The 57,671-nt window shown below is 65.4% G+C and carries 47 protein-coding genes, 1 tRNA gene and 1 pseudogene (2 of these 49 only partly in view); 32 read left to right on the top strand and 17 right to left on the bottom strand.

Annotated elements, in window-relative coordinates; translation table 11 throughout:
- The 5 genes from A6F65_RS09320 to A6F65_RS09300 form a co-directional block, all read left to right on the top strand.
- Nucleotides 1-841, top strand: the 3' portion of a protein-coding gene (locus A6F65_RS09320; RefSeq protein WP_083989409.1) for a phospholipase D-like domain-containing protein. Its footprint begins 719 nt before the window's first position; 841 of the gene's 1,560 nt are visible here — the last part of the coding sequence; its start codon lies beyond the left edge, outside the window; it ends in the stop codon at nt 839-841.
- Nucleotides 842-1,450 carry a GTP cyclohydrolase I FolE gene (gene folE, locus A6F65_RS09315; protein ID WP_067788086.1) on the top strand — a complete coding sequence of 203 codons (609 nt, stop codon included), beginning with the start codon at nt 842-844 and terminating at the stop codon, nt 1,448-1,450. It abuts the gene before it with no gap.
- Nucleotides 1,451-1,535: 85 nt separating this feature from the next.
- Nucleotides 1,536-2,132: a TetR/AcrR family transcriptional regulator gene (locus tag A6F65_RS09310; protein ID WP_067788083.1), complete on the top strand. Its 597-nt coding sequence runs from the start codon at nt 1,536-1,538 to the stop codon at nt 2,130-2,132.
- 89 nt (nt 2,133-2,221) lie between these two features.
- A complete protein-coding gene (locus A6F65_RS09305; protein WP_067788080.1) occupies nt 2,222-2,620 on the top strand; it encodes a DUF1761 domain-containing protein in 399 nt (132 codons plus the stop codon).
- Between the two features lie 18 nt (nt 2,621-2,638).
- Nucleotides 2,639-3,187 (top strand): DUF4287 domain-containing protein, encoded by a 549-nt coding sequence (locus A6F65_RS09300; RefSeq protein WP_237164802.1) that lies wholly within the window; start codon nt 2,639-2,641, stop codon nt 3,185-3,187.
- A 66-nt stretch (nt 3,188-3,253) separates the two neighbouring features.
- Here A6F65_RS09300 and A6F65_RS09295 read toward each other — a convergent pair whose 3' ends face one another.
- Nucleotides 3,254-3,733 carry a peroxiredoxin gene (locus A6F65_RS09295; protein WP_067788078.1) on the bottom strand — a complete coding sequence of 160 codons (480 nt, stop codon included), beginning with the start codon at nt 3,731-3,733 and terminating at the stop codon, nt 3,254-3,256.
- A gap of 179 nt (nt 3,734-3,912) precedes the next feature.
- Here A6F65_RS09295 and ahcY point away from each other — a divergent pair, with 179 nt between their 5' ends.
- From ahcY to trxA, 8 genes are all read left to right on the top strand, one after another.
- Nucleotides 3,913-5,331: an adenosylhomocysteinase gene (gene ahcY, locus A6F65_RS09290; RefSeq protein WP_157093106.1), complete on the top strand. Its 1,419-nt coding sequence runs from the start codon at nt 3,913-3,915 to the stop codon at nt 5,329-5,331.
- Nucleotides 5,332-5,506: 175 nt separating this feature from the next.
- Nucleotides 5,507-7,846 carry a PAS domain-containing sensor histidine kinase gene (locus A6F65_RS09285; RefSeq protein WP_067788076.1) on the top strand — a complete coding sequence of 780 codons (2,340 nt, stop codon included), beginning with the start codon at nt 5,507-5,509 and terminating at the stop codon, nt 7,844-7,846.
- A gap of 121 nt (nt 7,847-7,967) precedes the next feature.
- Nucleotides 7,968-8,405, top strand: a complete 438-nt coding sequence (gene tsaE, locus A6F65_RS09280) for a tRNA (adenosine(37)-N6)-threonylcarbamoyltransferase complex ATPase subunit type 1 TsaE (protein ID WP_083989406.1) — start codon at nt 7,968-7,970, stop codon at nt 8,403-8,405.
- Complete coding sequence (locus A6F65_RS09275; protein ID WP_067788074.1) at nt 8,402-9,409, top strand: aminoglycoside phosphotransferase family protein; 1,008 nt, start codon at nt 8,402-8,404, stop codon at nt 9,407-9,409. Before tsaE ends, A6F65_RS09275 begins: the two co-directional genes overlap by 4 nt.
- A complete protein-coding gene (locus tag A6F65_RS09270; protein ID WP_205631872.1) occupies nt 9,406-10,122 on the top strand; it encodes a nucleotidyltransferase family protein in 717 nt (238 codons plus the stop codon). Before A6F65_RS09275 ends, A6F65_RS09270 begins: the two co-directional genes overlap by 4 nt.
- The gene (addB, locus tag A6F65_RS09265; RefSeq protein ID WP_067788072.1) at nt 10,115-13,129 is read left to right on the top strand and encodes a double-strand break repair protein AddB; all 3,015 of its coding nucleotides are present in this window, start codon (nt 10,115-10,117) and stop codon (nt 13,127-13,129) included. Before A6F65_RS09270 ends, addB begins: the two co-directional genes overlap by 8 nt.
- Nucleotides 13,126-16,644: a double-strand break repair helicase AddA gene (gene addA, locus A6F65_RS09260; RefSeq protein WP_067788068.1), complete on the top strand. Its 3,519-nt coding sequence runs from the start codon at nt 13,126-13,128 to the stop codon at nt 16,642-16,644. Before addB ends, addA begins: the two co-directional genes overlap by 4 nt.
- Nucleotides 16,645-16,712: 68 nt before the next feature.
- The gene (trxA, locus tag A6F65_RS09255; RefSeq protein WP_067788066.1) at nt 16,713-17,033 is read left to right on the top strand and encodes a thioredoxin; all 321 of its coding nucleotides are present in this window, start codon (nt 16,713-16,715) and stop codon (nt 17,031-17,033) included.
- A 118-nt stretch (nt 17,034-17,151) separates the two neighbouring features.
- On the opposite strand, the gene A6F65_RS09250 is transcribed toward trxA, so the two are convergent.
- Genes A6F65_RS09250 through A6F65_RS09240 form a run of 3 tightly spaced genes read right to left on the bottom strand, consistent with a single transcriptional unit; the run spans nt 17,152 to nt 20,287 of the window.
- Complete coding sequence (locus A6F65_RS09250; protein WP_067790413.1) at nt 17,152-17,961, bottom strand: inositol monophosphatase family protein; 810 nt, start codon at nt 17,959-17,961, stop codon at nt 17,152-17,154.
- Between the two features lie 8 nt (nt 17,962-17,969).
- A complete protein-coding gene (argJ, locus tag A6F65_RS09245; RefSeq protein ID WP_067788062.1) occupies nt 17,970-19,196 on the bottom strand; it encodes a bifunctional glutamate N-acetyltransferase/amino-acid acetyltransferase ArgJ in 1,227 nt (408 codons plus the stop codon).
- 32 nt (nt 19,197-19,228) lie between these two features.
- On the bottom strand, nt 19,229-20,287 hold the full coding sequence (locus A6F65_RS09240; RefSeq protein WP_067788060.1) for an acyltransferase family protein: 1,059 nt from the start codon (nt 20,285-20,287) through the stop codon (nt 19,229-19,231).
- 147 nt (nt 20,288-20,434) lie between these two features.
- Here A6F65_RS09240 and A6F65_RS09235 point away from each other — a divergent pair, with 147 nt between their 5' ends.
- From A6F65_RS09235 to A6F65_RS09215, 5 genes are all read left to right on the top strand, one after another.
- Nucleotides 20,435-21,133, top strand: a complete 699-nt coding sequence (locus A6F65_RS09235) for an energy transducer TonB (RefSeq protein WP_083989404.1) — start codon at nt 20,435-20,437, stop codon at nt 21,131-21,133.
- A gap of 48 nt (nt 21,134-21,181) precedes the next feature.
- The gene (locus A6F65_RS09230) at nt 21,182-21,805 is read left to right on the top strand and encodes an energy transducer TonB (protein ID WP_169817022.1); all 624 of its coding nucleotides are present in this window, start codon (nt 21,182-21,184) and stop codon (nt 21,803-21,805) included.
- 49 nt (nt 21,806-21,854) lie between these two features.
- On the top strand, nt 21,855-22,124 hold the full coding sequence (locus A6F65_RS09225; protein WP_067788052.1) for a hypothetical protein: 270 nt from the start codon (nt 21,855-21,857) through the stop codon (nt 22,122-22,124).
- 90 nt (nt 22,125-22,214) lie between these two features.
- The gene (gene secA / locus A6F65_RS09220) at nt 22,215-24,959 is read left to right on the top strand and encodes a preprotein translocase subunit SecA (protein WP_067788050.1); all 2,745 of its coding nucleotides are present in this window, start codon (nt 22,215-22,217) and stop codon (nt 24,957-24,959) included.
- A gap of 75 nt (nt 24,960-25,034) precedes the next feature.
- Nucleotides 25,035-25,109, top strand: a tRNA-Asn gene (locus A6F65_RS09215).
- A gap of 78 nt (nt 25,110-25,187) precedes the next feature.
- Here A6F65_RS09215 and A6F65_RS12920 read toward each other — a convergent pair.
- Together A6F65_RS12920 and A6F65_RS09210 are read right to left on the bottom strand one after the other, a co-directional pair.
- On the bottom strand, nt 25,188-25,538 hold the full coding sequence (locus A6F65_RS12920) for a hypothetical protein (protein ID WP_157093105.1): 351 nt from the start codon (nt 25,536-25,538) through the stop codon (nt 25,188-25,190).
- A gap of 54 nt (nt 25,539-25,592) precedes the next feature.
- Complete coding sequence (locus A6F65_RS09210) at nt 25,593-26,375, bottom strand: NAD kinase (RefSeq protein WP_067788048.1); 783 nt, start codon at nt 26,373-26,375, stop codon at nt 25,593-25,595.
- A 123-nt stretch (nt 26,376-26,498) separates the two neighbouring features.
- Between A6F65_RS09210 and A6F65_RS09205 the strand changes: the two genes are divergently transcribed.
- Nucleotides 26,499-27,302, top strand: coding sequence for an EAL domain-containing protein (locus A6F65_RS09205; protein WP_083989395.1), 804 nt, complete (start codon nt 26,499-26,501; stop codon nt 27,300-27,302).
- An 86-nt stretch (nt 27,303-27,388) separates the two neighbouring features.
- Here A6F65_RS09205 and mfd read toward each other — a convergent pair whose 3' ends face one another.
- Nucleotides 27,389-30,892, bottom strand: a complete 3,504-nt coding sequence (gene mfd / locus A6F65_RS09200; protein WP_067788044.1) for a transcription-repair coupling factor — start codon at nt 30,890-30,892, stop codon at nt 27,389-27,391.
- A gap of 140 nt (nt 30,893-31,032) precedes the next feature.
- On the bottom strand, nt 31,033-31,305 hold the full coding sequence (locus tag A6F65_RS09195; RefSeq protein WP_067790410.1) for a succinate dehydrogenase assembly factor 2: 273 nt from the start codon (nt 31,303-31,305) through the stop codon (nt 31,033-31,035).
- Between the two features lie 42 nt (nt 31,306-31,347).
- Here A6F65_RS09195 and recG point away from each other — a divergent pair, with 42 nt between their 5' ends.
- The 7 genes from recG to A6F65_RS09160 all read left to right on the top strand — a co-directional run bounded on the left by recG (nt 31,348) and on the right by A6F65_RS09160 (nt 43,218).
- A complete protein-coding gene (gene recG / locus A6F65_RS09190) occupies nt 31,348-33,408 on the top strand; it encodes an ATP-dependent DNA helicase RecG (RefSeq protein ID WP_067788042.1) in 2,061 nt (686 codons plus the stop codon).
- A gap of 122 nt (nt 33,409-33,530) precedes the next feature.
- A complete protein-coding gene (locus tag A6F65_RS09185) occupies nt 33,531-35,294 on the top strand; it encodes a sensor domain-containing diguanylate cyclase (RefSeq protein WP_067788040.1) in 1,764 nt (587 codons plus the stop codon).
- 287 nt (nt 35,295-35,581) lie between these two features.
- Nucleotides 35,582-36,823, top strand: coding sequence for a lipoprotein-releasing ABC transporter permease subunit (locus A6F65_RS09180; RefSeq protein WP_067790407.1), 1,242 nt, complete (start codon nt 35,582-35,584; stop codon nt 36,821-36,823).
- Nucleotides 36,816-37,526, top strand: a complete 711-nt coding sequence (locus tag A6F65_RS09175; protein ID WP_067788038.1) for an ABC transporter ATP-binding protein — start codon at nt 36,816-36,818, stop codon at nt 37,524-37,526. Before A6F65_RS09180 ends, A6F65_RS09175 begins: the two co-directional genes overlap by 8 nt.
- 12 nt (nt 37,527-37,538) lie before the next feature.
- Complete coding sequence (locus A6F65_RS09170) at nt 37,539-38,075, top strand: hypothetical protein (protein WP_237164801.1); 537 nt, start codon at nt 37,539-37,541, stop codon at nt 38,073-38,075.
- A gap of 60 nt (nt 38,076-38,135) precedes the next feature.
- A complete protein-coding gene (dnaE, locus tag A6F65_RS09165) occupies nt 38,136-41,609 on the top strand; it encodes a DNA polymerase III subunit alpha (RefSeq protein ID WP_067788036.1) in 3,474 nt (1,157 codons plus the stop codon).
- Between the two features lie 34 nt (nt 41,610-41,643).
- The gene (locus tag A6F65_RS09160) at nt 41,644-43,218 is read left to right on the top strand and encodes a long-chain fatty acid--CoA ligase (RefSeq protein WP_067788034.1); all 1,575 of its coding nucleotides are present in this window, start codon (nt 41,644-41,646) and stop codon (nt 43,216-43,218) included.
- Nucleotides 43,219-43,241: 23 nt separating this feature from the next.
- Here A6F65_RS09160 and A6F65_RS09155 read toward each other — a convergent pair whose 3' ends face one another.
- From A6F65_RS09155 to A6F65_RS09135, 5 genes are read right to left on the bottom strand one after another with little or no spacing between them, the layout of a single operon-like run.
- Nucleotides 43,242-44,345: a PA0069 family radical SAM protein gene (locus A6F65_RS09155; protein WP_067788032.1), complete on the bottom strand. Its 1,104-nt coding sequence runs from the start codon at nt 44,343-44,345 to the stop codon at nt 43,242-43,244.
- A gap of 39 nt (nt 44,346-44,384) precedes the next feature.
- On the bottom strand, nt 44,385-45,419 hold the full coding sequence (locus A6F65_RS09150) for a sodium:calcium antiporter (RefSeq protein WP_067788030.1): 1,035 nt from the start codon (nt 45,417-45,419) through the stop codon (nt 44,385-44,387).
- Nucleotides 45,420-45,473: 54 nt separating this feature from the next.
- Complete coding sequence (gene moaB / locus A6F65_RS09145) at nt 45,474-46,013, bottom strand: molybdenum cofactor biosynthesis protein B (protein WP_067788028.1); 540 nt, start codon at nt 46,011-46,013, stop codon at nt 45,474-45,476.
- Nucleotides 46,013-47,773 (bottom strand): lytic transglycosylase domain-containing protein, encoded by a 1,761-nt coding sequence (locus A6F65_RS09140; RefSeq protein ID WP_067788025.1) that lies wholly within the window; start codon nt 47,771-47,773, stop codon nt 46,013-46,015. The genes moaB and A6F65_RS09140 overlap by 1 nt, the downstream gene beginning before the upstream one ends.
- Nucleotides 47,770-48,489 (bottom strand): uracil-DNA glycosylase family protein, encoded by a 720-nt coding sequence (locus A6F65_RS09135; protein ID WP_067788024.1) that lies wholly within the window; start codon nt 48,487-48,489, stop codon nt 47,770-47,772. Before A6F65_RS09135 ends, A6F65_RS09140 begins: the two co-directional genes overlap by 4 nt.
- A gap of 84 nt (nt 48,490-48,573) precedes the next feature.
- Between A6F65_RS09135 and A6F65_RS09130 the strand changes: the two genes are divergently transcribed.
- The 6 genes from A6F65_RS09130 to A6F65_RS09105 all read left to right on the top strand — a co-directional run bounded on the left by A6F65_RS09130 (nt 48,574) and on the right by A6F65_RS09105 (nt 55,273).
- The gene (locus tag A6F65_RS09130; protein WP_067788022.1) at nt 48,574-50,220 is read left to right on the top strand and encodes an electron transfer flavoprotein-ubiquinone oxidoreductase; all 1,647 of its coding nucleotides are present in this window, start codon (nt 48,574-48,576) and stop codon (nt 50,218-50,220) included.
- A 24-nt stretch (nt 50,221-50,244) separates the two neighbouring features.
- Nucleotides 50,245-51,051, top strand: a complete 807-nt coding sequence (locus tag A6F65_RS09125) for a 4-(cytidine 5'-diphospho)-2-C-methyl-D-erythritol kinase (protein WP_067788020.1) — start codon at nt 50,245-50,247, stop codon at nt 51,049-51,051.
- Nucleotides 51,048-51,776: an N-formylglutamate amidohydrolase gene (locus A6F65_RS09120; RefSeq protein ID WP_067788018.1), complete on the top strand. Its 729-nt coding sequence runs from the start codon at nt 51,048-51,050 to the stop codon at nt 51,774-51,776. Before A6F65_RS09125 ends, A6F65_RS09120 begins: the two co-directional genes overlap by 4 nt.
- Before the next feature lie 109 nt (nt 51,777-51,885).
- The gene (gene ilvD / locus A6F65_RS09115; protein WP_067788016.1) at nt 51,886-53,604 is read left to right on the top strand and encodes a dihydroxy-acid dehydratase; all 1,719 of its coding nucleotides are present in this window, start codon (nt 51,886-51,888) and stop codon (nt 53,602-53,604) included.
- Nucleotides 53,585-53,974 (top strand): hypothetical protein, encoded by a 390-nt coding sequence (locus tag A6F65_RS09110; RefSeq protein ID WP_067788013.1) that lies wholly within the window; start codon nt 53,585-53,587, stop codon nt 53,972-53,974. Before ilvD ends, A6F65_RS09110 begins: the two co-directional genes overlap by 20 nt.
- Nucleotides 53,975-54,070: 96 nt before the next feature.
- Entirely contained in the window at nt 54,071-55,273 is a 1,203-nt protein-coding gene (locus tag A6F65_RS09105) for a class I SAM-dependent RNA methyltransferase (RefSeq protein WP_067788011.1), read from the top strand.
- On the opposite strand, the gene A6F65_RS09100 is transcribed toward A6F65_RS09105, so the two are convergent.
- The 4 genes and pseudogenes from A6F65_RS09100 to A6F65_RS09085 form a co-directional block, all read right to left on the bottom strand.
- A complete protein-coding gene (locus A6F65_RS09100) occupies nt 55,253-56,044 on the bottom strand; it encodes a hydrolase 1, exosortase A system-associated (protein ID WP_067788008.1) in 792 nt (263 codons plus the stop codon). The genes A6F65_RS09105 and A6F65_RS09100 overlap by 21 nt on opposite strands.
- The gene (locus A6F65_RS09095; RefSeq protein ID WP_237164800.1) at nt 56,041-56,589 is read right to left on the bottom strand and encodes a hypothetical protein; all 549 of its coding nucleotides are present in this window, start codon (nt 56,587-56,589) and stop codon (nt 56,041-56,043) included. The genes A6F65_RS09100 and A6F65_RS09095 overlap by 4 nt, the downstream gene beginning before the upstream one ends.
- 197 nt (nt 56,590-56,786) lie before the next feature.
- A pseudogene (locus A6F65_RS09090) lies at nt 56,787-57,041 on the bottom strand (acyl carrier protein); the annotation flags it as partial.
- A gap of 67 nt (nt 57,042-57,108) precedes the next feature.
- Nucleotides 57,109-57,671, bottom strand: partial view of a GNAT family N-acetyltransferase gene (locus A6F65_RS09085; protein ID WP_067788004.1) — the 3' portion only. The gene runs 406 nt beyond the window's last position; the window shows 563 of its 969 coding nt (coding positions 407-969); its start codon lies off the right edge, out of view — the gene reads right to left on this strand; it ends in the stop codon at nt 57,109-57,111.

The raw sequence follows: 57,671 nt of genomic DNA, 5'->3' as shown, positions 1-57,671 counted from the left end.
CCGCAGCCTGTGGCCGGACGGGCTGGACGTCATGTTCGAGGATGTGGAAATCGGCATCGCCCGAACCCGCGCGGCTTACCGCGAATGGGACGAGGTGCGCGAGATCGAGCAGCTGTTCCTCGACCACATCGCCCGCGCGAAGCGATTTATCTATATCGAAAGCCAGTACTTCGCATCGCGCGTGCTGACCGAGGCAATCGTCTCGCGGATGGAGGAGGAGGACCCGCCCGAAGTCTTCGTGGTCCATCCCGCCAATGCCGATGGCTGGCTGGAACAGCAGGCGATGGACCATGCCCGCGCCGAGCTGGTGCGCTGCATAGAGGAGGCGGACCATAAGCACCGCTTCTCCATCTGGGTGCCACATTCAGGCGAAACGCCGATCTACGTGCACGCCAAGATCATGATCGTGGATGACGAGGTGCTGCGCATCGGCTCGGCGAATTTCAACAACCGTTCGCTGGGGCTGGACAGCGAATGCGACCTGTTCATCGATACCGCCCGGCCAGGCAATGACAGGCACGGTGCCGCCATCGCAGGCCTGCGTCACGCCTTGCTGGGCGAACATGCCGGGCTGGACCCCGATGCCGTGGCGGAGGCGCTGGACACCCACGGCTCCATGAGCGGCATGGTCGACCATGCGGACAGCACCAACCATCGCAGCCTGCGCCGGTACCATCCGCCGGAGCTTGACGAGACGGAGGAGAAGCTCGCCCATTCGCAGCTGCTCGACCCCGAAAGCCCGGAAGACATGTTCGAACCGTTTGCGAAGGGCGGCCTATACCGTAAGGGGGGCCGGTTGCGGCGTCTCCGCAATCGCATCTTGCGCAAGGGGAATGGATGAATGGGTAGCCTGGTAGGTCCGGACGAAGACAATCCGATCGGGAAGCCTCCCGTGCCGGAAAACGTGCAGGACGCCATTCGCACCCTGATCGAATGGGCAGGTGACGATCCCACGCGCGAAGGCCTGCTGGATACGCCCGCCCGCGTTGCGCGCGCGTGGAAGGAATACTGCCTCGGCTACACCGAAGACCCGTCAGTGCACCTGTCGCGCGTGTTCGAGGAAGTCGGCGGTTACAACGAGATCGTGCTGCTGAAGGACATTCCCTTCCAGAGCCATTGCGAACACCACATGGCCCCGATCATCGGCAAGGCAGCCATCGCTTACCTGCCGACGGACCGCGTCGTGGGCATCTCGAAGCTCGCCCGCGTCCTCCACGGCTTTGCACGTCGCCTGCAGGTGCAGGAACGCCTGACGGCCGAAGTGGCGGACTGCATCTGGGAAAATCTGAAGCCGCAGGGTGTGGCCGTGGTTATCGACGCCCAGCACGCCTGCATGACCGCCCGCGGCGTGCGCACACCCGGCGTCGGCATGGTCACCAGCCGCATGATGGGCACCTTCCTGGAAGACCAGCGCAGCCGAAAGGAAGTGCTCAGCCTGATGGGCTACTGATTAAAATGGGCGCACTTTGCGCCGAGTTGAATGCTCACTCAAAAACTTGATTGAACGTTCAATCAAGTGGTGCTAATGCGTGGGCATGAACTCTGCGACACGCGACATCATCATCCGCACGGCGATGGACCTCTTCTGGGTCAAGGGATACCAGTCGACATCGATCTCGGACATTCTGAGCCGCAGCCAGGTCCATTCCGGCAGCCTCTACCATTTCTTCCCCGGGAAGCAGGACGTGCTTGTCGCGGTGCTCGAGACCTACCGTGACGAGATCGACGTCGGACTGCTCGACCATGCGTGGCAGGGCGTCGACGATCCAATCGACAAGATATTTGCCTTGCTCGCCGGCTATCGGATGCATCTGCTGACGACGGATTTCCAGTATGGCTGTCCCATCGGCGGTCTCGCCCTCGAAATCCATGAGCCGGACCCCCGCGTGAGGGAGCTTCTTGACCAGAATTTTCGGAATTGGGTCGACGCTGTCGAGAGTTGTCTGATCGAAGCGAAGGATCGCTTCCCAGGCGATCTTGACCGGCGCGCGCTGGCCGAATTCATCCTGACGATCATGGAAGGCGCAATCATGCAGGCCAAGACCGCGCGCGACATTGCGGTCTTCGACCGCAACGTGAGCGTTCTGCGCAATCATATGGATCTGCTTCAGCGGCAGGCCGAGCGCGCGTGAGGGATGGCGCCGCAGGGCCCGTCCTCATGTGAACACGCGGCTGGCGACCAGCAGGGAAGCGGACTTCAGCTGTATTCACGAAGGGGAGAATGACGATGGAAGTGAACTGGTTTGCTGTCATTGCGGCAGGTGTTTCCGCCTTCATGCTGGGCGGCATTTGGTATGGCCCGCTGTTCGGAAAGATGTGGCAGGCCGAAAACGGACTGTCCGACGAACAGCTTGCGGAAGGAAACATGGCGAAGATCTTCGGGCTGGCGCTTGTCCTGTCGCTGGTCGCTGCATTTGTCTTCGGAATGTTTCTCGGTCCGGATGTAGATGTACAGTTCGGCGCAATGGCAGGCTTTTCAGCCGGACTGTTCTGGGTCGGCGCAGCGCTTGGCATCGTCTATCTCTTTGAACGCCGCAGCCTGAAGCATTGGGCAATCAATGCGGGGTATGTGACGCTGCAATTCACGCTTTACGGCGTGATTTTCGGCTTGCTGTCCTGATCGGCGCGCCGGGAGTGAATGGCGATGGCGACACCTGAAGAACAAGCCGCATCGATGATTGCCAACCTGCCGGACAAGACCGGCAAGCCGCTTGGTGAATGGCTGGAACTCGTCGGACGGACACAGCTCGACAAGCACGGGAAGATCGTGATCTGGCTCAAAGCCGAATACGGGATCGGACACGGCTTCGCGAATTTGATCGCTGCGAAGGCGCTCGAAAGCGATCGTCCAACCGACCCGGTGGCGGACCAGTACTCCGGCGCAAAGGCCGCGCTCAAGCCGATCTATGATGCCATCGTGGCATTTGCAGAAGGGCTGGGCGACGATGTCGAGATTGCGCCGAAGAAAGCGAGTGTGAGCCTTCGGCGTGCCAAGCAGTTTGCGCTGATCACGCCGGCCACGAAGACTCGCATTGACCTTGGACTGGCCCTGAAGGGCGAGAAAGCCGGCGGGCGGCTGGAGACCTACAACGCCATGTGCTCTCACCGGGTGCGCCTGCAAATGCTCGAGGATTTCGACGACGATGTAAAGGGCTGGATGCACGAGGCGTACTCCCGCGCGGATTGAGGCCCCCGATCAAAAAAGGGCGCCGCAGCGGGCGCCCTTTTCGGTTTGGTCAGCTTGCGGGTTTGCTTACAGCTGGCCCAGCATGTGGTCCGCGCTGGAGACGTTGAAGTCGCCGGGCGCTTCCACGTTGATTTCCTTAACCACGCCGTCTTCCACGATCATGGAGTAACGCTGGCTGCGCTTGCCCATGCCGAAGCCGCTGCCGTCCATCGTCAGGCCCAGTGCTTCTGCCAGTTCGGCATTGCCGTCTGCCAGCATGGTCACGCTGCCTGCATCCGCGCTCTTGCCCCAGGCGTCCATCACGAAGGCATCGTTGACGGAGGTGCAGGCGATCTCATCCACGCCCTTGGCCTTCAGGTCGCCGGCCTTCTCGACATAGCCGGGCAGGTGCCGGGCGGAGCAGGTGGGGGTGAATGCACCGGGTACGGCGAACAGCGCCACTTTCTTGCCGGCGAAGTACTCGCCGCTCTGGATTTTCTCGGGGCCTTCGGCGCCGGGCTTAACCAGCGTCACATCGGGCAGCTTGTCGCCTACGGAAATTGCCATGTTGTCATCTAATCCTTCATCGTCCCGTCCGCCTCCCACATAGGGGAAGCCGCTGGCGAGACAAGGTTGCGCTTGGGGTTTGCCCTGCGCGCCCATCATCGCTATGTGGCCCGCCATACCCCGGCAGTGCACGGAGCCCCGGCACGCCTCCAGCCAAAACACGACAGGAGCACCCGCGCGTGACCGACACGAAGCATTCGCACGAATATATCATCAAGGACATCTCCATGGCGCAGTACGGCCATGACGAGATTGCCATCGCCAACACCGAAATGCCGGGCCTGATGGCCGTGCGCGAGGAATACGGTGCGGAGCAGCCGCTGAAGGGCGCGCGCATCACCGGTTCGCTGCACATGACCATCCAGACCGCCGTGCTGATCGAGACGCTGGTGGCGCTGGGCGCGGAAGTGCGCTGGGCAACCTGCAACATCTTCTCCACGCAGGACCACGCTGCCGCCGCCATCGCCGACCAGGGCATCCCGGTCTTCGCCGTGAAGGGTGAAAGCCTGGCCGATTACTGGGACTATGTCGGCCGCATCTTCGACTGGTCGACCGACAGCGATCCCGACCAGACCGCCAACATCATCCTGGACGATGGCGGCGATGCCACCATGTTCGCGCTGTGGGGCGCCCGCGTCGAAGCCGGCGAAGAACTGCCCGAGCCTGCCAATGCCGAGGAAATCGAATTCCAGCGCGCGCTGAAGGCCTATCTGAATGAAAAGCCGGGCTACCTCACAAAGAGCGTCCAGAACATCAAGGGCGTGTCCGAGGAAACCACCACCGGCGTCCACCGCCTGTACAGCCTGGCCAAGCAGGGCAAGCTGCCTTTCCCGGCCATCAATGTGAACGACAGCGTCACCAAGTCGAAGTTCGACAACCTCTACGGCTGCAAGGAATCGCTGGTCGACGCCATCCGCCGTGCCACCGACACCATGCTGGCCGGCAAGGTCGCTTGCGTCGCCGGCTTCGGCGACGTCGGCAAGGGTTCGGCAGATTCGCTCCGCAATGGCGGCGCGCGCGTGATGGTGACCGAAATCGACCCGATCTGCGCCCTGCAGGCGGCGATGGAAGGTTACGAGGTCGTGACGATGGAAGAGGCGACCAAGCGCGCCGACATCTTCGTCACCACTACCGGTAACGAAGACGTCATCACCGCCGACCACATGAAGGCGATGAAGCCGATGAGCATCGTGTGCAACATCGGCCACTTCGATTCCGAGATCCAGATTTCGGCGCTCGACAATTACGACTGGAAGGAACTGAAGCCGGGTACGGACGTGGTGACGTTCGACGATGGCAAGTCCATCATCATCCTGGCCAAGGGCCGCCTGGTGAACCTGGCCTGCGCAACGGGCCACCCCAGCTTCGTGATGAGCTGCTCCTTCACCAACCAGGTGCTGGCGCAGATCGAGCTGTGGAAGAACACCGACCAGTACGAAAACGACGTGTACGTCCTTCCCAAGCACCTCGACGAGAAGGTGGCCGCGCTCCACCTCGACAAGCTGGGTGTGAAGCTCACCCAGCTGAGCCAGCAGCAGGCCGATTACATCGGCGTGCCGGTGGAAGGCCCGTACAAGCCGGAGCACTATCGCTACTGATGTGAATCCCTGCGAAGGCAGGAATCTCCATCGGCCTTGGCGAGGCGCCGTGGGGAACCCCGGCCTTCGCCGGGGATCGCGGCAGAGACAAAAAGGGGCGATCCGGTGTATAACCGGGTCGCCCTTTTCGTATGTGCGGTTGCAACCTTCAGGCGCGCCGCATAGCTGTCGAAACATGGAATTGTCCCCCACTGCGCTGGTGCTGATCGGGCTGCTTCTGGCGGCGTGGACCGGTGCGGCAATGTGGGCGATCCTGTCAGCCCGGCGCGAAGTGGCAAAGGCGCGCGCGACGCGGGCTGCGGCGCGGCGTCTGGACCGGATGATTGCGGACAGCCCGGCCGTGCCGCTGCTGGTGAAGGCGGACGGGAAGCTGGAAGGGCCGGACCGGCTGGCCGCATGGCTGGGCCTGGATGCCATGCCCGGTTACCTGTCCGAGCTTGACCAGGCGCAGGTGGGCCTGACGGCCGACCACCTGGAGGAACTGCAGGAGGCGGTGCGCCGCACGCAGAAGACCGCCTCGCCTTTCTCCATGGTCGTGACCCCGCGCGGCTCCACGCGAAGCCTCGCCGTGCGCGGGCAGGCGGCCAATGCGCAGGTCGCGCCGCATGGTGCAGCGCTGCTGTGGTGGTTCGACTTCTCCGAAAGCCAGGGCGAATTGTCCCGCCTGCGCACCGAGACCGCGCGCGCCAAGAACGATTTCGCGGCGCTGGTCGGCCTGATCGAGGCCGCGCCCATGCCCATGTGGTTCCGCGGCCCGGATATGAAGCTGCGGCTGGTCAACTCCGCCTATGTCGATGCTGTGGGCGCGAAGGATGCCGCCACCGTTGTCGAAGGGCAGGTGGAGCTGGTCGAGGCGGTGGACGGGCTGGAAGCTGCGCAGGTCGCAGGCCAGGCGCGCGACCAGGACTTGCCGGTGGAACGCATCGTCAACGCCACCATCGGCACGCAGCGCCGTACCCTGCGCGTATCGGACCTGCCGCTGGGCGAGGAGGGCGTGGCCGGTTACGCCATCGATATCGAGGAAATGGAGGAGCAGGCCCGTGCCTTTCGTGCGTTCCGCGAGGCGCAGCGCAACATGCTGGACCAGCTTTCCATTGGCGTGGCGCAGTTCGATGGTGAGCGGCGCCTGGCCTTTGCCAACCAGCCGTTTCAGCGCATCTTTGGCATGCCCGCCGCCTGCCATGTCGACCCGCCCGCCTTCGACCGTTTCCTGGACATGGCGCGCGACAAGGCGCGCCTGCCCGAAACGCGCGACTTCCCGGCTTGGCGCGCGGAGCTGCGCGACTGGTTCACCACCGATGTGGCGCAGGAAGAGGCGTGGACACTGCCCGATGGCACGCACCTTCGCATCATCGCGCAGCCCATGCCCGATGGCGGGCTGGTGCTGGTGGCGGAGGACCGCTCCGAACAGCTGGCGCTGTCCGCCACGCGCGACACGCTGCTGCGCACCCGCACCGCCACTTTCGACAACCTGTTCGAATCGCTCGCCGTCTTCGCGCCCGATGGCCGCCTGCAGCTGTGGAACCGCAGCTTCGGCAAGCTGTGGGGACTGGAGGAGGAGCTGCTGGACCGGCACCCGCTGATCCAGACGCTGCTGGAAAAGCTTGCGGCCCAGCTCGCCCGCCCCGGCCAGCGCAAGGCCATCGGCGAAGTGGTGCGCTCCGCCACGCTGGACCGCCAGCAGAAGGGCGGACGCGTACAGCTGGCCGACGGCCGCACGCTGGAGTTTGCCGGCGTCCCGCTGCCCGATGGCAACGGCATGCTGACGTTGCTGGACGTCACCGACTCCGTCCGCTCCGAAACCGTGCTGCGCGAACGGGCCACCGCGCTGGAGGAAGCCGACGCGCTCAAGACCCGCTTCCTCGCCAACATGTCCTATGAATTCCGCACGCCGCTAACCTCCATCGGCGGATTTGCCGAACTGCTGCAATCGGGCGTCGCGGGCGCGCTGAGCGATCAGGGGCAGGAATATGTCGCAGCAATCGTCGCATCGGTGGAGCGGCTTTCCACCCAGATCGAAAGCGTGCTGGACCTGACGCAGAGCGAGGCGGGCCTGTTGCCCATGGCGCTGGACGAGGTGGACCTGCTGCAATTCGTCACCAATGTTGTGCGCGAGCGGGAGGAGGCGATCGAGGCAAAGGACCTTACGCTGGATTTGCGTGGCAGCCGCTCTGCCGGGAAGGCGCAGCTGGACCAGCGCCAGATGGCGCGCGCCGTGGGCAATGTGCTGGACAACGCCATCTCCGCCACGCCGCGCAAGGGCCGCATTCTTGTTTCGCTTGAACGCGGCAAGCAGGCGGCGCGGATCGTGGTTTCGGACAATGGCCCGGGCATGAACCCGGCAGAACTCTCCCGCGCGCTGGAAGGCCACCGCGTGGGCGCCGATGCAGAAGGGAAGGGCAAGCGCGGGCTCGGCCTCCCGCTCGCCCGCCAACTGGTGGAGGCTCATGGCGGCCGCCTGAACCTGCAGTCCGAAAAGGGCGCGGGGACCACTGTGACAATTGTGCTGCCGTGATTCTGCTTGGCTCCAACACCGCTCGTGCTGAGCCTGTCGAAGCACGCCAGCGCCACGCCAGCCTCGTTGGCGCTACGCGCCCTCTACGAGTCCGACAAGCTCAGGATGAGCGGAGGTAAGTGTGACTCACGACCTGCCCGATCTGGCCAGCATGGACGCTTTCGGACAGCGCATCGCACAGGTGATGCGCGTGGGCGATGTCATCTCGCTGTCCGGCGGGCTGGGCGCGGGCAAGACCACGCTGGCCCGCGCCATCATCGCCGCGCGCGGGCATCGCGGCGAAGTCCCGTCGCCCACCTTCACCATCGTGGAAGTCTATGACGACCTTGCCCCGCGACTGGTCCATGCCGATTTCTACCGGCTGGAAGATCCATCCGAAGCCGCCGAGATCGGGCTGGACGATTATCGCGACGGGGCAATCCTGATCGCCGAATGGCCTGAAAACGCGGGCGGCTTCGCGCAAGAGGCGGGCTGCCTGCAAATCACGCTGGAAACCGTGGGCGAGGGACGCAAGGCCATTGTCGCGGGCGGCGCCGCTTGGCAGGAACGCATGCCATGAGCGCACCAGATTCTGCCGAATTGCCCGATGGCATGCACGCCTTCCTTGCCGGATGTGGATGGGACGATGCGATGGTCGATCCGATCCCCGGCGATGCAAGCTTCCGGCGCTATTTCCGGCTGGCCCGCGCGGATGGGGACAGGGCGATGCTGATGCACGCCCCGCCGCCGCACGAGGACCCCGCGCCCTTCCTGCACGTCGCGAAATGGCTGGCGGAGCACGGCCAGCGCGCGCCCGCCATCTTTGCCGAGGATGCCGCGAAGGGCTGGGTGCTGACAGAGGATTTCGGCGACGATCGCATGCGCGACTGGCTGGACGAGCATCCGGCCGGTGAGACTGGAGCCTATGGCGCGGCGGTGGATGCGCTGGCCCGCCTGCACCGCGAGCCTGCAGGCCCGTTCCCGCCCTATGACATGGCGACATATTTGCGCGAGACGGACCTGTTCACCGAGTGGTATTGCCCGCTGGCAGGGCTGGAGGTCGACGGCGATGGCTGGCGCTCCGCGTGGGAAGAGGCGCTTGCCCCCATGATGCCGCGACAGGCGCCCGGCGTGACCGTGCTGCGCGATTACCATGCGGAGAACATCATGCTGCTCGGCCCCGCGAACGACGGGACGGGCGCACAGGGCCTGATCGATTTCCAGGACGCTCTTGCGGGCCATCCTGCCTACGACCTCGTCAGCCTGCTGCAGGATGCGCGGCGCGATGTCTCCGAGGAACTGGAAGCGCGAATGCTGGAGCGGTACGCGGCCGCAGCGCAGCCCGGCGCGGATTTTCGGGCCGATTACGCGCGGCTCGGCGCGCAGCGAAACGCCAAGATCGTGGGCATCTTCGCCCGGCTCAACACACGCGATGGCAAGCCGCGCTATCTCGGCATGATCCCCCGCGTCTGGGCCGCACTGGAGCGCGATCTGCAGCACCCGGCGCTTGCCCCCGTTCTGCAATGGTTCGATGCCAATATCCCGCAGGATGTGCGCGACAATCACGGGGGCAAATTGCAGTGAACGAACTCGCCAGCGATACCGCGATGGTGATGGCCGCCGGCATGGGAAAGCGCATGCGCCCGCTCACCGCCTCGCAGCCCAAGCCCATGGTGCGCGTGGCGGGCAAGCCCCTGATCGACCACGCGTTGGACCGGCTGGCCGATGCCGGCGTGACCAAGGCGGTGGTCAACGTCCATTATCTGGCCGATGCGCTGGAAGCCCATGTGCTGGAGCGCAAGATGCCGCGCGTCACCATCTCGGACGAGCGCGATCAGCTGCTGGAAACCGGCGGCGGGCTTGTGAAGGCGCAGCACGAACTGCCCGATCCCTTCTTCTGCCTCAATTCCGACAATATCTGGCTGGATGGCCCGGCCAGCGCCTTCCACGATCTCAGCCGCGCCTGGGATGCGGAGAAGATGGACGCGCTGCTATTGCTGGTGCCGCACACCGGCGCGCGCAATTTCGATGGCAAGGGCGATTTCCACATGGACGCCATGGGCCGGCTGATCCGGCGGCGATCGGGCCGCGTCGCGCCCTATATCTACACGGGCATCCAGCTGGTTTCGAAACGCCTGCTGCGCGATGCGCCCGAAGGTCCGTTCTCGACCAACATATTGTGGACCCGCGCGATGGAGGAAGGCAGGCTGTTCGGCGTGAGATTTACCGGCGAATGGTACGAAGTGGGCACGCCGCAGGCGATCCGCCCGACGGAAGAGGCGCTGAAGCTTGGCTGAGCGTCAGGCGCCGCAAGTCTATTCCATCGCCGCCCATCGCGGCTTTGCCGACGCACTGGTGGCGGGCCTGTTGCCGCGATACGCAGAGGATGGCTTCGGCCTCGCCCGGCTGACGCTGCTGCTGCCCTCCAGCCGCGCCGCGCGCACCTTGCAGGAGGCGTTTATCCGCCTGTCGGGTGCCGCGGATGAAAGCGGGGGCCTGCTGATGCCGCGCATGGCGGTGGTGGGGGACCTGGACCTCGACGAAACGCTCGGCCCGCTGCTCGATCCTCTGGGCATGGGCGCGGCGATCCCGCCTGCCGCCGATCCGCAGCGCCGCTGGTTCCGCATCGCGCAGTTCATGCCGGAGGCCTGCCGCAAGCTGGGCCGCGAGGTGCCGCCACCTGCCGCCCGGCTGCGGCTGGCGCGCGAAGTCGGCGCGGCGCTGGACCGCTTGCAGGTCGAGAATATCGATCCCGGCGCCTTGTGGGAGGAGCGGGTCGCGCAGGTGCTGGCCGAGATGGCGGACCACTGGAAGGCCAATACGGCGTTGTTCCACCTGCTCGTGACCGAATGGCAGGCCGAATTGCGCGAGCGCGGCGAAGTGGATGCCGCCACCCGCCGCAACCGCCTGTTCGCACATGCTGCCGAGCGGTGGCGCGCCAATCCGCCGGAAACGCCCATCGTCGCAGCCGGCGTAACCAGCGCCGCGCCGGAACTGGCGAACCTGCTCCGCGTGGTCAGCGAGTTGCCGCGCGGGGCGGTGGTGCTGCCCGATCTCGACCTGTCGATGGACGATGCCGTCTGGACAGAGCTGGGCAGTGCGGGCGATCCCGATGGCGAGACGTTGCTGGGCGCAGGCGATGCGGTCACCCATCCGCAATATCACCTGAAGCTGCTGCTCAATCGCATGGGCGTAAACCGGGGCGAGGTGCAGCAATGGCACCGCGCCGGGCTCGGCAAGGGCCCGCCGGAGCGCAGCCATGCGATTTCCAACCTCTTCCTGCCGCCCGAAGCGAGCAAGGGCTGGGTGGACCTCGAGGCAAAGGAACGGCGCCTGTCCGGCGTGCGAATCATGAACACGGCCAATCCGGAGCATGAGGCGCAGTCCATCGCCCTGCTGGTGCGACAGGCGATTGCCGAGCCGGAGAGGCGCGTGGCGGTCGTCACGCCGGACCGCTCGCTGGCGCAGCGCGTGGTGCATCACTTGCGCCGCTGGAACATCGCGGCGGACGATTCCGCCGGGCGGCCGCTATCGCAGACGGTTGCCGGGCGGCTGTTCCTGCTGCTGGCCGATGCCGCCGCGCAGGAATTGCAGCCCGTGCCGCTGATGGCGCTGCTGCAGCATCCCTATGCCGGAGGGCAGGATGCCGAGGCGCGCGAGGCATGGCTGCGCAATGCGCGCCTGCTCGACCGCAAGCTGCGCGGCCCGCGCCCCGCGCCGGGGCTGGAGCCGCTGCGCGCGCATATCGCCAGCATCGTGGCCAGGGGAGAGGACGGCGCGCGTGGCTGGTGGGCGGAGGTGGAGGCTGTCGTGTCCCCGCTGCTGGCGCTTGGCGCGAAGGAAAGTGCCCCTCTGTCGGAGATCGTGGACACGCTGGTCGCCTGTGCGGAGCAGCTTTGCGGCACGCGCATCTGGGCGCGGGAGGATGGGCGCACCCTGTCGCGCTTCGTCGGGGACATGCAGGTCCATGCGCGCGAATGCGGGCCGGAGCTGTCGCTGGAGGATGCCGTGGCCGTGCTGCGCGAGGCGATGGACGCCGTCGCCGTGCGCCCGCCCTTCGGCGGCCATCCGCGCGTCGCCATTTACGGCCTGCTGGAAGCACGCATGACGCGGGCGGACCTGGTGATCTGCGCCGGGCTGAACGAGGGGACATGGCCGGGTACGCCCGCGACAGACCCGCTGCTCGCGCCGCCATTGCTGCGCGCGCTGGGCGTGCCGGGCGGCGATTTCCGCATCGGTCTGTCCGCGCATGACCTTGCCGGACTGCTCGGCGCGCCGGAAGTCGTGCTCTCCCGCGCGGCCCGCAACGCCGAGGGCCCGGCGATCCCCAGCCGCTTCCTGCTGCGGGTGCAGGCGTTGCTGGGTGATCTGCTGAAGGATTACCGCGAGACGGATATTCCCGAGCTGGCGGAGGCGCTGGATTATGCGCCGCCCGCCGAGGCCTATCCGCGGCCCGAGCCGAAGCCGTCCAGCGTCCAGCGACAGGTTGCGATGCGCGCGACCTCGCTCGATAATTTGCGCTCCGATCCCTACCAATTCTACGCCAACGCCATCCTCGGCCTCTCCGCCATGGAGGGTCTGGACGAGGAGCCATCCGCCGCGTGGAAGGGGACGGCGGCGCATGAAATCCTGAAACGCTGGCACGAGAATGGTGGGCGGATCGAGGACATCGCCGATGCTGTGCTGGCAGAGGAGAATGCTCACCCGCTGATGGCCGGCCTGTGGCGTCCACGCCTCGTCGCCGCGCTGGAATGGGTGGTGCAGGAAGTCTCCGCGCAGGATGGCCGCAAGGTGCTGGCGTGGGAGGAGAAGGGCGAGTGGATGTATCGCGGCGTCACCATCCGCGGCCGGGTGGACCGGGTCGACCGGCTGGTGGACGGCTCGCTCGCCATAGTGGATTACAAGACCGGCGGCCCGCCCAGCGGCAAGATGGTGGAGCAGGGCTACGCCTTGCAGCTCGGCATCATGGGCCTGATGGCGCAAGGCGGCGCGTTCGATGGCGTGGAGGGCGACCCCGCGGCGTTCGAATATTGGAGCCTTGCGAAGAAGGCTGACCAGTTCGGCTATGTCGCCAGCCCGGTGAAGGAGAACGCGCGCCAGAGCGGCCTGCCGCTGGAGGATTTCCTTCCGGTCACGAAGGCCTATCTCGACGATGCCATCGACCGCTGGATTGCGGGCAATGAGGCCTTCACCGCGCGGCTGAACCCCGACGTTCCGGTCTATAACGATTACGACCAGCTGATGAGGCTGGACGAATGGTTCGCGCGTGAGGACGACGCCAACGAAGAGGGGGACCCGGCATGAGCGGCGAAGTCTATCCCCTCGCCGGCGAGCAGCAGAAGGCCGTCGACCCGCAGGACAGCATCTGGCTCTCCGCTTCGGCCGGCACGGGGAAGACGCAGGTCCTCTCCGCCCGTGTGCTGCGCCTGCTGCTGCAACCCGGCATTGGTCCCTCGCAGATCCTGTGCCTGACCTTTACCAAGGCGGGCGCGGCGGAAATGGCGACGCGCATCAACGAGGTGCTGGCCCGCTGGGTGCGGCTGCCGGACGACAGGCTGGGCATCGAGCTGGGCAATATCGGTGCGCCGATCACGCCGGACACCCGCGCCCGCGCTCGCACGCTGTTCGCCAAGGTTCTCGATTGCCCGGGCGGGGGCCTGCGGATTGATACGATCCACGCCTTCTCGCAATGGCTGCTCTCCGCCTTCCCGGAAGAGGTCGGGCTCACCCCGGGCACCCGCGCGATGGAGGACCGGGACCGCGACCTGCTGGCGCGCGATGTGCTGGCGGACATGCTGGTGGAGGCGGAGCGGGCGCAGGACACGGCTACGCTGGAAACCATCGCGCTGCTCAGCCGCAGGCTCGGCCCCGATGCCGTGCAGGGCTTCCTGATGCGCTGCGCCGATGCGCGCGCCGCGTGGATCGGCCACGGCGCATGGCGGCCGCCAATGGCGGGCCGCGTGAAGCAATTGCTTGGCATGCCCGCCGATGCGGACGAGGCGTGGGTGGCTGAGGCGTGCAGCGACGAGGCCTTCCCGGTGGACGCCATGCGCGGCCTGCTGCCTGCGCTTGAAGGCTGGCAGACCAAAGCGGCGGACACGATCCGCGATTTTACGACGCGCTGGCTGGAGATGACACCGGCGGAGCGGGCCGAGGCGTTGGACGGTTTCTCGCAGCGCAATTGCATCCTGAAGAAGGACGGCGATCCCACCATCAACAAGGGGGCGGAAAAGAACGATCCGTCCTTTGGCGACAAGCAGCAGAACATCGCCGATGCCGTTCGCGAAGTGCGCGGGCGCAGGGCGCTGCTGGAGCTCGCAGGCTGGCTCGCCCCCGCGCTGGAGCTGGGCCGGATATTCGCACTGGCCTGGGACGAGGCGAAACAGCGCGAAGGCTATATCGATTTCGATGACCAGATCCGCAAGGCTGCGCGCCTGCTGGGCGATGGCAACCTTGGCCCGTGGATCCGCTACAAGCTGGACCGGCAATTCGACCATGTCCTGATCGACGAGGCGCAGGATACCAATGCCGCGCAATGGTCCATCGTGGAGGCGCTGACGGGCGAATTCTTCAGCGGGCTTGGCCAGCGGGGCGAGCGGCTGCGCACCATCTTCGTGGTCGGCGATTACAAGCAGGCTATCTTCCGCTTCCAGGGCACGAGCCCGGAGAATTTCGAGGCGGCCCGCCTGCGCTTCCGCCGCGAAATGGACGAGGCCGCTGCCAATGCCGAGGCGCTGCGTGACCCGAATATCCAGCCGCGCAAGCTGGAGGAATTCGGCCTCGACCAGAGCTTCCGCACCGCACAGGACATCCTCGATTTCGTGGACAAAGCGGTGGCAGCGGTCGGCTGGCAGGCGATCGGCCTGCGCGAGCCGCCCGGAAAGCACAGCGCCTTCAATTCGGGCCTGCCCGGCCAAGTCGTGATCTGGCCCCCGGTGGGCGGGGAGGAAGACCGCGAGGCATCGGGCGAGGAGGGCGCGGAAGGCTGGCTCTCGCGCCCCGAACGCGTGCTGGCGGACCGGATCGCGCGGCAGGTCAGGGCGTGGATGGATACCGGCTTCCCGCTGCTGAAAGGGCAGGACGGCAAGCCGCGCCGCGCTGGGCCGGGAGATATCATGGTGCTGGTGCGCAAGCGCCGCGACCTTGCCGGGCTGATCGTGGCTCGCCTATATGCGCGCGGCGTGCCGGTGGCAGGGGTGGACCGGCTGCGGCTGGGCGCCCCGCTGGCGGTGAAGGATTTGATGAGCGCGCTGCGTTTCGCAGCCCAGCCGCTGGATGACCTGGAGCTGGCGAACCTCCTCGTCTCCCCGCTGGTCGGCTGGTCGCAGGATGACCTGCTGGAGCATGCATATCGGCCGGACAAGCGCTCGCTCTGGCGGCATCTGCGGCGCGGAGACGCTGCGCCAAAGGTGCGGGAAACCGTTGAGAAGCTGAACGAATTGTTGGCGCGCGCGGACTTCGAAACGCCGCTGGCGCTGCTGCACTGGATGCTGACCGAAGGCTGGCAGGGGCGCCGCAAACTGGTCACGCGTCTGGGCACGGAAGCGAACGATCCGATCGACGAACTGCTCGGCGCGGCGCAGAAATATGCCGCCACCCACACCGCCAGCCTGACGGGTTTCATCCACTGGTTCGATGCCGGCGACGGGGAGCTGAAGCGCGAGGCGGGCGCGGGCGAGGGGCTGGTGCAGGTGATGACCGTGCACGGATCCAAAGGGCTGGAGAAACCCATCGTTATCCTGGCTGATGCTGCTGGCAGGCCCGGCGGCATGGGCCCGGAAGTGACGCTGGAAGAGGCCGAGGCACGCGGGCTGGAACAGCTGATGGAGAAGCACGAGATCCCAATCCCGCGCCTGCCATCCGCCGACCGTGCCGGTCCCGTGGCCGAGGCGCATGACGCCGCCACGGCAGCGGAGCTGGAGGAGCACTGGCGCCTGCTTTACGTCGCCATGACCCGTGCGGAGGAGGCGCTGTTCATCGCCGGATCGCTCGGCTCGCGCGACAAGGCGCCGCATGAGGATAGCTGGTATGCCCGGCTCGATCCGTTGTTCAATGGCGACTGGCAGGATGATCCCATCTGGCATGGCCGCAAGATGCTCGGCAGCGCGCGCAGTGACATGCCCGGTGCCTCCGGCGCGGCGAAGGGCAGGGACGATACAAAGGCGTCCGCATTGCCGGATTGGGCGGTGCGGCCCGTTGGCGCAGAGCCGCGCCCGCCGCGTCCGCTCGCGCCGTCCAGCGCCGGGGCGGATGACAGTCCCGCGCCGCCATTCCCGCCGGGCGGGGATGCCGATGCGGCCCGTCGCGGCGTTTTGATCCATGCGCTGCTGGAGCGCCTGCCGGATGTCCCCGCGGACGAGCGGGAGGCACGCGCGCTCGACTGGCTGGCGCGCCATGCGGGTGACATGGACGAGGGCTATCGCGCCGAAATGGTCGCCAATGCGCTGGGCGTGTTGGCGCAGGACGGTTGGGCCGCGATCTTCGGGCCCGGCGCGCTGGCCGAAGTACCGCTCGCTGCGACGGTGGACGGGCAGGTCATAGCCGGCACGGCGGACCGCCTGCTGGTGGAGGAGGACCGCGTGCTGGTGGTCGATTTCAAGACCGCGCGGCGTCCGCCGGAAAGCCTCGACCAGGTGCCCTCCGGCACTCTGGCTCAAATGGGCGCCTATGCCGCTGCGCTGGGCGTGATCTTCCCGGGCAAGCGCGTGGAGGCAGCCGTGCTCTATACGCAGACCCCGCAGCTGATCGCGATTCCGGGCGAAATGCTGGCCGCAAACAAGCCCCGCTTGCGCGAAGGTGTGGAAAGCTTTCGCGCCTGACGTGTTGTCTAAGCGTGTGCCGCGCCTAGATGGGGCGGCGAAACGAGACGAAATTCAGGAGAGCCGCAATGGCCACCACCACCGTTACCGATGACAGCTTCCAGGCCGATGTGCTGGATTCCGACAAGCCCGTGCTGGTCGACTTCTGGGCCGAATGGTGCGGCCCGTGCAAGATGATCGCCCCCGCGCTGGAGGAAATCAGCGAGGAACTGGGCGACAAGGTGACCATCGCCAAGATGGACATCATGGAAAACACCGAAACGCCCGGCAAGATGGGCGTGCAGTCCATCCCGCTGCTGGTCCTGTTCAAGAATGGCGAGGCCGTGTCCCAGAAACTGGGCGCAGCGCCCAAGGGCCAGCTGAAGGAATGGATCGAAAGCGAGCTGTAGGTCCGGCGTGAGCCCCGGCGAAGGCCGGGGTCTCCTGCCGGTTTGGCATTAAGCGTCAACTTGCGCCCCAATTGACGGAGGTCCCAGCCTTCGCTGGGGCTCACTTCGGTGGAGCTCTTCAGGCCATGGCGGCAAGCCGCTCCGCCAGCCCATCCCACAAACGCGAAGAGGCCGCACCGATAAGACCGGTGCGGCCTTTTTCGTCGACGCGGTAGGCATCGCCATTGGGCCGCGCGGCCTTTCCGCCCGCCTCGTTCAGCCAAAGCACGCCCGCCGCATGGTCCCACGCCAGCGTGCGCTCGAAGATCGACACGTCGTTCTCGCCCAGCGCCAGGCGCGGATATTGCTCGGCCGCGCAATAGGGGATGTCGGTGAGGGTGTAATGCGGCGCGATATGTTGCTGCACGCGCACCCGCTCCTCTGCGTCCATGAACAGGAAGCTGATGGCGGCCACGGGCTGGTCCTGCCCGGTCTCGCGCGCCTGCACCCGCTCGCCGTCCACCCATGCGCCCTTGCCGCGATGGGCGATGCAAAAGCGCCCGGTCAGGCAATCGAGGATCCAGCCCGTGTGCGCCTCGCCGCCCGATGCCATGGCCAAAAGGATCCCGAAGGGCGGCTTGCCGGACGCGAAATTGCGCGTGCCGTCCAGCGGGTCGATGATCCAGCAATCGCCGGACAGGCGCTCCAGTACCGCAACGTCCTCATGAGCGGCTTCCTCGCCCACCACGGCGAGGCCGGGCATGATTTTCTCCAGCCCCGCGCGCAGGGCCTCCTCGCTCTCGCGGTCCGCGATGGTGACGGGATCGTTGGCTTCCCCGTCTTTGGCCTTGTCTTCAACCTCCCCGCTGGCGAGGTTGCGGTAGCGCGGCAGGATGATGCGCTGCGAAACATCGCGCATCAGGCGCTCTACTTCGCCGTCGAAAGCCATGATGTCGCTCACGAGCGGTAATCCGCGTTGATGTCGATATAACCGTGCGTCAGGTCGCAGGTCCAAACGGTGGCACTGCCATCGCCCATCGCGAGATCGGCTTCGACACGGATTTCCTGCCCCGCGAGATGTTCCGCCACGGGCGCCTCGTCGTAATCCGGCACGGGCTGTCCGTCGCGCGCGGCCCATGTGCCGCCAAAACCGATGGAGAGCCTGTCACGGTCCGCCGGTTCGCCCGCCTTGCCCACCGCCATGACCACGCGGCCCCAGTTCGCATCGCCGCCTGCGATCGCCGTCTTCACCAGCGGGGAGTTGGCGATGGCGAGCGCCACGCGCCGCGCGCTTTCGTCAGACGCTGCGCCCGACACGCGCACTTCGATGAACTTGCTCGCCCCTTCGCCGTCGCGCACCACGAGGTGGGCGAGCTGGCGGCACACGTCCTGCACGGCTGCGAAAAAAGCATCCGCGCCCGGCGCGTCCCATCCGTCCAGCAGGGCATTGCCAGCCTTGCCGGTGGCAAAGGCCAGCACGGTGTCGCTGGTGGATGTGTCGCTATCCACGGTGATGCAGTTGAAGGTGCCGGCATTTGCGCGGCTGAGGCATTCCTGCAGGAAGGCGGGGGCCACGGCGGCATCGGTGAAGATGTAACCCAGCATGGTCGCCATGTCGGGCGCGATCATGCCGCTGCCCTTGACGATGCCGACCAGCTCCACGCGCGTCTCGCCCAGCATGGCGGAGGCGGAGGCCCCCTTGTCGAAGGTGTCGGTCGTGGCGATGGTCGCGGCGGCGTCCTGCCAGCTGCAAGGCTCCGCCTGCATCACCGCGGCGACGCCATCGCGCGCCTTGTCCTTGGGCAGCGGCACGCCGATCACGCCGGTGGAGCTGACGAAGACCTCATTGTGCGCGCAGCCCAGCCCATCGGCCACCTGCGCCATGATCTGCTCCACCGCCTCGCGCCCGCGATAACCGGTAAAGGCATTGGAATTGCCCGCATTGACCACCAGCGCCCGCGCGTGGCCGGCCTTCACCTGCTCGCGCCCCATTTCCACTTCGGTGGAGCAGCAGACATTGCGCGTGAAGACGCCCGCCACGCTGGTGCCCTCGGCCAGCTCCACGAAAGTGAGGTCGCAGCGGTCCCAGTCCTTGTAACGCGCGCGGGCCACGCGCGGCACTGCGCCGGCAATCTGCGGCATGTCGGGGAAGGGCAGGGCAAGCGGGCTGCGGGTCAGGTCCATGGTCCAGCGGTTGCGCTATCGCCCCGCCGTGGTCAAGCCGGGTTGGGTGCTGCCTGCGGACCCGTGGCCCGCCGCCAGACGCGCCCCGGTTCCATCACGCGCGCCAGCCATGCGGAGGCGAATACAGTAAGGACGAGCGCGATGACGGCGCCATGCCACGAAATCTCTTCCAGCAGCAGAAAGGTCATCATTTGCGAGGCGATGAGGATCGGCATGTGCACGGCGTAAAGCGGGAATGAGATGCTGCCGAGCCACGACAGCCCCGCATGCCATGCCGCCGAGGGCTGACACTGCGCGATCAGCCAGAAACAGGCTGGCAACGCGAAAAGGACCACGGCGGCTTCCAGCCACGCGATGTAGGCTCCGGCCAAAGGCAGAAGGGCGACGGCCGCGATTGGTAAAGCAAGCCGCAGCATCCATCGATGCCATGGGGTGACAAACGCTCCGCGAAAGTGGCGCGCGATCAGCATGCCCATGCAATAGCTGAAGACGATACGCGGCAGGGCGAGTGCGAAGTCGTCGACATGCGCGCCAAGGTTGCCATGTCCAGATGCAAGAATGGCTCCGCCATGCGCAGCTCCGGCCAACACGACGATGGCGATCAGGGCGCGGTCCTTCCATCGGTCCAAGAACCGGGCGTGGGCTCCATTGGCCAGCAATTCCCAGAACAGGCTCCACTGCACGACATTGAGCGGGAAAATCGCCTCCGCCACGAAGAATGCCGGCACGAAGGCAAGCGCCAGCGCAAACTTCAACGGGATCAATTCCGCTCCCGGCGTGATCGAAAGGAGGCAGGCGGCCAATAAGGTTCCTATTGCTGCCAGCGGCCAGAACCGCAGAATGCGCGCCCGGAAAAAATCGCGCGCGCGCATGCCCTTTGCGTTCTTCGCAGCGACCACGGGCGTCAGCACGAACCCACTCAGCAGGAAGAACAGATCCACGAACAGATAGCCGCGCTGCATCGCTTCGCCGACAGGGAAGAAGCCGGGCAGGTGAAAGGCCAGCACGCCGAATGCGGCGACGCCGCGCAGGCCGTCCAGCAGAGGCAGGCGCGCAGGCGCTTTCGTTTCTTTTGTCCAGTCCTTGCTCATTCGCCTATACCCTAGCCCGGCCCTTCGAGATGCCCGTCAGTACGCGCGCTACGCGAACATGGTTGATACCCGGTAAAACCCTTTCGGCATAAGGGCGCATCTGCCATCACTAAGCCGGATCTTGCCGTCGGCACGAAAGGGTAGAGTATGCGGAAATCTTGGGTCGCAGTGTTGCTGCTTGCGTGCAGCGCATCGACCGCGCCTGCTACGGCGCAGTCGACAGAGGAAGCGGTCGAGGAGGCCGCAGTCGAAACCGTCGCAGTAGTCGTCGATATCGAAGGCGCCGATGGATGTGCGCGCGTCATCGAAGATGGCGAAGAAGCGATCGTTTGCGACCGCGCCTATTTGAACAGGACCGGCATCCGGCATGCGGATTATCCAGCCGAAGCCTGGCGGAATGACGAAGAAGGGCGTGTCTACTTTGAAGTGGCCCATGCAATCGATGGCTCGATTATCGACTGCCGGATAACCGAATCGAGCGGCAGCGAGGTGCTCGACGCAGCGACGTGCCCGATTGTGCTCGAACGCGGCGAGGTCATCCAGGAAGGGCTGAACAAAGCAGCTGGAACGGTTCGCGGAAATCATTACTGGCGCAAGCGCGAGCCGCAGTTCGGCATATTCTCAGTGGCGATCGCATATACCGTCGGCGCCGATGGTCGGCTGTTCGATTGCGAGATCGTAAATATGGCCGGCGACGTCCCGCGCAACATGCGAGAGGACTTCGGGGGAAACCCGTGCCCGAACAGATCGAGCGAGCCACCTTACCGCGACGAAAACGGCGTGCCGATCAACAAGCGTGTCCAATTATCGATCGAAGTCACGGAGTTGCCGCTTCCGGCGGAATAGGAGCGAAACATGGCCGCTTGGAACATTTGCCGTTTGGGCGCTGCATCGGTGGCAGTTGCCTTCGTTTTGCCCGCCGCAGCGCAGGACGAAGGTGTCACCCTTAGCGTCGAAGAGGTCGTTACATACGAGCCGGTCGGCCCGGACACGCCCGGTCGCCCGGCAACGCCGAAAACCTCGCCCGGAAGCTGGCTCACGGCGGACGATTACCCGGTCGAGGCGCGCCGTGATGGTCGCGAAGGCAATGTGAGCTTCATGCTACAGGTCGGGCCCGATGGCAGGCCGATCGGTTGCACGGTGACGGAAAGCTCCGGCTCAGCCGACCTCGACGCCGCCGCCTGCGATGCCCTGATGCAGCGGGCGCGCTTCGATCCGGCGCGCGACGATGCAGGCAAACCTATCGCCAGCACATACCGCAACCGCATCATGTGGAAACTGGATACGCGCGATCTGCCCGAACCGACCGTTATCGAGACTTACCTGATCGTCGGCACGAATGGCGAGGTGGAGGAATGCGGCGTTACGAAGGCCGAGGGCGGGTTTGGTCCCAGGGCTCGAATGTTCTGCGAAACGGCCGGGCAGGCGCGCTACGTCCAGCAGCGCGACGAGGACGGCAATCCGGTACGCATGCGTGTCACCACGCGTGTGCAGGTAACGCACGAAGTGGTGGAATGACCACGCGCGCGATGGACTTTCCCGCAATCGTCGCTATCTAGCGCGGCGTATGTTGCGCCAGCTTCTTACCCTGCTTGCCCTGTTCACGGGCCTTGCCGCCACCGGCGACGTTGCGCATGCGCGCATGGCGAGCGTGGAGAACGTGGCGCAGTCCGTGCTGGTGGACGAGGTTTCCACCGTGCACACGCAGGGCATCGTGGCCCTCGCCCAAATGCCGGATGCGCGCATTGCCGCAGTCCGCCCGCAGGCCCCGCGCCATGCAGAGCCGCCGCGCGTTTCCGCGCCCGTGCTCGTCCCGGTCGACCGCGCGCGCGAATAGCGCCGCAGCCTCAGCCAATACCGCTTTCATGCATGCTGCCGCGCCATGGCGTGCGGCCACACATCCGTTATTTTTCAAAGGTATACGCCCATGTTCGGCTCTCTCGGCAAGGCCCTGTTCGGCTCTTCCAACGATCGTTACGTCCGCTCGCTCGACAAGATTGTCGGCACCATCAACGCCATCGAACCCCAGCTGGAGGATTTCTCCGACGAGGAGCTGAAGGCGCAGACCCAGAAGTTCCGCGACATGCTGGCGGACGGCAAGACGCTGGACGATATCCTGCCCGAAGCCTTCGCCACCGTGCGCGAGGCGTCCAAGCGCGTGCTCGGCATGCGCCATTTCGATGTGCAGATGGTGGGCGGCATCGTGCTCCACCGCGGCGAAATCGCCGAAATGCGCACGGGTGAGGGCAAGACGCTGGTGGCAACGCTCGCCACCTATCTCAACGCCATCGAGGGCAAGGGCGTCCACGTCGTGACGGTGAACGATTACCTGGCCAGCCGCGATGCGGAATGGATGGGCCGCCTGCATGGCTTCCTGGGCCTGACTGTCGGCACCATCGTGCCCAACCTGCCAGAGCACGAGCGGCGGGCCGCCTATGCCGCCGACATCACATACGGCACCAACAACGAATTCGGCTTCGATTACCTGCGCGACAACATGAAGCACGAGCGCAGCCAGATGGTGCAGCGCCCCTTCAATTACGCCATCGTCGACGAGGTGGATTCCATCCTGATCGACGAGGCGCGGACCCCGCTGATCATCTCTGGCCCGACCGATGACAAGCAGGATCTCTACATCGCGCTCGACGAAATCGTGAAGAACCTGGAAGAGGAATATTACGAGAAGGACGAGAAATCCAAGAACGTCCAGCTGACTGAGGAGGGGATCGAGGAGGTCGAGAAGCGCCTCGCCGCCGCCGGCCTGCTGGAGGGCGAGAACCTGTACGATGTCGAGAACACGCAGGTCGTGCACCACCTCGACCAGGCGCTGAAAGCTATCGTGATGTTCAAGCGCGATACGGATTACATCGTAAAGGACGACAAGGTCGTCATCATCGATGAATTCACCGGCCGCATGATGGACGGTCGCCGCTGGTCCAACGGCCTGCACCAGGCCGCCGAGGCGAAGGAAGGCGTGAAGATCGAGCCCGAGAACCAGACCATGGCCTCGATCACTTTCCAGAACTATTTCCGCATGTATCCCAAGCTGTCCGGCATGACCGGCACGGCCGCCACCGAAGCGGGCGAATTCTGGGACATCTACAAGCTGAACGTGGTGGAGATCCCAACGAACGTCCCCGTCCAGCGCATCGACGAGGAAGACGAGTTCTACAAGAACACGCTCGACAAGTTCGCGGCCATCGCGAAATCGATCAAGGAAAAGAACCAGATCGGCCAGCCGGTGCTGGTCGGCACGGTCTCCATCGAGAAGTCGGAGCTGCTCAGCCAGTTCCTCGACAAGGAAGGCGTGAAGCACGAGGTGCTGAATGCCCGCCAGCACGAGCGTGAAGCGCATATCGTGGCGCAGGCCGGCCGCATCGGCGCCGTTACCATCGCCACCAACATGGCCGGCCGCGGCACGGACATCCAGCTGGGCGGCAATGTCGACTTCCGCATCGAGGCCGAGCTTGCCGACATGGAAGACGGCCCCAAGCGCGACATGGAAGTGGACCGCATCAAGGCCGAAGTGGAAGCCGAAAAGCAGAAGGTGCTGGAAGCGGGCGGCCTGTTCGTGCTGGGCACCGAGCGCCATGAAAGCCGCCGGATCGACAACCAGCTGCGTGGCCGCTCCGGCCGCCAGGGCGACCCGGGCCTCTCGCGCTTCTACCTCTGCCTAGAAGACGACCTGCTGCGCATCTTCGGCCCAGACACGCTATTTTCCAAGATGATGAACTCCAACCTGGAGGACGGCGAGGCGATCGGCTCCAAGTGGTTGAGCAAGGCCATCGAAACTGCGCAGAAGAAGGTCGAGGCGCGCAATTACGAAGTCCGCAAGCAGGTCGTCGAATACGACAACGTGATGAATGACCAGCGCAAGGTTGTGTACGAACAGCGCGCGGAAATCATGGACTCCGAAACGGTGGACGACGTGGTGGTCGACATGCGCAACGATGCAGTCAACGCCATCGTCTTCAGCCACGCGCCTCCCGGCTCCTATCCCGAACAGTGGGATGTCGCGGGCCTGAAGGAGAAGGTCTCCGACGTCTTCGGCATCGATCTGCCGCTGGAAGACTGGATGGCGGAAGACGGGCTGGACCCGGAAGACATCGAGGAGCGCCTGTCCGCGCAGGCGACGGAGAAAATGGATCGCAAGATCGCCGAATCCGATCCCTCCGTCTGGCGCCAGGTGGAAAAGCAGGTGCTGCTGCAGCAGCTGGACCACCACTGGAAGGAACACCTCGCCACGCTGGATGCGCTGCGCCAGGTCGTGTTCCTGCGCGCCTATGCGCAGAAGCAGCCGATCAACGAATATAAGCAGGAAGCCTTCGGCCTGTTCGAGAACATGCTGGAGACGATCCGCGAGGACGTGACCCGCATCCTGCTCAACAGCCAGCTGCGCATGGCCCCGCCGCCGCAGCAGGAACTGCCCGACCTGCCCGAATTCCTGACTGGCCACATCGATCCGTTCTTCGGCACGGACAATTCCGATGGGTCCAGCAAGCCGACCGGTGCGGAAGCGATGCTGGGCGCGCTGGCGGGTTCGGCCGCTGCGGCAGCCGGGCCGGGCGGGCATTTCCCGGACGACCCCTTCAAGGACCAGGCCGTCAGCCGCAACGCGCCGTGCCCATGTGGCAGCGGCAACAAGTACAAGCATTGCCACGGGGCGATGTGAGGAAGTGAAATTCCCGTCTTGCAAAGCGGGTGCGCCAGCCATATAGGCGCACCCCTGCCCGCCAGCCGGTGCTATTCCCCGATAGCTCAGCGGTAGAGTAGGTGACTGTTAATCACTTGGTCGTTGGTTCGAATCCAACTCGGGGAGCCACCCGGCGGCAGGCATGAAAAAGGGCGCGAGGCTTAACCGCTTCGCGCCCTTTTTCATGCTCGGGTCCGGCTGCGGACTTTAGGAGCTTTCAGTCGCAGCCCAATTAGGCAGGCGCGAAAGTCGGCCATTGTCACGGAGGCGTCCCTTGTCGGAGTAGACGAACCCTAGGAGATAGAAAAGAAAGGCCACTGCAGGCACCACCCAGTCCCAGACTCCGCCCGAGAATCCGAACCTTCCCGCTAGTAAAAATACGATGGCAGCGGCACCAATGCCTAGGACAGCATTCACAATTCCCCAAGAGGTTTTGAGCTGAAATTGTCGATCATGGTCTAAAGCGGTTTCAAGTCGCTCGTGATAATCTGCCAGCCTTTGCTCGAGCTCAACAAGCTGTTCTCTTAAAATGCGACACTCGGGCGAATGCTGCTCCATGTTGCCATCCTTCTCTAGCCTTTTTCGCGCACACTTACCTGACCGACAGTCTGATCAGCCCACGAATTGCTCCGACACGATCCGCTCGTCCAGCGAATGGCCGGGGTCGAACAACAGGCTGAGGCGATCATCGCGTGCAATCTCGATGCTGACTTCGGCGATGTCGCGCACTTCCTTCTGGTCGGCCACGGCGGCCACGGGGCGCTTGTCCGCCTCCAAGATGCGGAATTTCACCGTGCTGCGATCGGGCAGGATGGCCCCGCGCCAGCGGCGGGGGCGGAAGGCGCTGATGGGGGTGAGGGCCAGCAGCTCCGAATCGAGCGGCAGGATCGGCCCGTTTGCGGAAAGGTTGTAAGCGGTGGAGCCAGCTGGCGTCGCCAGCAGCACCCCGTCGCACGTCAGGCGCGGGATGCGCACCTTGCCGCCCACCGACACCTCGATCCGCGCGGACTGGCGCGTTTCGCGCAGAAGGCTGACTTCGTTGATGGCATTGTACTGGATCGTCTCGCCGTCCTGCGTGGTGGCGGTCATGCACAGCGGCGCGATCGTGAAGGGCTTCGCCTTGGCGATCCGCTCCGACAGGTTCAGGTCCTTTCGATAGCGGTTCATCAGGAAGCCGACCGTGCCCAGGTTCAGCCCGTAAACCGGGATTACGCGGCCCCCATCCAGCATGCTGTGCAGCGTCGCCAGCATGAAGCCATCGCCGCCCAGCACCACGGCGGCATCGGCTTCCTCCAGCGGGACCCAGTCGCGCGTGCCTTCCACCTGCTCGCGCGCTTCCTGCGCCTTGTCCGTGTCTGAGGCGAGCAGAGCCAGGCGTTCGAATGGACCGGCCAATGCAGCCTCCCTTTGCTTGCCGCCGATGCAGCGGGTTCCGCTTCCTATGGAGCGCCGTCCCGAATTGCAACGCGGGGCGAAGCGGGGCATGACGCGGGCGCGCACCCGGTGCAGGGCGCGTGCATGACAAGTGTCACCTTCATGGTCGATCGCAGAACCCGAACGGACCGCCGACGTCCCAGCCGCCACCCGCTGGCGGATGACCTTGCGGCCGCCATGCAGACCGGCGTGCTCGACATCCTGTTCCAGCCGCAATTCGCCTGCAAAGACAACGCCCTGAGCGGCGCGGAGGCACTGGTGCGCTGGGAGCACGGGGTGCACGGAGACCTGGCCGGCGATGCGGTTTTCGACATCGCGGCCGGCAGCGGGCAATCGCTGGCGCTTTCTGCCCATGTGCGGCGCGCGGCGCTGGCCGAGGCAACGAAATGGCCGGAAAACCTGCGCCTGTCGCTCAATGTGACCGCGCGCGACCTGGAGGAAAGCGACTTCGCCGAGGCCGTGCTTGAGGAGCTGCGCGAAAGCGGCTTCCCGGCGGATCGGCTGACGCTGGAAATCACGGAGCAGGCGCTGCTCGACGATGTGGAGGAATCCGCGCGTATCCTTTCACGCCTGACAGCGGCCGGGGTGGCCATCTCGCTCGACGATTTCGGGGCGGGGTTCTGCAACTTCCAGTATCTGAAAGCCCTGCCACTGGCGGCGCTGAAGCTGGACCGCAGCATGGTGACGGGCGTCTGCAGCGACCCGCGCGACCTGGCGGTGTTCCGGGGCATCGTGGCCATGGCCAAGGCGCTGGACCTGCGCGTGGTGGCGGAAGGGATCGAGACCGAAGCCCAGCGCGACGCCGTAAAGTCCGAAGGCTGCGACCGCTGGCAGGGCTTCCTGGGCGGGAAGCCGATGCCGGCGAAAGAGTTCGCCAACCTCATCTAACGTCATCCCAGCGCACGCTGGGATCTGTCACAATCAGAGCGCGGACTACGCAGAGATCCCAGCTTCCGCTGGGATGACGATCATTCTTACGCCGTTACCCGTTCCTTCTTCCTCGAACGCCGCACCACGCCGCTGAGGCCCTTGGTCAGCTGCATCAGGCCGTTGAGGCGGCTTTCCGGGCTGCTCCATGCGCGGTTGATCACCAGCTTCATGTCCGGGCGCAGCTTGGCGGTTTCCTTGCCGCCCTGGTTCAGGCGGTCGACATAGGCGATCAGGCCCGGGCCGTCGGGGAAATCGTCCTTGTGGAAGCCCACCAGCGTGCCGCGCGCGCCCACGTCGATCTTGGCGATATTCGCCTCGATTGCCTGGTGCTTGATTTCCATCAGGCGGATCAAATTGGTTGTGGCGTCCGGCAGGGGGCCGAAACGGTCGATCATCTCGGCGGCCATGCCCTCAATCTCCGCCTTGTCTTTCGCATCGTTCAACCGGCGATACAGCGCCATGCGAACGGCAAGGTCAGGCACGTAATCTTCCGGGATCATGATCGGCGCATCCACCGTGATTTGCGGGCTGACGCTTTCGGGCTTGGCTTCCAGACCCATCTCGCCAGCCTTGGCGGCCAGGATCGCGTCCTCCAGCATGGATTGGTAAAGTTCGAAGCCGACCTCGCGGATATGGCCGCTCTGCTCGTCCCCCAGCAAATTGCCCGCACCGCGAATGTCGAGGTCATGGCTCGCAAGCTGAAAGCCCGCACCCAGCGAATCGAGGTCGCCCAGCACCTTCAGCCGCTTCTCCGCCACTTCGGACAGGGCCGTATCCTTGGGCGTGGTGAGGTAAGCGTAAGCGCGCAGCTTCGCGCGGCCCACGCGCCCGCGTAGCTGGTAAAGCTGGGCCAGGCCGAAGCGGTCGGCGCGGTGGATGATGATGGTATTGGCGCTGGGCAAATCCAGCCCGCTTTCCACGATGGTGGTGGACAGCAGCACGTCGTATTTCTTCTCGTAGAACGCGCTCATGCGCTCTTCGATCTCGCCGGCATTCATCTGGCCATGCGCGGTCACCGCCTTCACTTCCGGCACATTCTCGCGCAGCCAGCCTTCCAGCACTTCCATGTCGGAAATGCGCGGCACGACGATGAAGCTCTGCCCGCCGCGGTGGTGTTCGCGCAGCAGGGCCTCGCGCATCACCATGTCGTCCCATTCCATCACGTAAGTGCGCACGGCCAGCCGGTCGACCGGCGGCGTCTGGATGGTGGATAGCTCGCGCAGGCCCGTCATCGCCATCTGCAGCGTGCGGGGGATGGGCGTGGCGGTCAGCGTCAGCATGTGCACGTCGGCGCGCAGCTGCTTCAGCCTCTCCTTGTGAGTCACACCGAAGCGCTGCTCCTCGTCCACGATGACAAGGCCCAGGTCCTTGAACTGCGTGTTCTTGGACAGGATGGCGTGGGTGCCGATGACGATGTCGATATCGCCGCTGGCAAGGCCATCGCGCGTCTCCTTCATCTCCTTGGAAGAGACGAGGCGTGACAGGCGGCCGATCTTCAGCGGGAAACCGGCGAAGCGTTCGGCGAAGTTCTGGAAATGCTGGCGGGCAAGCAGCGTGGTGGGGGCAACCATCGCCACCTGCTGGCCGTTCATGGCCGCGACGAAGGCTGCGCGCAGGGCGACTTCCGTCTTGCCGAAGCCGACATCGCCGCAGACCAGCCGGTCCATCGGGCGTCCGCTTTCAAGGTCGCGCAGCACGTCGGCAATGGCGGCTTCCTGGTCATCGGTTTCGGACCAGGGGAAGCGGTCGACGAACTGGTTGTAGCTTGCCTCCTCCGGCTCGATCACCGGCGCTTTCTTCAGCGCGCGAGAGGCGGCGACCTTCATCAGCTCGCCCGCGATGGCCTGGATGCGCTCCTTCAGGCGGCTGCGGCGTTTCTGCCATGCCTCGCCGCCCAGCCGGTCCAGCGTGGCACCTTCCTCGGAAGAGCCATAGCGGCTGAGCACGTCGATATTTTCGACCGGGATGAACAGCTTGTCCCCGCCGGCATATTCCAGCCGCACGCAATCGTGCTGGCTCTTGCCCACGGCGATGGGCTCGAGGCCCAGATACTTGCCGATGCCGTGTTCGGTGTGGACCACCAGATCGCCGCGGCTGAGGGATTGCAGCTCGGCCAGGAAGGCGTCCGAATCCTTCTTGCGCTTGCGGCGGCGCACCAGCCGGTCGCCCAGCAGGTCCTGCTCGGTGACCACCTCGATCTCGTCGTTCGCGAAACCTGTGTCGAGCGGCAGCACCATGGCGGCGGCCCTGCCTTTTGCCGCCTTGCCCAGCGCATCCTGCCAGCCTTCGGCCAGCGCCATGTCAGTTCCGGCTTCGGAGATGATCGAGGCGATGCGCGCGCGCGATCCTTCGGAATAGGCGGCGAAAAGCGGGCGGCGACCGGCCTTGCCGACTTCGGCGAAATGCTTCGCCGCCGCTTCATAGACATTCGCGCCCTGCGAGCGTTCGGGCGTGAAGTCGCGCGCGCTGCGGAAGCCGAAATCGATCACGCTGTCGCTGCCGGGTTCGGCAAAGATGGTGGTGCGGTGGACAGGGTGGCTGTCCAGCGCGGCCTTGTACTCCTTGTCCGTCAGGTAAAGCGCATCGGGCGCGAGCGGGCGGTAGCTGCCCTTTTTCTGCCCGGCGATTTCCGTGCGCTGGCGGTGGTAATCCGCAATGTCGGACAGGCGCTCCTCCGCCGCCTTCAGCGCGCCGGAATCCACGACCACCACGTCGTCATCGGCCAGGTGGTCGAACAGGGTGACCAGCTTTTCCTCGAACAGCGGCAGCCAATGTTCCATGCCTGCCAGACGCCGCCCGTCGCTGACTGCCTCGTACAGCGGGTCCTGCGTGGCGTTGGCGCCGAACATCTCGCGGTAGCGGCCACGGAAGCGTTTGATACTGTCGGCATCCAGCAGCGCCTCGCTGGCGGGCAGCAGCAAATGCCCTTCCACCGTGTGCGTGGTGCGCTGGGTGGCGGGATCGAACAGGCGCAGGCTTTCCAGCTCGTCGCCGAAGAAATCCAGCCGCAGCCCGCCTTCCAGCCCGCTGGGGTAGATGTCGAAGATGGAGCCGCGCACGGCGAATTCGCCCGAATCGACCACAGTGTCGACGCGGCTGTATCCCTGCCGCCGCAGCAGCTCGATCAGGCTTTCGTGGCCGATCTGGGTGCCCGGTTTCAGCGCCCGCACGCTCTCGCGGATGCGGAAGGGGGTGAGGGCGCGCTGCAGCACGGCATTGATGGTGGTGACCACCAGCTGGCTGGCGCGCGGCACGGTCTGCAGCTTGTGCAGCGCGGAGAGGCGCCGCGCGGAGACGGAAAGCGCGGGGCTTGCGCGGTCGTATGGCAGCGAATCCCATGCGGGAAACTCGATAACCTCCAGCTCCGGCGCGAACCATGCGGCGGCATCGGTGACGGCGCGCATGGCGGCATCGTCCGGCGCGATGAAGACCGCGCGGCTGGTGGCGGCGCGGGCAAGGTCCGCCATGACCAGCGGCTGGCTGCCGCGCGGAACGCTGGACAGGGTGATCGGGCGCGAGGCGGCAAGGATGCGGGAAAGGTCAGGCATTGGCTTCCTCAATCGCCAGGCGGCACATTTGTTTCAGGCGCACGGAAACCCGCCGATGCGTCTTTGGAAGGGCGACACCGGCGGGCCGTGAATGACAGCGCCGCCAGCCATGAGGGGGGAAGGCTGCGCGCTGCCGTATGTTATATGGTGACGAAATCCAGTTTTTGGAGGGCGACAAGCTGGGGCCCGGCAAATTTTTCCGGCACATCCTGCGTGCGCAGGGCCCATGCCATGACGTCCACATCGTCCTCGTCCAGCAGGTCTTCGAACCATGCCAGCTCCGTTTCGCTCCAAGTGGCGGAATAGCGGTCGAAAAATCCGCCGATCATGTAATCCGCCTCGCGCGTGCCGCGGTGCCAGGCGCGGAATTTCGCGCGGGCAAGGCGGGTGGCAAGATCGTGCTGCTGTGTCATGACTGGCACGTAGTCCACCGGCGTGCTTAAGAGAACCCCGCAATGCGCCCCGATATCCTCAACCCCCTCTTTGCCGAGACCGGCACGCTGGACGGCGTCGGCCCCAAGCTGAAGAAGCCTCTGGACCGGCTGGGCCTGGAGCATGTGAAGGACGTGGCATACCACCTGCCCGAACGCTTCGTGACGCGGCTGAAGGTGGAGAACCTGGACCAGGCGGGCGAGGGGGAGCAGGTGATCGTGGCCCTGACGCCGACCGAACACCGCGCGGCGCGCTCGGGCCGCGGGCCTTACCGCGTGCTGGCGCAGGACAGCGTGGGCAATATCTGCGCGCTGACATATTTCGGTCGCGCGAGCTACACGGCGAAGAAACAGCTGCCCGTTGGGGAGGAGCGCTGGGTGGCGGGGCGGCTCGATCGCTATGGCGACATGCTGCAGATCGTCCATCCCGACCATGTCGAAAAGAGCCCCGATGCGCTGGTGGCGAGGCTGCGCGAGCCGGTGTACCGGCTGGCGGAAGGCCTGACCCAGCCGCGCGTGGCGGGACTGGTGGAGCAGTCGCTGGCGAAGCTGCCGCAGCTGCCCGAATGGTGCGACGCCGCGCTGAAGCTGCGCGAGGCCTGGCCCGATTGGGCGGATGCCCTGCGCACATCGCACCGGCAGGAGGCGGAGAAAGCGCGCGACCGGCTGGCCTATGACGAGATCCTGGCCAATTCGCTCGCCCTGATGCTGGTGCGCGCGGCCAATCGCCGCCGCAAGGGCCAGCCTTTGCAGGGCGACGGGCATCTGCGCGACCGCCTGCAACTGCCATTCCCGCTGACCGGGGCCCAGCGCCGCAGCATCGACGAGATCGTGGCCGACATGGCGCAAGAGGCCCCCATGCTGCGCCTGCTGCAGGGCGATGTCGGCGCGGGCAAGACGGTGGTGGCGCTGGAGGCCATGCTGGCGGCGGTGGAGGCCGGCGCGCAGGCGGCGCTGCTCGCGCCCACCGAAATCCTCGCCCGCCAGCATTTCGAGACCCTGCGCAAGATGCTGGCCCCCACGGGCGTGGAAATCGCCATCCTTACCGGGCGCGACAAGGGCAGGGTGCGCGAGAGCACACTGCTGGGGCTGATGGATGGCAGCATCCAGATCGTGGTCGGCACGCATGCGATTTTCCAGGACACGGTGAATTACCGCAATCTGGCATTGGTGGTGATCGACGAGCAGCACCGCTTCGGCGTCGGCCAGCGACTGCAGCTTGCGGCCAAGGGCAAGCGCACGCCCCACACGCTGGCGATGACCGCAACGCCCATCCCGCGCACGCTTACGCTGGCGCAATATGGCGAGATGGACGTCAGCCGGCTGGACGAGATGCCGCCGGGCCGCCAGCCAATCGACACCCGCGTGATCAATGCGGAGCGGATGGACGACGTGGTCGGCGCGGTGGAGCGGCACCTGACGAGCGGCCAGCAGGCGTACTGGGTGTGCCCAATGGTGCGCGATAACGAGATGGACGACATCGCCGCGGCCGAGGCGCGCTATGCCGCCTTGCGCGAACGGTTCGGCGAAGACGTTGTGCTTGTCCACGGCCAGCTGAAGCCGGAGCTGAAGGACGCCGCGATGGAACGATTCGCCGCGGGCGAGGCGAAGCTGCTGGTGGCAACGACCGTAATCGAGGTGGGCGTGGACGTGCCCAATGCCACGCTGATGGTGATCGAGCAGGCGGAACGCTTCGGCCTTGCCCAGCTGCACCAGCTTCGTGGCCGCGTAGGGCGGGGCGCGGAGAAATCGACCTGCCTGCTGCTGCGTGGTGGCGCGCTGAGCGAGACTGGCAAGCAGCGCCTCGCCCTGATGCGCGAAACGCAGGACGGCTTCCGCCTGGCCGAGGAAGACCTGGAGCTGCGCGGCGGCGGCGAACTGCTCGGCACGCGGCAGAGCGGCGATACGCCTTATACGCTGGCAACGCTGGAACAGGTGCAGCGCCTGCTGCCCATCGCCAATGACGATGCAAAACTGCTGGTGGACCAGGATGCAGCGCTGGAGACGCCGCGCGGGCAGGCGGCGCGCGTGCTGCTTTACCTGTTCGAGCGCGACTGGGGTGTGACACTTCTGCGCGGCGGTTAGGACAAGTCAGCCTATCCGGGCATTTACGCCTGCGAATTACACATAAATTAACTACGTGATGGCAATTCGCGTGGATGGACGTCCGGCGGACTCAGATAGGCGGTTGGCGATGGATTGCCGGGGTGGCTGCGCTGTATGCGCTCGCCGCGGCGATTTCGCTTGAGGCCGCCATGCGGTCCGACGGCATTGCCTTCGTCTGGCCCGCCAGCGGCGTGGCTGCGGGCGGGCTGCTGATGACGGCGGTGCAATGGCGAAAAACGCTGCTTGGCGGCATCTTCGTCGCCAGCGTCCTTGTAAACCTGAACGCCGGCTCCTCACTCGCGGTGACCCTGTGGTTTTCCCTTGCGAATATTGTGGAAGCCTATCTTGTCTGCCGCATCGCGTCAGGACGAGACGGGGCGAGCGGTTCGCTCAACCTGCCGCGCTGGGTCGCGCGGCTGGCGCTGGGCGCAGTTGCTGGCAGCATCGCCAGCGGGACGATTGCCTCCCTGGCCAAGATCGGAAGCGGGCAGGCGCTCGAGTTTTTCCTGTCGTGGACCAGCACTGTGCTGCTCGGCCTGTTGGTCGTGACGCCGCTGGTCCTCGCAGCGGGCGACCGCAAGATGCGCCGGGTCGCCCAGATCACGGACGGGCGCGTGCTTTTGCGCAGCGCCCTGTTCCTCGCCACGATCGCCGTCAGCGTGGCCGCCTTCGCGCAGCAATCCGCCCCGCTGCTTTACCTGCCGCTGGCGATGGCCATGCTGATGACCTATTTCCTCGGCCCGTTCGGCGCGGCCTCGGCGGTGTTCATTGCGGCGCTTCTTGGATCGCTGTTCACCGCCAAGGGCATGGGCTCGGTCCACCTTGTCGAGGGCGGGCCGCAGACGCGGGCGCTGTATTTCCAAGTGTATCTGCTGGTGATGCTGGCCTCCACCATGCCGGTGGCGACGCTGCTGGCCCGTTCCCGCGCCGCCGCGCGGGAGTTGCGACGCAACAATGCTTTCCTCTCTGCCGCCGAGGCCAAGGCGCATGTCGGCCATTGGCGGCTGCAGTTGGAGCCGGAGAGCCTGTACTGGTCGGACGAGGTCTTTGCCATTCACGGGATGGAGAAGGGCAGGAGCCCCGACCTTGCGCTGGCGCTGGAAGCCTATCACCCGGCGGACCGGGAGCGCGTGTCCTCTTCCATCAAGGGATCGCTGGCCAGCCGGGAGCCCTTTTCATTCGAAGCGCGCATCCAGCGGCCGGACGGGACCATCCGCCATGTGGAATCGACTGGCGAGCCCGAACTGGAAAACGGCGAGGTCGTGGCGATGTTTGGCGTCATTCTCGACATCACCGAACGCTGGCAGGTGCTGGAAGAATTGCGCCGCGCCCGCAACCTGGCGCGCAAGCAGGCGCGCGAAGCCACGAAGCTGGCCGATACGGACCAGCTGACGGGCATCGCCAGTCGCCGCAAATTCATGGAGCGACTGTCCGAGGAAATCGCGCGCGCCGAGGAGGGCGGGGGCAAGCTGTCGCTCATCATGTTCGACGTGGACCACTTCAAGGCCTTCAACGATTCCCACGGCCATGCCTTTGGCGATCTGGTGCTGCGCATGGTTGCACGCGAGGCGGCTGACAGCACGCGCGGGCAGGACCTGATCGGGCGGATCGGGGGCGAGGAATTCGCCATCATCATGCCCGGCGCCGGCATGGACACCGGCACGCTAGCGGCAGAACGCATCCGCCAGCGCGTCGCGAACCTTCGGATAGAGGATGACAGCGGCGTCGCGCAGAATGTCTCGATTAGCCTTGGCATCGGGGAATGGACCCCTGGCGCGGACGAGGTATGGCTGATGCAGGCGGCCGACAACGCTCTGTACGAAGCAAAGCGCGCCGGACGAAACTGCCTGCGACAGGCGGCTTAGCGACTTTCCTACAGCATCGCAGATGACGCAGCGCGCACGGCATGTCCGGACCTCGCCCTCGCTCCCTGTTTCATCCCGCGCGCAGGGCCGGTTTGCGCGGCGCCGGATTTTGCGCCCAGGACTGTGTAACACCTGTAACACCTTTCAGCTTTGGGGCCGGAAAGCTGAACGGACCGGGCGCGTGGTTAAGCCGCCGTTCGGGCGCCAGCGCGCAATCGCGGTTGCCTCCCATGCCAGCGCGCCGTAAGCCGCGCGGCAACCTGCAACCCATCTGCGAGCACCCAAGCTTGATCCTCTCCCCCTTCGAATGGACCATCGCCAAGCGCTACATGATGCCGGGCAAGGGCGAGGGCTTCATCGCGCTCGTCGCCGGGATCAGCCTTGTGGCCGTGATGCTGGGCGTCGCCGCGCTCGTCATCGTGATGAGCGTCATGAACGGCTTCCGCGCCGAGCTGCTGGACAAGATCGTGGGCCTGAACGGCCATGCCATCATCCAGGCTTACGGCGACGACCTGGAAGGTTGGCAGGACATACTGGAGGACGTGCGCGAGACGGACGGCGTGGTCAGCGCCAGCCCGCTGATCGAACAGCCGCTGCTTGCCAGCTTCAACGGCCGCGTGGATGCGGTGCTGGTGCGCGGCAACACGCCGGACGACATCGGCGCACTTGCCCCCAACGTCGTCGCCGGCAGTCTCGACGGCCTGCAGCCCGATGCCTCGCGCGTCGCCATCGGATCGCGGCTGGCGCAGAACCTGGGTGCGCGGATGGGCGACACCATCACCATCATCAACCCCGCCGGGCGTTCGACCCCCTTCGGCACGGTCCCCCGCCAGGTCGGCTACGAGATCGCCGCCATCTTCGAAGTCGGCGTCTACGACTATGACAACGCCTTCGTCGTCATGCCCATACCCACCGCGCAGACGCTGCTGCTGAGCGGGGATACGATCGGCATGATCGAGGTGACGACGGAGGATGCCGATACGGTGCAGCAGACGCTGGCCCCGCTGAACGACCAGCTGGAGGGCCGGGCGGTCATCTCGGACTGGCGCACGATCAACTCCAGCCTGTTCGAGGCGCTGGAGATCGAACGGGTGGCCATGTTCTTCGTGTTGTCCATCATCGTGCTGGTGGCAGTGTTCAACATCCTCTCCTCCCTCATCATGCTGGTGCGGTCCAAGCGGCGCGACATCGCGATCCTGCGGACCATGGGCGCGACGCGGCGCAACCTGCTGAAGATCTTCGTGACGGCCGGCTTCCTGATCGGGGCCATCGGCACGTTGGCGGGTGTTGCGCTGGGCTTCGTCGTGCTGCTGTTCCGGCAGGCCATCGTCAGCGGCATCGGCTTCCTGACCGGGGTGGAGCTGTGGAACCCGCAAATCCGCTTCCTGAGCGAACTGCCCGCCAAGACCAATCCGGCGGAGGTGATCGCCATCGTCTCGCTGGCACTGGTGCTCAGCTTCCTCGCAACGCTCTATCCGGCCTTCAAGGCTTCGAGCACGGATCCGGTGGAGGTGCTTCGCTATGAGTGACCCCAAGGCAACCGATGTCGTACGCCTGACGGGCCTGACGCGCAGTTTCGAACAGGGCGGTGTGAAGATCGACGTGCTGCGCGGCGTGGACCTCGCCATCGCACCGGGCGAGATCGTGGCGCTGCTGGGCCCGTCCGGCTCCGGCAAGTCCACCATGTTGCAGGCGGTCGGACTGCTGGAAGGCGGCTTTGGCGGCAAGATCGAGATCACTGGCATCGACGCCACCCAGCTGGACGGGGACGAGCGCACAGCGCTGCGCCGCACGCATCTGGGCTTCATCTACCAGTTCCACCACCTGCTGCCGGACTTCACCGCGCAGGAGAATGTGATCATCCCGCAGATGGTGGGCGGCACCTCGCGCGCCGATGCGGAGGTGCGGGCGGACGAACTGCTCGGCGCTCTGGGCCTCGGCCAGCGGCGCACGCACCGGCCGAGCCAGCTTTCGGGCGGCGAGCAGCAGCGCGTTGCCGTGGCCCGTGCACTGGCCAATCGCCCGCAGCTGGTGCTGGCGGACGAGCCGACCGGCAATCTGGACGAGGCGACGTCCGACAAGGTGCTGGGCGAGTTTCTGAGCCTGGTGCGCGGGCAGGGCAGCAGCGCCCTCGTCGCCACGCATAACGAGCGACTGGCCGCGCGAATGGACCGCATCGTGCGCCTTCACGAAGGCCTGCTGGAAGAGGCGACGCCGCGACCTGCCGCCTAGGAGGAGAGGGTGATGTTCGAGATGCCGATGCTGGCACTGGCGCTGGCCTTGCAGGCCGCACCTGCCGGTGCCCCGCCGCCCGCTTGCGACACGCAGGCGCATGCCGCCTTCGACTTCTGGATTGGCGAGTGGACGGTGACGCCGCAAGGCAGTGACGCGCCGATCGCTCACAGCAAGGTGGAACGGCTCTACAATGGCTGCGCAATTCGCGAGAACTGGATGCCCTTCAACGGGCAGGACGGCGGCAGCCTGAACGCGCTCGACCCGCAGACGGGCCGCTGGCACCAGACGTGGATCGGCTCCGCGCCCGGGCGGGTCGAGTTCGTCGGCGGTTCTGCGGAAGAAGGCCGCATGGTGCTGACCGGCAACTGGCCATCGCCCGCCGCCCCGCACCAGCTGATCCGCATGACCTACACGCTGCAGGATGACGGCAGCGTCCGGCAATTCGGGGAGGCGTCGCTGGATCACGGTGTCACCTGGTCCACCGCATTCGACCTGGTCTACCGTCCGCGAAAAGCGGCTGTATCGGGGCGTGGAGCCAGCCAATAACTGGTGGACACGGGCCGCGCAGGTCTTCGCTTTTGCGCCGTGGCAAACTACATGTCTTGCATGGCATTCGCTCCCTTCGTCCCCCTTCGCGTGCTCTCCAGCTATTCCATGCTGGAAGGCGCGATAGACCCGAAGGCGATTGCCAAACTCGCCAAGGAACGCGGCTTCCCCGCCATCGCCATCTGCGACCGAAACGGCTTGTACGGCTCCAGCGCATTCGCCTCTGCGTGCAAGGGTGAGGGGATCCAGCCCATTGTCGGCATGCTGCTCGGCATCGGACGCGAAGACAGTGAGGGCGAGGTGGATTACCTGCCGCTCTATGCGCAGGACGAGGCGGGGTGGGAGAACCTCTGCCACCTGGCCAGCCGCGCGCACCTCGACCGTCCGCTGGAATATGCACCGCATGTGCTGCTGGAGGATCTGCGCGGCCACACCGACGGGCTGATCGCCCTGTCAGGCGCTGCGGAAGGGCATGTGACGAAGCTGCTGGCGGACGGGAAGGCCGATGCAGCCTCCGCTGCCCTCGCGCATCTGGCGGGCCTGTTCCCGGGCCGGTTCTACGTCGAGATCGCGCGGCGCGGTAACGCGGTGGAAGAGGCGGCCGAGGCGGCCCTCATCGACCTCGCTTATGCGCAGGACCTGCCGCTGGTGGCGACCAACCCGGCCAATTTTGCCGATCCACACATGCATTCCGCGCATGACGCCATGCTGTGCATCGCCAGCTCCAGCCAGATCGACAGCGCCGACCGTCCTCGATCCAGCGACCAGGCCTTCGTGAAATCCGCGCCGATGATGCAGGAGCTGTTTGCCGACCTGCCCGAAGCGCTGGAGAACACGCTGGTGGTTGCGCAGCGCTGTGCCTTTGCCCCGCCGCGCCGCAAGCCGATCCTGCCAAGCCTTGCGGGCGACCTGGAGGGCGAGGCCACGGCGCTTGCCGATGATGCGAGGGCCGGTCTCGAAGCCCGGCTCGCGAAGTATGACGCGCTGTCCGAAGAAGAGCGCAAGACCTATTTCGACCGGCTCGATTACGAAGTCGGGATCATCGTATCGATGGGCTTCCCCGGCTACTTCCTAATCGTTGCCGACTTCATCAAATGGGCGAAGGACAACGGTATTCCCGTGGGTCCAGGCCGTGGTTCGGGTGCGGGCAGCCTGGTCGCCTGGGCGCTGACCATCACCGATCTCGACCCAATCCGGCTGGGGCTGCTCTTCGAGCGGTTCCTGAACCCGGAACGTGTCTCCATGCCGGACTTCGATATCGATTTCTGCGAAACGCGGCGCGGTGAGGTAATCCGCTACGTCCAGGAGAAATATGGGCACGACAAGGTCGCCCAGATCATCACCTTCGGCAAGCTGAAGGCCCGCGCCGTGCTGCGCGATTGCGGGCGCATCCTGCAGATGCCCTATGGCCAGGTGGACCGGCTGTGCAAGATGGTGCCAAACCATCCGACCGACCCTTGGACGCTGCCGCGCACGCTGAACGGCGCGGCGGACTTCAAGCGCGAATATTCGAACGATAACGAAGTGAAGCGGCTGGTGGACCTCGCCATGCAGCTGGAGGGGTTCCCGCGCAATTCCTCGACCCATGCCGCCGGCGTCGTGATCGGGGACCGGCCGCTCAGCCAGCTCGTCCCGCTATACCGCGATCCGCGTTCGGACATGCCGGTGACGCAGTTCGACATGAAATATGTCGAGGACAGCGGACTGGTGAAGTTCGACTTCCTCGGCCTGAAGACGCTGAGCGTGCTGCGAAAGGCGGTGGACCTGCTGGAAGAGCGCGGCGTCACCGTCGATCTCGACACGCTGGAATGGGACGATGCCGAGGTTTACCAGCTGATGCAGCGCGGCGACACGGTGGGCGTGTTCCAGCTGGAATCGGAAGGCATGCGGCGCACGCTGACCGCCGTGAAGCCGACCAAGTTCGAGGACATCATCGCGCTCGTCTCGCTTTACCGGCCGGGCCCGATGGACAACATTCCCAGCTTCGGCCGGCGCAAGGCGGGGGAGGAGGATATCGTCTACCCGCACCCCAAGCTGGAAGGCATCCTTGAGGAAACCTACGGCATCTTCGTCTACCAGGAGCAGGTCATGCAGGCCGCGCAGATCCTGGCGGGATATTCGCTGGGCGATGCAGACTTGTTGCGCCGCGCCATGGGCAAGAAGGTGCAGGCCGAGATGGATGCGCAGCGCCAGCGCTTTATCGATGGCTGCTTGGAAATGTCGCAAATCCCGAAGGATGAGGCGAACCGCCTGTTCGACTTGATCGACAAATTCGCCGGATACGGTTTCAACAAGTCGCACGCCGCCGCTTACGCTTTGCTCAGTTACCAGACCGCGTGGGTGAAGACGCATTACCCCGAAGAATTCTACGCCGCCTCCATGTGCTTCGACATGCACCAGTCGGAAAAGCTGGCGATCTTCGTCGACGATCTGCGCCGCAACGGGAAGAAGCTGCTGGGGCCGGACATCAACCGGTCGGAATCGAAGTTCACCGTCGAGGAAACCGACGATGGCTACGCCGTCCGCTATGCGCTCGCAGGCATCCGCAACGTGGGCGGCAAGGCGATGGACGCCGTGGTGGCCGAACGCGAAGGCAGCGGCGAATTCGAAAGCCTGGAGGACGTGTTCAAACGCATGCCGCACGGCGCGATGAACCGCCGCCAGCTGGAAGGGCTGGCAGCGGCCGGCGCCTTCGATGCGCTGGAGCCAAACCGAGCAATGATCCTTGCCAATGCCGACATGCTGCTAGCGGTCGCCGACGCGGCTGCGCGTGAGAAGACGAGCGGGCAGGCCGGGCTGTTCGGAGGCGAAGACCATGTCGAACCCTCGCTGAAGCTGGCGGAGGCAGATGCCTGGAGCCGCCCGGACCAGATGGCTGCAGAGCGCGAGAATTTCGGCTTCTACTTCGCGGCTCACCCGGTCGAGCAGTACCGGCAGGTCGCCAGCGCGAATGGTGCGCGCTCCTATGCCAGCCTGATGGAAACGCGCGTCCAACCCGGGGAGCGGCATCCCGCCGTTGTCGCGGCGATGGTGGAAAGCGTGAACAAGGGCCGCACGCGGCGCGGGGCCGACTTCATCCGCGCCGATTTCTCCGACAGCTCCGGCCAGTTCAGCGCAGCGTGTTTCGAGGAAGGGCTGGTGGAAGATTTCCAGCGCTGGGCCGATGAGGGGACCTGCATCCTGCTGAATGTGGAGCTGGACTCGCCCAGCGCGGACGAGCCGCCACGCGTGACCGTGCGCGGGGCGCGACCATTGTCGGACGTGACCGGCAATCTGCGCCTGCTGCTGACGTTGGACGTGACGTCGCAGGAGGCGTTGCAGCACTTGCAGGGCAGCCTGCAACGCGGCGCCGATGCACGCGGCACGGTGGAGGTGACGCTCCATCTGGACGAAGAGCGCACTGTCTCCATGCGCCTCGGCCGCGATTTCGACCTGGGCGGCGACCTGGTCGACCGGCTGACCGAAATTCCCGGAATCGCAAATGTAAACTTGCGTCCGCTCTCCGGCTCGGCAAGGTTGCGCCTTGTAGCCTGACATCAGATCGGGCCTGAGCTGATTGGAGAGTAAAATGCTGGGCGCCATGCAAGAATGGGACTTGGTCATGTCCCACGCGATCGATCACGCCGCGCGCGAACACGGCGATCGCGAGATCGTGACGCTGTGGAGCGACCGGAGCGAGACCCGCACCGACTGGCGCGGCATCCACCACGATGCGAAGCGCCTGGCAGAAGCCCTGCGTGCCATGGGCATCCAGAAGGGTGAACGGGTCGCAACGCTGGCGATGAACCACGCGCACCACCTCTCCAGCTTTTATGGCATCACCGGCATGGGCGGGGTGGTCCACACCCTGAACCCGCGCCTGTTCGCGGACCAGCTCGCGTACATCGTCAATCACGCCGAGAGCCGCGTGCTGTTCTACGATGTCGCCTTCAAGCCGCTCGTCGATGCGATGAAGGAGCACTGGAAGACTGTCGATCACTACGTGTGCTTCGATAATGGCGAATATACCGACCTGCTGGACCAGCATGACGGCACCAGCGAGTGGACGAAGCTGGATGAGCGCGATCCGCTGCTGCTGTGCTATACCAGTGGCACGACGGGTGATCCCAAGGGCGTGCTGTACAACCACCGCGGCAACATGCTGCATTCCATGGCCAGCCTGCAGACCAGCAGCTTCGGCTTCGAACCACGCAGCGTGATGTTGCCGGTCGTGCCCATGTTCCATGCCAATGGCTGGGGCATCCCATGGGCGGCCCCCATGGGCGGTGCGAAGCTTGCCTTTTCAACCATTTACGAGCCGGACGTGCTGCTGGACTTCATGCACCGCGAGAAGGTGACGCAGAGCGCCGGTGTGCCGACCGTGTGGCTCGGCCTGTTCCAATATATGGAAGCGACCGGCAAATCGCTGCCGGACACGCTCGACATGGCCGTGATCGGCGGCGCTGCTGCCCCGCGCGCTATGGTCGAAAAACTGATGGAAATGGGCTGCGAAGTCGGCCACGCCTGGGGCATGACCGAAACCAGCCCCATCGGCACCGTCGGCATGGTCCCTGCCGAATGGGAAGACATGAGCTTCGACGAGCGCGCTGCCCGCAAGACGATGCAGGGCAAGCCGTTGTTCGGGACGGAAATCCGCCTGGTGGACCTGGACGATCACAGCACCGAACTGCCGCGCGACGGCGAGACGAGCGGTGCGCTGCAGATCCGCGGCGCATGGGTTGTGAAGCGTTACTTCAAGCAGGACGAGGACTGCGTGAATGAGGACAATTGGTTCGACACCGGCGATGTCGGCGTGATCCATCCGCACGGCACGCTGGAGCTGACCGACCGCACCAAGGACCTCATCAAATCCGGCGGCGAGTGGATCAGCAGCGTCGAGCTGGAAAATGCTGCCGTCGGCCATCCTGCCGTTGCGGAAGCCGCCGCCTTCGCCATCCCGGACCTGAAATGGGACGAGCGCCCGATGCTGGCCCTGGTCCTGAAAGACGGAAAGAGCTGCGACCAGGCCGAGATGCAGGAATTCCTGAAGGACAAGGTCGCCAAGTGGTGGATCCCCGAACGTATCGTGGTGCTGGACGAAATTCCACACACTGCGACCGGCAAGATCAGCAAGAAGGACCTGCGGGCGACCTATTCGGATTGATCATCCGTTCGCACGCAGAGGGCTTACAGTAGCCGCATCTGCCCGCCGGGCGCGGGTTTGCGGAACTGGCTGCAATCGAGGTCGAATTTCGCCTTCCCGATGCCGGCGCGCTTGCAGGCAAGGCGGAAGCGCGCACGGAACAGCTCTGCCCAGACGCCATTCGGCTTGAAGCGGCTGAAGAAGTCTGAGTCGTTGTCCTTGCCCCCGCGGATCGAGCGGACGATCGACATCACTTTTCCCGCACGATCGGGATAGTGCACATCCAGCCATTCGCGGAACAGCGGCGAAACCTCATGCGGCAGGCGCAGCGGTATCCAGCCGGCGCTGGCCACGCCGACGGCCGCCGCGCGCTGCACGATCTCCTCCATGAATTCATCCGTGATCGAGGGGATGACCGGAGAAACGGAGCAATGGGTCGGCACGCCAGCCTCTGCGAGCCGGCCCAGCGCCGCAAGCCTCTTCTCAGGGGCAGAGGCCCGCGGCTCCAGCAGGCCTGACAGGCGCGGATCGAGGCTTGTCACCGAAATGGCGACAGCCACGAGGCCCAGTTCTGCCATCTCCGCAAGCAGGTCGAGGTCTGACAGGACACGGTCGGACTTGGTGGTGATTGTGACCGGGTGACGACAGTCGAGGCACACTTCAAGCAGTTGGCGGGTGATCCGATAGCGGCCCTCGATCGGCTGGTAGGGATCCGTGTTCGTGCCCATGGCAATGGGGGCCGGGCGGTAATTCCGTCGCGCCAGCGTTTCGCGGAGCAGCCGCGCGGCATCGGGCTTAGCAAACAGCTTCGTCTCGAAATCGAGGCCCGGCGAGAGGTCGTGATAGGCATGCGTCGGCCGCGCAAAGCAATAGACGCAGCCATGCTCGCATCCGCGATAGGCATTGATGGAGCGATCGAAGGCAATGTCGGGCGATTGGTTGAAGCTGATGATGCTTCGGGGATGTTCTTCCGTGACGGTCGTCGTCAGCTTGGGAGCAGGGCCATCCAGCGCCTCGCGGATGTCGCGCCATTCGCCGTCGATCGACCTTTCCGCCAGCCCGAAGCGCTGCGGCACGCGCGCACTCGCCGCCCCGCGCCCGCCGATGGCGGCCCGGGCGGAATCGGGTTGGGGCAGGGCGTCGTCCATCCCGGCAGCATAGAACGAAAAGAGAACAAAAGAAAGGTTTCAGCCGAGCGCGATCTGCATCGTGGCAGCACCCAGCCACAGGGAGATCAGGAGGACGGATTCCCAGCCAATCCCCGCCGGGCCTTGGCGCTCTCGCCTCAGCAGTCCCATCAACAGGATTGCCGTCATCAGGCCGACCAGCGCCATCCAGAACACCACCCGGTCGCTGAGCGCGTGGTACAGGCTGCCTTCGCGGTAAGCGATGTCGCTGGCGGACAGGAACAGGGCGTCGAACATGTTGCCGCCGATGATACCGCCGATGGCCAGTTGCAGTGCGCCCTGCCGGACGGCAGCGATCGTGGTCACCAGTTCGGGCAGGGAGGTCACGACGGCAGTGCCCAGCGCGCCGACCACGCCCTGCGAGATGCCGAGCCGTCCGGACAGCTCCAGCCCGCTTTCGCCAACTACATAGCCGCAAATGCCCACGACCAGCAGGAGCCCGCCGAAGCTGGATGCGAGCATGAAGGTGGAGCGTGCGTCCTGCTCCTCCTCTTCATCCTCGCAGCGTGTGTGCTCGGTCTGCCGGGGCTGCCACATCGGCTCCAGCTTGATGCGGTGGGCGTTGTGCAGGCCGATCAGGTAAACCGCGACCAAGACGGGGCTGACGGGATGGATGGCCCAGATGGAAAATTCCGGCGTCATCACGGCCATGATCGGCAGCACCGTCAGGATGATCAGGATCGTCGCCTGGCCAAGATTCACCGCGCTGGCGGCAGCATGCTCGAGGTTCACCTTGCGATAGAACACGTCGGCCAGCGCCAGGAACATGGTCTGCGCCGCAATGCCGCCAAGAGCGTTGGAGGCCGCCAATTCCGGCGCGCCGTTCGCAGCCGTGCTGATCGATGTGACGATGCCGGAGATGCTTGTCCCTGCGCCCAGCAACACTGCGCCGACCAATGCCTCGCCCAGTCCCGTACGGTCTGCGAGAATATCGGCGATCCGGGCCATCTGCGTGCCGAACAGCGCGATAACTATGGCTGCCCCGGCAAAGGTGATCAACAGCGCCTGCGTACCCAGTCCTGCGATATCCGGCATGCCATCCCCTTGAAGTTGCAAGGAGGATAGCGGGCGGCGCGGGCCGAGGTTCCCTTATTTCTCCCGCAGGCGCGGCATCAGTTCCACGAAGTTGCAGGGCCGGTTGCGGCTATCGAGCTGCTCGGAAAGGATGCCATCCCACCCGTCCTTCACCGCGCCGTTGGAGCCGGGGAGGGCGAAGAGATAAGTCCCGTCTGCCACCACTGCACAGGCGCGGCTCTGCACCGTGCTGGTGCCGATCGTCTGCAGGCTGAGATAGCGGAAAACTTCGCCAAAACCGGGAATGTCCTTCCCGCCATGCGCATCGCGCACGCGGTCCAGCGCCTCGGGCGTGACGTCGCGCCCTGTCAGCCCGGTGCCGCCGGTGGAGATGACTGTGTCGATGTCGGGATCCGCAATCCATGCGTCCAGCTGCGCCGCGATCAACGCTGCGTCGTCCCTCAGCAGGGTGCGTGCGGCAAGGTTGTGGCCGGCACTGTCGATACGCGCGGCCAGTATGTCGCCGGAGGTATCTTCGTCCGGTCCGCGCGTGTCCGACACTGTCAGCAGCGCGATATTGACCGGGGTAAAGCGGCGCGTCTCGTCGATGGCCATCAGCGCTGCCCGCCCATCACGCGGCTGTCTGCGCCGCCTTGCGCGCCCGGAAAGTCTGGCCATGCATTCTCGGCCAGCGCCTTGCGACTGGAGGAGACGGCCTGTGCCTGCCGCTCATACATCCAGTAATTGCGCATCACGATGGCCACATAGCCGCGCGTTTCCCAATAGGGGATGCTCTCCATCCACAGCAGGGGATCGCCCTGGTCGTTGATCTCGCTGTTCCAGCGCGTGATCGGCGTCAGGCCCGCGTTGTAGGCCGCCATGATCTTGGGCAGCTGCCCGCGAATGGCGGAGTTATCGCGCAGCATCTCCAGGTTCCGCTGGCCGAATGCCAGGTTCACGCCGGGATCGAAGATATCGACGCTGCCGGTGCTCATGTTCAGGCTGGGCGCGTGCTGGCGCACGGTGATGGGCGTGATCTGCATCAGGCCCTGCGCCTGCGCCGGGCTGACCGCGCGGGCACGGAAGTTCGATTCCTGCAGGGTGTGGGCGTAGGCGAGTGCCGGATCGACCTGCCAGCCCGTCACCGGCTGCCACTTCGCGACCGGATAGAAGACCGCCGGATCCGCGTACTGACCGTCAGGCGCGTTATAGGCCATGTACAGCTGCGTCTGCGGGAAGCCCAGATCCCGCGCCAGGCGGGAGAGAGCAGGGTAATGCTGCGTGTTCCCGATGCGCGCTTCATGCAGCAGGACCTGGCTGGAAAGCTCGTCCTCGCCGATTTCGGCAAGGGCGATGGCGACCTGCACATTCGTGCGCCCGCCTACCTGCTCCCAGTCCCGCGCGTCGAAATGCGGCGATTCGACCCGGTCGGGCAGGGCGCGCCCCAGCTGTTCCGCGGCCAGCATGCCGTACAGGGTCTGGTCGTCGCCTGCCGCGCCGCGCAGGAATTCCGCAGCCATCTCCGGCTTGCGGCACCGCGTGGCGGAGCGGCTTGCCCAGTAATAGGCTGCCGCGCGCAGCTCGGGGTTCTCGGCCGAGTAGGCCGCGCGCTCGAAACCGCTCTGCGCCAAGGTGCAATCGCCAAGGCGCCATGCGGCCAGGCCTACGACCCATTCGCCTTCCGCCACCCACGGGCCGCTGCCTGCGCTGACGGTCTGCGCCATGGCCAGCGCGTCGGCGTCGCGGTTCTCGATGAAATAGGACCATGCGACCTTCTGCCGCCATTCCGCGCGGGCCTCTCCGCTCAAGGTGGAATCGACGCCGTCCAGCAGGATGCGCGCGCCGTCCGGATCGTCATTCTTGATCCGTTCATTGATGGCGTTGGAAACCGAACCCGGCATGGTGCCATCGCTGACACTGCGCGGACGGATGCGCTTCGGCGGGCCGGACCGTCGCGAGAAACTGCGCTGGTATGGCAGGTCGGGCATGAACTCCGCGCCGCGCGTCACGGAGAGCCGGGCAATACGTTCGGCCTGCGGCAGGTTCGTGCCGGTCGCCAGCCATGCCTGCAGTGCAGGCAGCTCGATGCGCGGGGATGTCGGGGCGAGGTAATATTCCGCCCATGCCACGGGATGAAGCAGGCCGGCAGGGCGGCTGCTCAGCATCGCCTCCACGCTGCCCCAGTCCTCCCGCCGGATCGCGCGGAAGACCTCTCGGTAAAACGCCTGCTCTGCGTCGGAGAGCTGGCGCGGCGCATCCTTGCCGGCCGTCTGCGCGAGGTAATAGCTGCGTGTGTCGCTCCCCTGCGCATTGGCGGCGGGGACGGCGGCGAGGGCGGAACATGCGGCAAGTGCTGCGGTAAGGGCGCGGATCACGCGGGGGTTTCTCCGGAAAAATCCAGCCATTTGCGCCAGAACCCTGCGCGGAAGGCGGGCCTCTGGTGAAGGGCGGCAAGGGTATAGGTCGTGAGGGTCGGTAATTCGGTGCCTTCCATCAGCGGCGCCAGGCCCCGTCCAAAGGCAATGATGCGCGCCGGTTTGGCGAGCGCGATGTGATGGCGAAGGACTGGTCCCAGGCCCGATGTGGCCAGGTCCGCATGCGGCGTGTGGCGGGGCATGGCGCTGGCGATGCAGGTCTTGCCGGCCTCCAGCCCCATGGCTGCCATGACCGAGCCGAGAAAGGCCCCTTCCGGGCCGGACAGCAGCGACTGCTTATCCGCAGCTTCCGGCATGGGGACGATGATCATCGTCTCCGCGCCCTGCGGTCCGTGTCCGGGGATTCGGGGATGCGTCCCGCCATTGTCCAGCGATGGCTCCTCCAGCCACCACTGGCGGAATGCTTCGAGGTCCTTGGGCCAGGCTGCCGGATCGCCGCCCAGCTGCAATTCGGGTGCAGGGGGGGCGGCCGCCTCAGCGGGCGGTGGACTGGCATTGCGCTGCTCTGCCTTCGGCCTTTCCTGGAGGGGCGAGGTCTCTGCGCCGAGCATCACCTGCGCCTCCTCCGCAAAGCCGTGATCCACGCCTGCTTCGCGCCACCAATCCATGGCGGCAGCAAGGTCCTGGCGGGAGAAGGAGGCGGTCTGTTGGTCCATCGGAGGTCTTGCGGGTCTTGACCTGCCACACGCCCTGCATCAAGTGCCTTCGGGCATGACGAACGCAAAACGGGATAAAATGGCGTGAGCGAACGGGAATCAATGCCGTGTGACGTGGTGATCGTGGGTGGCGGCGTGGCCGGCCTCGCGGCTGCGATCCGGCTGAAGCAGGTCGACGAGAACCTTGAAGTCGTAGTGCTGGAAAAGGGCTCCGAGATCGGGGCGCACATCCTTTCCGGCGCCGTGGTCGATCCAAAGGCCCTGGACGAGCTGCTTCCGGAATGGCGCAGCATGGACTGCCCGATGGCTGAAACGCCCGTTACCGACAACTGGCACTGGGCAATGTCGAAAAACGGCAAGACCAGCCTTCCGCACCTCGCCATGCCTCCGCTCATGAGCAACAAGGGTTGCTACACCGGTTCGCTCGGCAATCTGTGCCGCTGGATGGCGGAACAGGCCGAGGGGATGGGCGTGATGGTCTTCCCCGGCTTCCCCGCATCCGAAGTGATGTTCGATGAAAGCGGCGCCGTCGCCGGTGTCGTGACGCAGGACATGGGCATCGCAGCCGATGGCAGCCAGAAGTCGGATTACCAGCCCGGCATGGAAATCCAGGCCAAGTACACCTTCTTCGCAGAGGGGGCCCGCGGCAACCTCACCAAGAAGATGAAGGCGCAGTTCGACCTCGAGGCAGATTGCGAACCGCAGGTTTACGGTCTGGGCGTCAAGGAATTGTGGGACATCGATCCCGACAAGCATGAGCCTGGCCGCGTGATCCACACGCAGGGCTGGCCGCTTTCGGAAAGCGATACCTGGGGCGGGGGCTTCCTCTACCACCAGGCCAATGGCCAGGTGGCCTTGGGCTTCGTGACCGCGCTCGATTACAAGAACCCCTACGTTTCGCCCTTCCAGGAATTCCAGCGCTGGAAACAGCACCCGGCCATCCGCGAATATCTCGAGGGCGGGAAGCGCGTGGCTTACGGCGCGCGCGCGATCAACGAAGGCGGCTGGCAAAGCGTGCCCAAGCTCGCATTCCCGGGCGGCGCGCTGATCGGCTGCGCTGCGGGCTTCGTAAACGTGCCGCGCATCAAGGGCAGCCACACCGCAATGAAGAGCGGGATGCTGGCCGCAGAGGCCGCAGCTGCGGCTATCGCCGGTGGCCATGAGAAGACCGAGCTGGCCGATTACGATGCGAACCTGCGCGAAAGCTGGATCGCGACCGAACTCAAGAAGGTGCAGAACGCGCAGCCGCTCGTCGCCAAATATGGCGGCGATATCGGCACGATCCTGGCGGGCGCGGACATGTGGATGCGGACCATCAAGATCGGCCTGCCGATCAAGATGAAGCACCACCGCGATTACGAGGAATTGCAGCGCGCCGACCTGCACACGCCCATCGCCTATCCCAAGCCGGATGGCGAGATCAGCTTCGACCGGCTGACCAGCGTATCCTATTCTTATACCAATCACGCAGAAGACCAGCCCAACCACTTGAAAGTCAAGGATCTGGAGCTTCAGCGCAGCAGCGAGCTGGACGTCTTTGCCGGTCCTTCGACCCGTTATTGCCCGGCCGGTGTCTATGAATGGGTGACCGAGGGTGAGGCAGAGCCGAAGTTCGTGATCAACAGCCAGAACTGCGTCCACTGCAAGACCTGCGACATCAAGGATCCGAACCAGAACATCGAATGGACAACGCCCGAGGGCGGCGGTGGCCCGAACTATCCGAACATGTGATCCGTCCCCGAACGGGGGGACCTGATGCGAGAGACAGCTTACGCCAAGATCAACCTGGCGCTGCACGTGCGGCGCAGGCGGGCTGACGGCTATCACGAGCTGGAGACCGTGTTCGCTTTCGTGGATGGCGGGGATGTGCTGAGCGCCGGTCCTGCACAACGGGACGAAGTGACAATGCACGGCGAATTCGCTCCGCAAATCACTGATCCGTTTGGAAATCTTGTCTCGAAGGCGCTCACTGCTCTACCACGGGCGCAGGGGCTGCGGATCGAGCTGGAGAAGAGCCTGCCGGTCGCTGCAGGCCTCGGTGGCGGGTCGGCGGATGCGGGCGCTGTGTTCCGCATCGTGCGCGAACTACACGGCTTGCCGGACGACTGGCAGCAGCGCGCGGCCAAGCTGGGTGCGGACGTTCCCGCCTGTGTCGAGAGCGTCACCTGTATCGGGCGCGGCACGGGCACGGAGCTGGAACCTATCGAGAGCGACATGGCCGGCACGCCCGTGCTCCTCGTAAACCCGGGCATTCCCCTTTCCACAGGGCCCGTGTTCGCGGCCTGGGACGGCACGGATCGCGGGGCCCTGCCGGAAGGTCCGGTGTCCGCCGTCGCACAGCTTGGCAGGAACGACCTGGAGGCCCCGGCCATTGGTCTGGTACCCGAAATCGGCACGGTGCTGGCGGAGTTGCGCAAGACAGGGGCGGAGATCGCGCGCATGAGCGGGTCCGGCGCCACCTGTTTTGCGACGTATCGAAGTCATGACGTCATGCGCGAAGCCGCAGATTCCCTCGCTTCCAGCCAGCCCGGTTGGTGGCAGATGCAAGGACGATTGAGATGAGCGACGAACTCTTCCGCCAGGTGGGGGAGCCGCGGCCGGGCGGCATCGTGGCCGTGTGCGACCATGCCAGCAACGTCGTCCCCGCCGATATCGAACTTGGCGTCGATCGGGCGCTGCTCGATACGCACATCGCTTACGACATCGGGGCGGGCGGCGTTGTCGATCGTCTCGCGCGCCGGCATGACATCGCCGCACACATGGCCTGCCTCAGCCGGCTAGTGGTGGACCTCCACCGCGAAGAGGATGCGGCCGGCGTCATCCCCGGCAGCAGCGATGGCCATTTTATCGCAGGCAATATCGGTGCGGACCGCGAAGCACGCCTGAGCCGCTTCCACCGGCCGTACCATGATGCGCTGGGCAAATGGCTGGACGCTGCGCAGCCAGGGCTTATCCTTTCGATCCATAGCTTTACGCCGCGTCTTGAAAGCGATGCGGGAACTGACAGGCCGTGGGAAGTCGGGTTGCTGTATAACCAGGATGACAGCGCCGCGCGCCACGCCATGCGCATGTTCGGCGAGGAAGGCCTGACGGTCGGCGATAACGAGCCCTATTCCGGCAAGGAGCTGAACGCGACGATGAACCGCCATGCCGAGGCGCACGGGCGGCCATATCTCGCGATCGAGATCCGCAACGACCTCATCCGGACCGAGGCGGAGCAGGCGCGCTGGGCCAAGCTGATCACGGACGTGGCCGGGCGCACGCTGCTGGCACTCAAGAGCGCCTAATCCCGCGAAAAGCGCGCATGCGGTTGCAACATCCCGTCATCCCAGCGAAAGCTGGGATCTGTCGCGATCCAGCATGAGATCCCAGCTTTCGCTGGGATGACGAGGTGTCATGAGCAAATTCGACAAATCCAAGCTGCCCAGCCGCCACGTTTCGGTCGGGCCGGAGCGCGCGCCGCACCGGTCCTATTACTACGCGATGGGCCTCACCGAGGAGGAGATCGCGCGCCCCTTCGTGGCCGTGGCAAGCGCCGGCAATGACAGCGCGCCGTGCAACACCACCCTCGATGCGCAGGCAGACATTTGCCGCACGGGCGTGGAGCGGGGCGGGGGCATGCCGCGGCGCTTCAACACGATCACCGTCACCGATGGCATCGCCATGGGCCACCAGGGCATGAAGAGCTCACTGGCCAGCCGCGAGGTGATCGCAGACAGCGTGGAGCTGTCCGTGCGCGGCCATTGCTACGATGCGCTGGTCGGCTTTGCAGGCTGCGACAAGAGCCTGCCCGGCATGATGATGGCCATGCTGCGCCTCAACGTGCCCAGCATCTTCGTCTATGGCGGCTCCATCCTGCCCGGCACTTACCGCGGCGAGGATGTGACCGTCGTGGACGTCTTCGAGGCTGTCGGCCGCCATGCTGCCGGCAATTGCCCGCTGAAGGACCTGACCGCGCTGGAAAAGGTCGCCTGTCCCGGACACGGCGCATGCGGCGGGCAATTCACCGCCAACACCATGGCCTGCGTTGGTGAGGCTATCGGTTTGTCTTTGCCAAACAGCAACATGGCTCCTGCACCTTATAAATCACGCGAGGAAATCGCGGTCGCTGCCGGTGAGCAGGTCATGGCCCTGCTTGAGCGGAACCTGCGCCCGCGCGACATCTGCACGCGCGCGGCGTTCGAAAATGCCGCGCGGGTCGTGGCGGCAACAGGCGGATCCACCAATGCCGCGCTGCACTTGCCCGCCATGGCGAATGAGGCGGGCATCGCCTTCGACCTGTTCGACGTGGCGGAGATATTCAAGTCGACGCCTTACATCGCCGACCTCAAGCCGGGCGGGAAATACGTTGCGAAGGACATGCACGAGGCGGGCGGGGTCTACATGGCCATGCGCACGCTGCTCGATGGCGGCTTCCTCGATCCCGAACCGATGACGGTCACCGGCAAGACGCTCGGCGAGAACATCGAGGAGATCACCTGGAACCCGGACCAGAAGGTGTTTTATGACGTCAAGACGCCGCTTTCGCCTACGGGCGGCGTGGTCGGGCTGAAAGGCAGCCTCGCTCCCGATGGTGCGATCGTGAAGGTTGCCGGGATGCAGCGCCTGCAATTCTCCGGCCCCGCGAGGGTGTTCGATTGCGAGGAGGATGCCTTTGCCGCTGTCGAGGCGCGGAGCATAGCGGAAGGAAGCGTCATCGTGATCCGCTACGAGGGACCGAAGGGCGGCCCCGGCATGCGCGAGATGCTCTCCACCACCGCCGCGCTTTACGGACAGGGCCTGGGCGAGACCATGGCGCTGATCACCGATGGGCGCTTCTCCGGCGCCACGCGCGGCTTCTGCATCGGCCACGTCGGCCCGGAAGCCGCCGAGGGCGGACCTATCGCTCTGGTCGAGGACGGCGACATCATCGCGATCGATGCGGAGGCTGGCAGCATAGACTTGCAGGTCGACGCCGCGTTGCTGGACGATCGCCGTGCCGCATGGAAGCCGCGCACGAATGACTACGGTGCCGGTGCCTTGTGGCGCTTCGCCCAGAATGTCGGACCGGCCTGTAACGGCGCGGTAACGCATCCGGGCGCAAAGGCGGAAACCCATGTCTATGCCGATATCTAGTCCGCGCCTTTTGCTGCCGCTGATGGCGCTTGCCCTGTCCGCATGCACGGATGGGGAGGCCGCGCCGCCGCAAGGTTATGCGGAAGGCGATGTGATTGCGTGCAAGTCGGCCGATGATGCGGACTTCGCGCGCCAGTGCGGCGTCGAGCGGGCGGTTGTCGATGGTGCGCTCTTCCTGACAGTCCGCCATCCCGATGGCCACTTCCGCCGTTTCGAGGTCCAGACCGATGGCAGCGGCGTGACGACGGCCGATGGCTTCGAGCAGGCCGAGCAGGCACTTTCCGGCGATACGCTGGAAGTCACCGTCGGCGGCGATGCCTACCGCTTCCCGGCGACAGGCCTGTCCGGTAACGAGGTAGCGGGCGAATAGGCGTGCGCCCGCGCGATCGCGCATCCCACACCACCGCGCCTGCTTGCTGCGTGTAGAACTTGCGCGCAGCGTCGGTGCTGCCTACCGCGCCATGCTGTGAGCGAGACCGAAAAAATCCTGCGCGTTGCCGCCAAGGGCGACGGCGTGACTGCCAGCGGGCGGCACGTGGCTTTGGCCGCGCCCGGAGACATGGTGCGCGCCGACGGGAGTATTGAGCCAGGTTCGCACCATGCCGAGCCGGTATGCCGGCATTTCGGCAAGTGCGGGGGCTGCGAATTGCAGCATCTGGACGAGGCCTCGCTGGCGCAATTCGTGACGGACCGCGTGGCGCATGCAGCGAGCGGGCAGGGCGTGGAGCCTGCGCAGCTGCTTCCCGCGCATCTCTCTCCGCCGCGCTCTCGCCGCAGGGCCACGCTGCACGCGGCGCGGACAGGCGGCGCCGTGCAGATCGGCTTCAAGGAAAGGCGCGGGCACAAGATCGTGGACATGCGCGAATGCCACATCCTGCGCCCGGAGCTGTTTGCCCTGATTGCGCCCCTGCGCAAGCTGCTGTCGGCCAAGCGCGGCAAGTTCAGCAGCAATATCGCGCTGACGCTGGCCGACCAGGGGGTGGACTGCGCGCTGACCGGCTATTCGCCCGAGGGTCTGGAAGAGACCGAGGCGCTGACCGATTTCTGTCGGGATCACGGACTGGCGCGGCTCATGCTCGATTACGGCTATGGCCCGGAGGCTTTCTGGGAGCCTGAGCCGCTGACAGCTACCCTGTCCGGCGTGCCAGTCGCGCTGCCGCCTGCCGCTTTCCTTCAGGCAACCGTGGACGGCGAAGACGCGCTGACCTCGGCCGTTTCCGGATGGCTCGGGACAAGCGGGCAGGTTGTGGACCTGTTCTCCGGGCTCGGAACCTTTGCCTTTGCCCTGCCGGCAGGCACGCAGGTGCAGGCGGTGGAAGCGGCGCGCGATGCGGTGCAGGCGTGCCAGTCGGCTGCCCGCCGCGCAGGGCGCAGCTTAGAAGCCATCCACCGCGACCTGTTCCGCAATCCCATGCGTGCAGAGGAGCTTGCAGGTTTCGATGCCGCGATCCTCGATCCGCCGCGGGCCGGGGCGCGCGAACAGGTGGCGCAGCTTGCCACCAGCGCCGTGCCGAAGATTGCCTATGTCAGTTGCAACCCTGCCAGCTGGGCGCGCGATGCGGCGACGCTGCAACAGGCAGGCTATCGCTTGGCGGAGCTACGCCCGGTCGGGCAATTCCGCTGGTCCACCCACGTGGAACTCGCCAGCCTATTCGTCAGAGAGGGCTGAGAGGAGCTGCGCCAGCAGCCATTCGAGCGCTTCCGGCTCGACATACGCATGCGTCGCGCCCGTACATTTGCGGATCCGCGCGTCGCGGGCATCCCAGCTCGACAGGAAGGCGAGGCCGGTGCGGTCCCGCTCCGCCACCAGAAAACGTACGTCACCATCGAAACGCGCGAGGCCGGAGCGCATGTTCTCTGCCAGCGAGCTGGGCGCGGGGGCAGGGCTCAATGCGCCGAGCAGGCCCTTGAACAGCTTGGCGAAGGACACTTTCCCCGAGAGCAGCCGTAGCAATTCGCGCGGGTTCTTCAGTTTTTCGGCATAGCGGGCCCTGATTGCCTCGGACGGCATGGCATCCGCTGCCTCATCCTCGAACGTCCATGGGTTGGAGAGGACGAGGCCGTGCAAGCCTTCACCACCGGCGAGCATCAAGGCGCTGGCAGCGTCGCAATTGCCGAAGGCGGTGATGCGCTGCATGTCCGGGCACTCGACCATGAAGGCAGCGATGGCGGCGGCTATGTCCGCCTCGCTGCCGCGAAAACCCCGGTTATCGCCGGTGGAATCGCCAATACCGCGCCGGTCGTATCGGAAGACCGGGTGACCCGCCTCTGCAATTTGCTGCGCCAATGCCGACTGGCCGGCAAAGGCGCCGCTGCGGATTTCATTGCCTCCGCTGACGATCAAGAGGCCTTGCTGCGATGCTGCCTCGCCATCCGGCAAGTCAAGCGTGCCGACCAGCGTATCGGCTTCGCAGCCGAAGCGGATATGCTGGCGGGTCATGCGTCCAGGTCCGTGCAAATCAGCTCGACCAGTGCCTCTGCCTGCGCAGCGTCGTGGTCGGGCTCTGCCCGCAGCCACAGGCCGGGGCCACCGAGCTCTGCCGCAGCGACAGGCCTCAGTTCTGGCCGGTCCGGCAATTCGGCGTTCTCAAGCTGCGCAATCATGTCCGGGCCCAGCCTGTATCCCGCCAGCTCCAGGCCATCGGTTTTACCGCTCTCGAGCAAGCCATCCCGATCTTCTGGGACGCCGCGTTCCTTCGATGCCAGCACCCTTGCGCGCAGCAGGCCGCGCAACGCATTCTTGCCGGGCAGGGCAGCATATGCCCAGCCGGGCAGCTCCGGCGCGGCATTCGCGCCTGCTCGGATCGCGAGTACATGGGTGCAGCCCAGCTGCCATGCGGCCTCGCTCGCCGCAGCGCGCCAGCTCTCGAGCGATTGCGCCTCCAGCGGTGCTAGGCTCTCATTGGCGCCCGGAAGGTCCGGAAGGGAGGCTGGCACACCGCGTTCGCCGAGCAATCGGACGACTTCCGCGGTGAATTGGCGCATCTTGTTGTGCTCGTCGAACCACGCCGGGAGCACGAGAATGTGCGATGCGGAGACCTCGCTGCTGTTTTGCAGGCAAAATTCAGGCGGTCCGCCTGCCGGGTTCCAACTGGCGAGAGTGAGGCTCAGGCTGCGTCTTCCGAGGTGTGCGGCGCAGTGTCAGGCGCCGTGTCCGTAGTCTCAGTGTCAGGCGCATTTTCCGCAAGCTTGTCAGCACAGAAATCGAGCAGCGCGCCGTAGGTTTCCAGCATCTCGCCATCCACCTCGTCATCCTCGATGACGATATCGAGCCTGTCCTCGATTTCGGTCAGCAGTCCGGCGACGGCCATGGAGTCCAGCTCCGGCAGCTCACCGAAAAGGCCGGTGTCGGCATCGAAGGCTGCCACGCGCTGCGCATCAAGGCCGAGGACATCCTGCAGCACCTGCCGCAGGACGAGGTCCGTTTCGCTCCCGATCGCGTCGCGGATCACGATTTCGCTACCCAAGCCGTTATCCCCTTCGTGCGGCGTGTCTGCGCCCGCCCTAGCGGCGGTGTTTGCGGGTGACAAGATTTCGCGCGGAATTCCGGGCGATGGCAGGCCAATTGCGCGGATCCGAACGTTTCCATGCCGTCAGCGCAAAGCGTGTTCGCGCGCCGTCCATCCAGTCGCGCTTGTATGGATCATCGCCTGTGCCGAAATCGGCGAGCTGGACGCCGTCGCGGTCGATGACGTGCTCCATCAGCGCAGCGGTCAGCGAACTGCCCGGGCTGATCGCCTTGGCGCTCTCGCGGTGGGCAAGCTTATGAATATAGGCAACGCCGCCTTCCACGCTCCAGAACTGGGCGGCAACCGGTGCGCCCTCAGCATAGGCACAGGCCAGGCGGATTAGGTCGCCCTGCTCATGTGCGAAGCGGCGCAGGAAGTCCGGATCGCCCTCTTCAGGCTTCCAGCTCTCGGCGTAGATATCCTCGTAGCTTTCCCAGATAGCTTCATCAAAACGCTCGGAAATCCGGATTTCGACTTTCTTGGCCTTGCGTTTCAGCGTGGTGCGCAGGCGACCCGGCAGTGATGCGTGGTATTCCGCGTATGACCGCCCCGCCACGG

The sequence above is a fragment of the Paraurantiacibacter namhicola genome, from assembly GCF_001687545.1.
In the GTDB taxonomy this organism is placed as follows: domain Bacteria; phylum Pseudomonadota; class Alphaproteobacteria; order Sphingomonadales; family Sphingomonadaceae; genus Paraurantiacibacter; species Paraurantiacibacter namhicola.
This window is presented reverse-complemented; position numbering and strand designations above follow the sequence as displayed.

Coding starts and splice junctions, on each gene's coding strand:
- folE (WP_067788086.1), top strand. CDS start 842: ATGGGTAGCCTGGTAGGTCCGGACGAAGACAATCCGATCGGGAAGCCT.
- A6F65_RS09310 (WP_067788083.1), top strand. CDS start 1,536: ATGAACTCTGCGACACGCGACATCATCATCCGCACGGCGATGGACCTC.
- A6F65_RS09305 (WP_067788080.1), top strand. CDS start 2,222: ATGACGATGGAAGTGAACTGGTTTGCTGTCATTGCGGCAGGTGTTTCC.
- A6F65_RS09300 (WP_237164802.1), top strand. CDS start 2,639: ATGGCGATGGCGACACCTGAAGAACAAGCCGCATCGATGATTGCCAAC.
- A6F65_RS09295 (WP_067788078.1), bottom strand. CDS start 3,733: ATGGCAATTTCCGTAGGCGACAAGCTGCCCGATGTGACGCTGGTTAAG.
- A6F65_RS09285 (WP_067788076.1), top strand. CDS start 5,507: ATGGAATTGTCCCCCACTGCGCTGGTGCTGATCGGGCTGCTTCTGGCG.
- A6F65_RS09275 (WP_067788074.1), top strand. CDS start 8,402: ATGAGCGCACCAGATTCTGCCGAATTGCCCGATGGCATGCACGCCTTC.
- addA (WP_067788068.1), top strand. CDS start 13,126: ATGAGCGGCGAAGTCTATCCCCTCGCCGGCGAGCAGCAGAAGGCCGTC.
- trxA (WP_067788066.1), top strand. CDS start 16,713: ATGGCCACCACCACCGTTACCGATGACAGCTTCCAGGCCGATGTGCTG.
- A6F65_RS09250 (WP_067790413.1), bottom strand. CDS start 17,961: ATGGCTTTCGACGGCGAAGTAGAGCGCCTGATGCGCGATGTTTCGCAG.
- argJ (WP_067788062.1), bottom strand. CDS start 19,196: ATGGACCTGACCCGCAGCCCGCTTGCCCTGCCCTTCCCCGACATGCCG.
- A6F65_RS09240 (WP_067788060.1), bottom strand. CDS start 20,287: ATGAGCAAGGACTGGACAAAAGAAACGAAAGCGCCTGCGCGCCTGCCT.
- A6F65_RS09235 (WP_083989404.1), top strand. CDS start 20,435: ATGCGGAAATCTTGGGTCGCAGTGTTGCTGCTTGCGTGCAGCGCATCG.
- A6F65_RS09225 (WP_067788052.1), top strand. CDS start 21,855: ATGTTGCGCCAGCTTCTTACCCTGCTTGCCCTGTTCACGGGCCTTGCC.
- secA (WP_067788050.1), top strand. CDS start 22,215: ATGTTCGGCTCTCTCGGCAAGGCCCTGTTCGGCTCTTCCAACGATCGT.
- A6F65_RS12920 (WP_157093105.1), bottom strand. CDS start 25,538: ATGGAGCAGCATTCGCCCGAGTGTCGCATTTTAAGAGAACAGCTTGTT.
- A6F65_RS09205 (WP_083989395.1), top strand. CDS start 26,499: ATGACAAGTGTCACCTTCATGGTCGATCGCAGAACCCGAACGGACCGC.
- mfd (WP_067788044.1), bottom strand. CDS start 30,892: ATGCCTGACCTTTCCCGCATCCTTGCCGCCTCGCGCCCGATCACCCTG.
- A6F65_RS09195 (WP_067790410.1), bottom strand. CDS start 31,305: ATGACACAGCAGCACGATCTTGCCACCCGCCTTGCCCGCGCGAAATTC.
- recG (WP_067788042.1), top strand. CDS start 31,348: ATGCGCCCCGATATCCTCAACCCCCTCTTTGCCGAGACCGGCACGCTG.
- A6F65_RS09175 (WP_067788038.1), top strand. CDS start 36,816: ATGAGTGACCCCAAGGCAACCGATGTCGTACGCCTGACGGGCCTGACG.
- A6F65_RS09170 (WP_237164801.1), top strand. CDS start 37,539: ATGTTCGAGATGCCGATGCTGGCACTGGCGCTGGCCTTGCAGGCCGCA.
- dnaE (WP_067788036.1), top strand. CDS start 38,136: ATGGCATTCGCTCCCTTCGTCCCCCTTCGCGTGCTCTCCAGCTATTCC.
- A6F65_RS09160 (WP_067788034.1), top strand. CDS start 41,644: ATGCTGGGCGCCATGCAAGAATGGGACTTGGTCATGTCCCACGCGATC.
- A6F65_RS09155 (WP_067788032.1), bottom strand. CDS start 44,345: ATGGACGACGCCCTGCCCCAACCCGATTCCGCCCGGGCCGCCATCGGC.
- A6F65_RS09150 (WP_067788030.1), bottom strand. CDS start 45,419: ATGCCGGATATCGCAGGACTGGGTACGCAGGCGCTGTTGATCACCTTT.
- moaB (WP_067788028.1), bottom strand. CDS start 46,013: ATGGCCATCGACGAGACGCGCCGCTTTACCCCGGTCAATATCGCGCTG.
- A6F65_RS09135 (WP_067788024.1), bottom strand. CDS start 48,489: ATGGACCAACAGACCGCCTCCTTCTCCCGCCAGGACCTTGCTGCCGCC.
- A6F65_RS09125 (WP_067788020.1), top strand. CDS start 50,245: ATGCGAGAGACAGCTTACGCCAAGATCAACCTGGCGCTGCACGTGCGG.
- A6F65_RS09120 (WP_067788018.1), top strand. CDS start 51,048: ATGAGCGACGAACTCTTCCGCCAGGTGGGGGAGCCGCGGCCGGGCGGC.
- ilvD (WP_067788016.1), top strand. CDS start 51,886: ATGAGCAAATTCGACAAATCCAAGCTGCCCAGCCGCCACGTTTCGGTC.
- A6F65_RS09110 (WP_067788013.1), top strand. CDS start 53,585: ATGTCTATGCCGATATCTAGTCCGCGCCTTTTGCTGCCGCTGATGGCG.
- A6F65_RS09100 (WP_067788008.1), bottom strand. CDS start 56,044: ATGACCCGCCAGCATATCCGCTTCGGCTGCGAAGCCGATACGCTGGTC.
- A6F65_RS09095 (WP_237164800.1), bottom strand. CDS start 56,589: ATGCGCCAATTCACCGCGGAAGTCGTCCGATTGCTCGGCGAACGCGGT.